At 57.1% G+C, this 55522-nt stretch carries 63 protein-coding genes, 1 other RNA gene and 1 pseudogene (2 of these 65 only partly in view); 24 read left to right on the top strand and 41 right to left on the bottom strand.

Annotated elements, in window-relative coordinates; all coding sequences use genetic code 11:
- The 18 genes and pseudogenes from pqqA to lysC form a co-directional block, all read right to left on the bottom strand.
- Positions 1–29: the beginning of a pyrroloquinoline quinone precursor peptide PqqA gene (gene pqqA, locus IFU29_RS12785; RefSeq protein ID WP_072166356.1), read on the bottom strand. The gene continues 43 nt to the left of window position 1, outside the view; only the first 29 of its 72 coding nucleotides appear in the window; the start codon lies at positions 27–29; the stop codon falls past the left edge of the window.
- Between the two features lie 181 nt (positions 30–210).
- A complete protein-coding gene (locus IFU29_RS12790) occupies positions 211–1248 on the bottom strand; it encodes a dipeptidase (protein ID WP_191934259.1) in 1038 nt (345 codons plus the stop codon).
- Between the two features lie 100 nt (positions 1249–1348).
- Positions 1349–1567 (bottom strand): ogr/Delta-like zinc finger family protein, encoded by a 219-nt coding sequence (locus tag IFU29_RS12795; RefSeq protein WP_062745453.1) that lies wholly within the window; start codon positions 1565–1567, stop codon positions 1349–1351.
- Between the two features lie 75 nt (positions 1568–1642).
- Entirely contained in the window at positions 1643–2782 is a 1140-nt protein-coding gene (locus tag IFU29_RS12800) for a contractile injection system protein, VgrG/Pvc8 family (protein ID WP_191934260.1), read from the bottom strand.
- Entirely contained in the window at positions 2779–3252 is a 474-nt protein-coding gene (locus tag IFU29_RS12805) for a phage tail protein (RefSeq protein ID WP_062745460.1), read from the bottom strand. Before IFU29_RS12805 ends, IFU29_RS12800 begins: the two co-directional genes overlap by 4 nt.
- Before the next feature lie 3 nt (positions 3253–3255).
- A complete protein-coding gene (locus IFU29_RS12810) occupies positions 3256–4788 on the bottom strand; it encodes a phage tail tape measure protein (RefSeq protein WP_191934261.1) in 1533 nt (510 codons plus the stop codon).
- On the bottom strand, positions 4788–4913 hold the full coding sequence (locus IFU29_RS12815) for a GpE family phage tail protein (RefSeq protein WP_191934262.1): 126 nt from the start codon (positions 4911–4913) through the stop codon (positions 4788–4790). Before IFU29_RS12815 ends, IFU29_RS12810 begins: the two co-directional genes overlap by 1 nt.
- Positions 4914–4927: 14 nt before the next feature.
- The gene (locus tag IFU29_RS12820; RefSeq protein WP_062745467.1) at positions 4928–5224 is read right to left on the bottom strand and encodes a phage tail assembly protein; all 297 of its coding nucleotides are present in this window, start codon (positions 5222–5224) and stop codon (positions 4928–4930) included.
- 107 nt (positions 5225–5331) lie between these two features.
- Positions 5332–5841, bottom strand: a complete 510-nt coding sequence (locus IFU29_RS12825) for a phage major tail tube protein (protein WP_062745469.1) — start codon at positions 5839–5841, stop codon at positions 5332–5334.
- A gap of 12 nt (positions 5842–5853) precedes the next feature.
- On the bottom strand, positions 5854–7023 hold the full coding sequence (locus IFU29_RS12830) for a phage tail sheath protein (RefSeq protein ID WP_191934263.1): 1170 nt from the start codon (positions 7021–7023) through the stop codon (positions 5854–5856).
- Between the two features lie 244 nt (positions 7024–7267).
- Positions 7268–7870: a phage baseplate protein gene (locus tag IFU29_RS22715; protein ID WP_342214474.1), complete on the bottom strand. Its 603-nt coding sequence runs from the start codon at positions 7868–7870 to the stop codon at positions 7268–7270.
- A pseudogene (locus tag IFU29_RS22505) lies at positions 7844–8581 on the bottom strand (phage tail protein); the annotation flags it as partial. The pseudogene IFU29_RS22505 and the gene IFU29_RS22715, both read right to left, overlap by 27 nt.
- 10 nt (positions 8582–8591) lie before the next feature.
- A complete protein-coding gene (locus tag IFU29_RS12840; protein ID WP_062745473.1) occupies positions 8592–9119 on the bottom strand; it encodes a phage tail protein I in 528 nt (175 codons plus the stop codon).
- A complete protein-coding gene (locus IFU29_RS12845; RefSeq protein WP_191934265.1) occupies positions 9112–10020 on the bottom strand; it encodes a baseplate assembly protein in 909 nt (302 codons plus the stop codon). The genes IFU29_RS12840 and IFU29_RS12845 overlap by 8 nt, the downstream gene beginning before the upstream one ends.
- Before the next feature lie 5 nt (positions 10021–10025).
- Positions 10026–10370 (bottom strand): GPW/gp25 family protein, encoded by a 345-nt coding sequence (locus IFU29_RS12850; RefSeq protein WP_191934266.1) that lies wholly within the window; start codon positions 10368–10370, stop codon positions 10026–10028.
- The gene (locus IFU29_RS12855; RefSeq protein WP_062745480.1) at positions 10370–10960 is read right to left on the bottom strand and encodes a phage baseplate assembly protein V; all 591 of its coding nucleotides are present in this window, start codon (positions 10958–10960) and stop codon (positions 10370–10372) included. The genes IFU29_RS12850 and IFU29_RS12855 overlap by 1 nt, the downstream gene beginning before the upstream one ends.
- Before the next feature lie 19 nt (positions 10961–10979).
- The gene (locus IFU29_RS12860) at positions 10980–11438 is read right to left on the bottom strand and encodes a phage tail protein (protein ID WP_167550585.1); all 459 of its coding nucleotides are present in this window, start codon (positions 11436–11438) and stop codon (positions 10980–10982) included.
- The gene (gene lysC / locus IFU29_RS22420) at positions 11371–11685 is read right to left on the bottom strand and encodes an Rz1-like lysis system protein LysC (RefSeq protein WP_072277452.1); all 315 of its coding nucleotides are present in this window, start codon (positions 11683–11685) and stop codon (positions 11371–11373) included. The genes IFU29_RS12860 and lysC overlap by 68 nt, the downstream gene beginning before the upstream one ends.
- A 4-nt stretch (positions 11686–11689) precedes the next feature.
- Between lysC and IFU29_RS22425 the strand changes: the two genes are divergently transcribed.
- Complete coding sequence (locus tag IFU29_RS22425) at positions 11690–11953, top strand: hypothetical protein (protein ID WP_213017726.1); 264 nt, start codon at positions 11690–11692, stop codon at positions 11951–11953.
- 5 nt (positions 11954–11958) lie between these two features.
- Here the strand turns inward: IFU29_RS22425 and IFU29_RS12870 are convergent, their stop codons facing one another.
- The 4 genes from IFU29_RS12870 to IFU29_RS12885 all read right to left on the bottom strand — a co-directional run bounded on the left by IFU29_RS12870 (position 11959) and on the right by IFU29_RS12885 (position 13431).
- Positions 11959–12468: a lysozyme gene (locus tag IFU29_RS12870; RefSeq protein WP_191934268.1), complete on the bottom strand. Its 510-nt coding sequence runs from the start codon at positions 12466–12468 to the stop codon at positions 11959–11961.
- Positions 12452–12679, bottom strand: a complete 228-nt coding sequence (locus IFU29_RS12875) for a hypothetical protein (protein ID WP_062745487.1) — start codon at positions 12677–12679, stop codon at positions 12452–12454. The genes IFU29_RS12870 and IFU29_RS12875 overlap by 17 nt, the downstream gene beginning before the upstream one ends.
- Before the next feature lie 3 nt (positions 12680–12682).
- On the bottom strand, positions 12683–12886 hold the full coding sequence (locus IFU29_RS12880) for a tail protein X (RefSeq protein ID WP_062745489.1): 204 nt from the start codon (positions 12884–12886) through the stop codon (positions 12683–12685).
- 353 nt (positions 12887–13239) lie between these two features.
- A complete protein-coding gene (locus IFU29_RS12885; RefSeq protein WP_191934269.1) occupies positions 13240–13431 on the bottom strand; it encodes a hypothetical protein in 192 nt (63 codons plus the stop codon).
- Between the two features lie 455 nt (positions 13432–13886).
- Between IFU29_RS12885 and IFU29_RS12890 the strand changes: the two genes are divergently transcribed.
- The gene (locus IFU29_RS12890; RefSeq protein ID WP_191934270.1) at positions 13887–14501 is read left to right on the top strand and encodes a helix-turn-helix domain-containing protein; all 615 of its coding nucleotides are present in this window, start codon (positions 13887–13889) and stop codon (positions 14499–14501) included.
- Positions 14502–14547: 46 nt separating this feature from the next.
- Here the strand turns inward: IFU29_RS12890 and IFU29_RS12895 are convergent, their stop codons facing one another.
- The 6 genes from IFU29_RS12895 to idnD all read right to left on the bottom strand — a co-directional run bounded on the left by IFU29_RS12895 (position 14548) and on the right by idnD (position 21495).
- On the bottom strand, positions 14548–16038 hold the full coding sequence (locus IFU29_RS12895; RefSeq protein WP_191934271.1) for a SulP family inorganic anion transporter: 1491 nt from the start codon (positions 16036–16038) through the stop codon (positions 14548–14550).
- On the bottom strand, positions 16035–16658 hold the full coding sequence (locus IFU29_RS12900) for a carbonic anhydrase (RefSeq protein ID WP_191934272.1): 624 nt from the start codon (positions 16656–16658) through the stop codon (positions 16035–16037). The genes IFU29_RS12895 and IFU29_RS12900 overlap by 4 nt, the downstream gene beginning before the upstream one ends.
- A gap of 494 nt (positions 16659–17152) precedes the next feature.
- A complete protein-coding gene (gene idnR / locus IFU29_RS12905) occupies positions 17153–18148 on the bottom strand; it encodes a DNA-binding transcriptional regulator IdnR (RefSeq protein WP_191934273.1) in 996 nt (331 codons plus the stop codon).
- A gap of 63 nt (positions 18149–18211) precedes the next feature.
- Complete coding sequence (locus tag IFU29_RS12910; protein WP_062745501.1) at positions 18212–19531, bottom strand: gluconate:H+ symporter; 1320 nt, start codon at positions 19529–19531, stop codon at positions 18212–18214.
- 158 nt (positions 19532–19689) lie between these two features.
- A complete protein-coding gene (idnO, locus tag IFU29_RS12915; protein WP_191934274.1) occupies positions 19690–20454 on the bottom strand; it encodes a gluconate 5-dehydrogenase in 765 nt (254 codons plus the stop codon).
- 9 nt (positions 20455–20463) lie between these two features.
- Positions 20464–21495: an L-idonate 5-dehydrogenase gene (idnD, locus tag IFU29_RS12920; protein ID WP_191934275.1), complete on the bottom strand. Its 1032-nt coding sequence runs from the start codon at positions 21493–21495 to the stop codon at positions 20464–20466.
- Between the two features lie 241 nt (positions 21496–21736).
- Here idnD and IFU29_RS12925 point away from each other — a divergent pair, with 241 nt between their 5' ends.
- Positions 21737–23734 carry an oxidoreductase gene (locus tag IFU29_RS12925; protein ID WP_191934276.1) on the top strand — a complete coding sequence of 666 codons (1998 nt, stop codon included), beginning with the start codon at positions 21737–21739 and terminating at the stop codon, positions 23732–23734.
- Between the two features lie 4 nt (positions 23735–23738).
- Here IFU29_RS12925 and IFU29_RS12930 read toward each other — a convergent pair whose 3' ends face one another.
- Complete coding sequence (locus IFU29_RS12930) at positions 23739–24266, bottom strand: YagU family protein (RefSeq protein WP_191934277.1); 528 nt, start codon at positions 24264–24266, stop codon at positions 23739–23741.
- A 174-nt stretch (positions 24267–24440) separates the two neighbouring features.
- On the opposite strand from IFU29_RS12930, the gene IFU29_RS12935 reads away from it, so the two are divergent.
- Positions 24441–25154 carry a polyphenol oxidase family protein gene (locus IFU29_RS12935; RefSeq protein ID WP_191934278.1) on the top strand — a complete coding sequence of 238 codons (714 nt, stop codon included), beginning with the start codon at positions 24441–24443 and terminating at the stop codon, positions 25152–25154.
- Positions 25155–25208: 54 nt separating this feature from the next.
- Here IFU29_RS12935 and rlmG read toward each other — a convergent pair whose 3' ends face one another.
- Positions 25209–26336: a 23S rRNA (guanine(1835)-N(2))-methyltransferase RlmG gene (gene rlmG, locus IFU29_RS12940; protein ID WP_191934279.1), complete on the bottom strand. Its 1128-nt coding sequence runs from the start codon at positions 26334–26336 to the stop codon at positions 25209–25211.
- Positions 26337–26418: 82 nt separating this feature from the next.
- On the opposite strand from rlmG, the gene IFU29_RS12945 reads away from it, so the two are divergent.
- Positions 26419–26922 carry a M48 metallopeptidase family protein gene (locus tag IFU29_RS12945; protein ID WP_191934280.1) on the top strand — a complete coding sequence of 168 codons (504 nt, stop codon included), beginning with the start codon at positions 26419–26421 and terminating at the stop codon, positions 26920–26922.
- 19 nt (positions 26923–26941) lie between these two features.
- On the opposite strand, the gene IFU29_RS12950 is transcribed toward IFU29_RS12945, so the two are convergent.
- From IFU29_RS12950 to IFU29_RS12960, 3 genes are all read right to left on the bottom strand, one after another.
- Positions 26942–27877 (bottom strand): TPM domain-containing protein, encoded by a 936-nt coding sequence (locus IFU29_RS12950; protein ID WP_191934281.1) that lies wholly within the window; start codon positions 27875–27877, stop codon positions 26942–26944.
- Positions 27878–27886: 9 nt separating this feature from the next.
- Positions 27887–28501, bottom strand: coding sequence for a LemA family protein (locus IFU29_RS12955; protein ID WP_191934282.1), 615 nt, complete (start codon positions 28499–28501; stop codon positions 27887–27889).
- A 71-nt stretch (positions 28502–28572) separates the two neighbouring features.
- Complete coding sequence (locus IFU29_RS12960) at positions 28573–30273, bottom strand: chloride channel protein (protein WP_191934283.1); 1701 nt, start codon at positions 30271–30273, stop codon at positions 28573–28575.
- A 133-nt stretch (positions 30274–30406) separates the two neighbouring features.
- Here IFU29_RS12960 and IFU29_RS12965 point away from each other — a divergent pair, with 133 nt between their 5' ends.
- The 3 genes from IFU29_RS12965 to sstT all read left to right on the top strand — a co-directional run bounded on the left by IFU29_RS12965 (position 30407) and on the right by sstT (position 34203).
- Entirely contained in the window at positions 30407–31393 is a 987-nt protein-coding gene (locus IFU29_RS12965; RefSeq protein ID WP_191934284.1) for a Gfo/Idh/MocA family protein, read from the top strand.
- Between the two features lie 375 nt (positions 31394–31768).
- Positions 31769–32731, top strand: coding sequence for a TerC family protein (locus IFU29_RS12970; protein WP_062745529.1), 963 nt, complete (start codon positions 31769–31771; stop codon positions 32729–32731).
- Positions 32732–32964: 233 nt separating this feature from the next.
- Positions 32965–34203 (top strand): serine/threonine transporter SstT, encoded by a 1239-nt coding sequence (gene sstT, locus IFU29_RS12975; RefSeq protein ID WP_191934285.1) that lies wholly within the window; start codon positions 32965–32967, stop codon positions 34201–34203.
- Positions 34204–34277: 74 nt separating this feature from the next.
- On the opposite strand, the gene IFU29_RS12980 is transcribed toward sstT, so the two are convergent.
- The 3 genes from IFU29_RS12980 to uxaC are packed head-to-tail and all read right to left on the bottom strand — an operon-like array spanning position 34278 to position 38659.
- On the bottom strand, positions 34278–35768 hold the full coding sequence (locus tag IFU29_RS12980; protein WP_191934286.1) for a UxaA family hydrolase: 1491 nt from the start codon (positions 35766–35768) through the stop codon (positions 34278–34280).
- Positions 35752–37227 carry a tagaturonate reductase gene (locus IFU29_RS12985; protein ID WP_191934287.1) on the bottom strand — a complete coding sequence of 492 codons (1476 nt, stop codon included), beginning with the start codon at positions 37225–37227 and terminating at the stop codon, positions 35752–35754. Before IFU29_RS12985 ends, IFU29_RS12980 begins: the two co-directional genes overlap by 17 nt.
- A gap of 22 nt (positions 37228–37249) precedes the next feature.
- A complete protein-coding gene (gene uxaC / locus IFU29_RS12990; RefSeq protein ID WP_191934288.1) occupies positions 37250–38659 on the bottom strand; it encodes a glucuronate isomerase in 1410 nt (469 codons plus the stop codon).
- 371 nt (positions 38660–39030) lie between these two features.
- Between uxaC and IFU29_RS12995 the strand changes: the two genes are divergently transcribed.
- The 11 genes from IFU29_RS12995 to IFU29_RS22660 all read left to right on the top strand — a co-directional run bounded on the left by IFU29_RS12995 (position 39031) and on the right by IFU29_RS22660 (position 46208).
- Positions 39031–40344 (top strand): MFS transporter, encoded by a 1314-nt coding sequence (locus IFU29_RS12995; RefSeq protein ID WP_191934289.1) that lies wholly within the window; start codon positions 39031–39033, stop codon positions 40342–40344.
- A gap of 259 nt (positions 40345–40603) precedes the next feature.
- Positions 40604–41380, top strand: a complete 777-nt coding sequence (gene exuR, locus IFU29_RS13000) for a transcriptional regulator ExuR (protein ID WP_191934290.1) — start codon at positions 40604–40606, stop codon at positions 41378–41380.
- A 316-nt stretch (positions 41381–41696) separates the two neighbouring features.
- Entirely contained in the window at positions 41697–42371 is a 675-nt protein-coding gene (locus tag IFU29_RS13005) for a DedA family protein (protein WP_062745547.1), read from the top strand.
- Positions 42368–42760, top strand: a complete 393-nt coding sequence (gene mzrA / locus IFU29_RS13010) for an EnvZ/OmpR regulon moderator MzrA (protein WP_191934291.1) — start codon at positions 42368–42370, stop codon at positions 42758–42760. The genes IFU29_RS13005 and mzrA overlap by 4 nt, the downstream gene beginning before the upstream one ends.
- A gap of 160 nt (positions 42761–42920) precedes the next feature.
- Positions 42921–43292 (top strand): DUF1090 domain-containing protein, encoded by a 372-nt coding sequence (locus tag IFU29_RS13015; RefSeq protein WP_191934292.1) that lies wholly within the window; start codon positions 42921–42923, stop codon positions 43290–43292.
- 48 nt (positions 43293–43340) lie between these two features.
- Positions 43341–43646, top strand: coding sequence for a DUF883 family protein (locus tag IFU29_RS13020; RefSeq protein ID WP_191934293.1), 306 nt, complete (start codon positions 43341–43343; stop codon positions 43644–43646).
- A gap of 1 nt (position 43647) precedes the next feature.
- On the top strand, positions 43648–44040 hold the full coding sequence (locus tag IFU29_RS13025) for a phage holin family protein (RefSeq protein ID WP_191934294.1): 393 nt from the start codon (positions 43648–43650) through the stop codon (positions 44038–44040).
- On the top strand, positions 44040–44321 hold the full coding sequence (locus tag IFU29_RS13030) for a YqjK-like family protein (RefSeq protein ID WP_191934295.1): 282 nt from the start codon (positions 44040–44042) through the stop codon (positions 44319–44321). Before IFU29_RS13025 ends, IFU29_RS13030 begins: the two co-directional genes overlap by 1 nt.
- A 150-nt stretch (positions 44322–44471) precedes the next feature.
- Positions 44472–44861 (top strand): DoxX family protein, encoded by a 390-nt coding sequence (locus IFU29_RS13035; RefSeq protein WP_191934296.1) that lies wholly within the window; start codon positions 44472–44474, stop codon positions 44859–44861.
- 85 nt (positions 44862–44946) lie between these two features.
- The gene (locus IFU29_RS13040; RefSeq protein WP_191934297.1) at positions 44947–45933 is read left to right on the top strand and encodes a glutathione S-transferase family protein; all 987 of its coding nucleotides are present in this window, start codon (positions 44947–44949) and stop codon (positions 45931–45933) included.
- Positions 45934–46073: 140 nt separating this feature from the next.
- Complete coding sequence (locus tag IFU29_RS22660; RefSeq protein ID WP_274604291.1) at positions 46074–46208, top strand: hypothetical protein; 135 nt, start codon at positions 46074–46076, stop codon at positions 46206–46208.
- A 21-nt stretch (positions 46209–46229) separates the two neighbouring features.
- Here IFU29_RS22660 and IFU29_RS13045 read toward each other — a convergent pair whose 3' ends face one another.
- Positions 46230–47132: a LysR family transcriptional regulator gene (locus IFU29_RS13045; RefSeq protein ID WP_167550584.1), complete on the bottom strand. Its 903-nt coding sequence runs from the start codon at positions 47130–47132 to the stop codon at positions 46230–46232.
- Positions 47133–47257: 125 nt separating this feature from the next.
- Here IFU29_RS13045 and IFU29_RS13050 point away from each other — a divergent pair, with 125 nt between their 5' ends.
- On the top strand, positions 47258–47959 hold the full coding sequence (locus tag IFU29_RS13050; protein ID WP_191934298.1) for a pirin family protein: 702 nt from the start codon (positions 47258–47260) through the stop codon (positions 47957–47959).
- Here the strand turns inward: IFU29_RS13050 and IFU29_RS13055 are convergent.
- The 3 genes from IFU29_RS13055 to rsmI form a co-directional block, all read right to left on the bottom strand.
- Positions 47940–48959 carry a carbon-nitrogen hydrolase family protein gene (locus IFU29_RS13055; protein ID WP_191934299.1) on the bottom strand — a complete coding sequence of 340 codons (1020 nt, stop codon included), beginning with the start codon at positions 48957–48959 and terminating at the stop codon, positions 47940–47942. The two genes, IFU29_RS13050 and IFU29_RS13055, sit on opposite strands and share 20 nt — an antisense overlap.
- A 773-nt stretch (positions 48960–49732) precedes the next feature.
- Positions 49733–50112: RNase P RNA component class A (rnpB, locus tag IFU29_RS13060), an RNA gene on the bottom strand.
- Between the two features lie 32 nt (positions 50113–50144).
- On the bottom strand, positions 50145–51008 hold the full coding sequence (rsmI, locus tag IFU29_RS13065; protein ID WP_191934300.1) for a 16S rRNA (cytidine(1402)-2'-O)-methyltransferase: 864 nt from the start codon (positions 51006–51008) through the stop codon (positions 50145–50147).
- A 62-nt stretch (positions 51009–51070) separates the two neighbouring features.
- Between rsmI and IFU29_RS13070 the strand changes: the two genes are divergently transcribed.
- The 4 genes from IFU29_RS13070 to dolP are packed head-to-tail and all read left to right on the top strand — an operon-like array spanning position 51071 to position 54646.
- Complete coding sequence (locus IFU29_RS13070) at positions 51071–53083, top strand: penicillin-binding protein activator (protein ID WP_191934301.1); 2013 nt, start codon at positions 51071–51073, stop codon at positions 53081–53083.
- Positions 53041–53433: a YraN family protein gene (locus tag IFU29_RS13075; RefSeq protein WP_191934302.1), complete on the top strand. Its 393-nt coding sequence runs from the start codon at positions 53041–53043 to the stop codon at positions 53431–53433. Before IFU29_RS13070 ends, IFU29_RS13075 begins: the two co-directional genes overlap by 43 nt.
- 39 nt (positions 53434–53472) lie before the next feature.
- Positions 53473–54063 (top strand): DnaA initiator-associating protein DiaA, encoded by a 591-nt coding sequence (gene diaA, locus IFU29_RS13080; protein ID WP_048917381.1) that lies wholly within the window; start codon positions 53473–53475, stop codon positions 54061–54063.
- 10 nt (positions 54064–54073) lie between these two features.
- The gene (dolP, locus tag IFU29_RS13085) at positions 54074–54646 is read left to right on the top strand and encodes a division/outer membrane stress-associated lipid-binding lipoprotein (protein ID WP_191934303.1); all 573 of its coding nucleotides are present in this window, start codon (positions 54074–54076) and stop codon (positions 54644–54646) included.
- 103 nt (positions 54647–54749) lie between these two features.
- Here dolP and IFU29_RS13090 read toward each other — a convergent pair whose 3' ends face one another.
- Positions 54750–55522: the end of a PRD domain-containing protein gene (locus IFU29_RS13090; RefSeq protein ID WP_191934304.1), read on the bottom strand. It continues 1138 nt past the right edge of the window; 773 of the gene's 1911 nt are visible here — the last part of the coding sequence; its start codon lies beyond the right edge, outside the window; the stop codon is at positions 54750–54752.

Here is a 55522-nt window from a genome sequence, read left to right on the forward strand (position 1 = left end):
ATATCGATAAAGGTCGGTTTAGTCCACATAGTCATTTCCTCAGGTGTTTAAAAAACGGCCGCACTGCATTCAGTGTCGGCAAATGATCGGCATGTTGTCAAATTACAGGAATTTGGCGGCACAGATGTTGCGCCTATGATAAATCGATATCAACCCTAAAATCTGCGCGGTTTATGCTGTTTTTGAACTATTTGGTTCAAAACTCAGATCTTATTCACCCCAGGTTTTTTTCAGTACCCGCAGCCAGTTGGTTCGACAGAGTTTAGCCAGCAGCGGTTCCCCGTAACCCGCTTCACGCAGCGCATCCAGCAGGCGCGGCAGCCCGGTCACATCCCCGATCTCGTTGGGCAGGTTGATGCCATCAAAGTCCGAGCCAAAAGCAACGCGGTCTTCCCCCAGCTTTTCCAGCAGATAGTCGAGGTGCTGCACCATCACACTGAGCGGCATATCGCCGTCACGTTTGCCGTCAGGGCGCAGAAACGCCGTACCGAAGTTCAGCCCCACCAGCCCGTCGCTTTCTGCAATAGCGGCCAGCTGGCTGTCGGTCAGATTGCGCGGTTGCGGGCATATGGCATGGACATTTGAGTGGCTGGCCACCAGCGGCGCTTCGCTCAGGCGCGCCGTGTCCCAAAAGGCTTTTTCATTCATGTGCGACAGGTCGATCATCAGGCGGCACTGATTGCAGGCGCGGATCAGACGCTTACCTGCGGCGGTCAGCCCGTCTCCGGTATCCGGTGAACCCGGGAAGCTGCCGCTGATCCCCGTACCAAAGCGGTTCGGCAGATTCCAGAAGGGCCCGATGCTGCGCAACCCGGCCTGCTGCCAGCTTTCCAGCTGGCTGAGATCCTCATCCAGCGCGTCTGCACCTTCCATATGCATCACCATCGCCAGCACGCCGTTTGCCATACACTGCTCGATGTCGCTGACGCCGCGGCAGATTTTCGCCTGGCCTGCCGACTGCGCCTCCAGCTGCTGCAGGATGGCGATCTGCTCTCCGGTGATGGTCAGCGCATCGAACGGCTCTGCCTGACGCGTGGGGAACTTCGCCACGTAATCCGCTGGCGGCACAAAAATCGCAAACAGACCGCCGGCAAAGCCGCCTTCGCGCATCCGCGTCAGGTCAAGATGGCCACTGAGGCGCTGATGCAGGAAAGCCTGCGCCGGATCCTGCGCATGGTGCAGCCAGAGATGCAGTAACACATCGTTATGACCGTCAAAGAGGGGAGCGTTCGGAGAAGAGTTTGTCATGGTTGCGCCAGCGTTCGCCTGAGAAGCAGAACAGGATAGCGCAGTTTGGCGGGATGGGGGACAGGCAAAAACCAGGGCGGGCACGAACCCGCCGCTGGGGTTAGCTGCCAAGACGGCTGGTACGGGTTTTCACCGCTGCCGGTGGCGGCGTGGTGGCCTCCACCGGCCGGGCCACAATTCCGGTAATACTCTCCATCGATTTAAAGGTACAACTGCAGTTCAGATTCTGGCACTGGTGATAGCGTTCCTTGGTCTCACTGCTGAGGATCCGGCTGGAACGGGCATGGCTGTTATGCTGGCAAATCGGGCAAGGCATCATGGCTGACCTCCACTGGTCATCAGTTAAACTCACACATTGTGAATTTAACTAATTATATTCACTTAAAGTGAATCATCAAGTGGTTTTTTCACTTCCCGTGACATTATTCGGTTTAACGTCAATGTCCCAGGTTTCACCACCCACCGATTTTTCCAGGTTCACCGTTGTACGAAATCCATTATTATCAATCACATGATTCACTTTGATTATTGTCCACTGTTGGGCATCAATCATCGTTTTGAACCCGCTCAACCGTATCGGTGTTTCCGGTATCAACACTGGCATTCCCTGAGCAATCACAAAACTCATGCTCGCGGTCATCGCCTGGCGTTTCTTCCAGTCAGCCTTCGCGGCGTCCATCGCCTCTTCCTGGGTTTTAAATACCCCAGGTATCTGAGCATAACGTTCATAAAGCGGCTGCGGGATGTCCTGTCTGGCCGTGCCGGGAAAACGCTCGGGTTGGTTTTCAGGGATGACTCGGAACACTCTCACCGTGCCACTGCTGGCTTTATCGAGCTGCATCCATTTGGCCTTAACGCCACTAAAATGCATCTGTGATACCACCTGATAATCATGCTTATCACCGTCTTTACGTGTGAGCAGGAGTTGTGGGATCGCCAGCCCACTGACGGTTTTGTTCGCCCCCCGTACCAGCATCAACACTTTGTCCTTCTTGATCGTGACCGTTGCACCATATTTTGTTGCCATGGTGGTCAGAAACTGTGCGTCGGTAAGACCACTCTGATCTTCATGATCAATCTCAATTGAGGCCAGTTCACCAGCAACTTCTGCCCCAAGTTCATTGCGTTTCGCAATCTGCAATACCATGGCCCCCAGCGTGGTCTTATCGTATGAATGGTTTCCCTTTTCCATTAACGAATCACTCAGATTGGCGCTGCGCCCGACCAGCTTCAACTGATCGGGAGCACCGCTGTGATGCAACTCATCAATAACAAAATCCCCTTTGCAGAACAGTGGCCTGCCCTGCCAGCCGATATACACCCGCAGGATAGCGCCACGCTGCGGCATCATGAGCCTGCCATCACTGTCATCCAGTAACAGCGTCAGCGCGTCAGCTTCTAAACCGCGAGCATCATCAATGGTCAAACTCAGCAGGCGTGGCCGCAGGTTCTCAGTGATATCCAGATTATTGAGTTGAATCAGATAGTCAGGTGCCAACGGCGCACCGATATCCACCGGTAAACTGTTATTCATACGATGCTCCCTGCCAGGGTTGAGACCTGGGAACTCACATTGCCGTAAATTCGCTCCGCCTGCTGCTTGAGATCACCAAACATGGCACTTCTCGATTCATCGACTCGTTTCAGTTTTAGCGTAAAATTGATCTTCCGAGCCGTGCCGTTTTCCAGTAAGTCAGCATGCACACCGTTGATATTTTCAATGACAAACATGCCATAAAGAAATCCTTCACCATTGAGTAAAGGCCATGCCTGCCCCGCTTCTGCTATATCCATCAGCGCCGCCAACGCAGGAGCTCCCCCGGTGATTTCCGGGCGCAACTCACCCTGCAACGTGATGTTTTCTTCGCCGACACCCAGAAACTGTTGTGCCGGGCGAGTACCAATACGGCTGCCCGCTGCCCAACGATACGCACTTTCCTGCGTCATCGTCTGAAATGGCAAAGTGCGACGTTTAAAAATAAACATACCGAGTATCATCATCATGGTTTATTGCCCCCAGAAGCTGCTGCGTTGGTTGATAGCAGCACGCGCCTGCGTTTGCTGCTGATGGTTGTCGATCATCGTGCGAACCTCCGCTTCCCCCATACCTGTAGGAACGTTGATCACATAGCTGCTGTTAAAGGTGTTCTGCTGGCTGTTGCTGGTGCTGGTGCTGGACGCTGTAACGGGTTGATAGCGGGCACCGCCAAAGGCGACAGGTGCGGGAGTATCCGGCGCAGCAAAGTCTGCGCCCCCCAGGGCGACCGAGGGACGCTGTGCTGACGGATCGTCACTCAGCGAGGTTTCTGCATCGGCCGCTTTTTTATCGGCTAACCCAAGCTTTTCCAGCAGCCAGCTGACTTTTCCACCGAGCGTACGTAAAATCGTCAGGGGCAAACTCAATCCATTTACCAAAGCCTCACCGACAAAACGCCCAAGATTCCCCAGCTGCTCCAGCTTCTGCGCCGTCATTTCAATCGGTGAGAAAAACGCCTTTATACTGTCAAAAGCACTGTCAATCTGCTTACCTGCCTCATCAAAAATGACCGTTAACGGTTTAAATGCGTCGAATAGTGGCGTCAGCACAGCGCTGATCCCTTCAACCACCCCGCCAAAGAACGCGCTGAGCGGCTCCCAGTACTGGTAAATCAACGCAGCAGCGCCGACGATAGCGGCAATGGCTATACCGACAGGCAACGTGATCGCCCCCAGCGCCGCAGCGATCGCCCCACCAGCAAAAGTAAACACGCTACTCAGGATCCCAGCGCCCGCCATCAACAGATTCAGGCCACTGAGTACTGGCACCACCACAGAACCGATCCCGCCGAGTGCGGCAATCAGCAGCCCGCCCCCCGCCACCAGTTGGGTGATCCCGCCCGCCAGCGTGGAGTTGTCCTGGATCCATTGATCAACGCCGGTTAATAGCCCAGTGGCGGTCTGCGTCAGGGAACGCAGCGTACCGTCCAGTTGGGTAAACACTGTCAGGCTGATGCTGTCGATCGCGGCATTAAGCTGGCCGATATCCCCTGCGAGGTTATCGGCGGCGGGCATGGCGATTGCGGACGGCGGGCGGACATCAGACGATGTTGCCGCCTCCTTTGGCGGCGCGCCCGACCGTGCCGTCATCACCTGATAGCCCGGCTGCAGCAGCTTCGCCCCCTGGCGCGCCACGCCCATCGCCTGGCTGCTGACCGCACCGATTTTATCCACCACGCCCTGCCCGGTCTGAAAGCGCTGCTGCACCTTGCCTTGCCCGAGCTGAAAGCGCTGCTGTGCTTTATTAAGGTTATTTCTGACACGCTGCGGGCGCTCATGCGCCTCGGTCACGCGGATCACCTGCAGGCGTTCCCTGCTGGCGTCGAGTGCGGATTTACTGTTGCGCGTTGCTGCCCGGGTACGTTCGGCGCTGGCCCTCAGCGCCACGCGCTGCTGAAACATCGCAAGGCCGAGGGACTGGGTTTCCCCCGGCAGATCGTTTAAAAACAGGTTCGCCCGGATCACCGCTTTGCGCAGCCCATCCAGACCGAGGTTAATACTCATCACAACTCTCCACTCTGTGTACCGCTACGCACAATGGCCTTATGCCGCCAGTCGAGCAGTTCTGCCAGCGACATGGCGTTCATTTCCGACGGCGACCAGTGAAAGATGGCGGCGATATCCGCCATCAGATCCTCTACCGTCAGGCCGTTGGGCCAGCGGACGTGTCCGGTTTCGCGGACAAAAAACCGATCACCCGTCCGCCCAGCTCAATCAGATCGACCGGGTCGAGATTGAGGCATTCCGATTTGGTCAGGTTCGGCAGCGTGATACGCGGCAGAACAGTGATCAACGCGTCAACGTCCGATCCGGCCAGATCGACCAGACGCGTACCGCGCAGCGTGCCGGCGTTGGGTTTAATCAGTTCCACGCTGTTAATCACGGTGTCGCCACGCACGATCGGCGTGACCAGCTGGAGGGTATTTTCTGCTTGTGACATAAGCGTTCCTTTACGGGTAAAGCGGGTCGGATATGCCCGACTCCTGCGGGGTATGCAATTAGGGGCGGGTCTGCCCGCCCCCTGCGGTTACGTCATTACGGGACGGGTTACACCAGGCCGATGTTTTTACGGTGCCCGGCCAGGCGGTCGACACCATTCACTATCTCGACCATGTTCACAGTGTCGATTTCGATCAGCGGTTTACCGTTCCAGGTCAGCTTGTAATAGGTGCATTTGGTGGTGATTTTGGTTTCACTCTCCTCACCCTGCTTACTTTCACCAAAATCGAACTGCTGATGCTTGCCGCGCAGTTCCACCTCCACTGCGATGGTCTCGTCGGTGTCGTCACGCTGGTAAGATCCCATAAAGCGCAACGGCACCGTTGCCCCGCCCCACTGGGTAAGGATGCGATCGTCGAGTCCGGCAAGGGTCCATTCAAGATCCAGCGCATCGTCTTCCAGACCGTTATCAATGTGCGCCACGCCGTTCATGCCGCCGCCGCGATAGGGATCCAGCTTGCGCGCCAGTTTCGGCAGCGTCAGCGAGGTCACCACGCCCTGGTAGCTGTTAGCATCGTTGAATAAATTCAGGTATTTCAGTTTCTTGGGCATTGCCATGGGGTTTTCTCCTTAGCGGTTCACAGAAGCGGCGAAGTTCGCCAGGTAGCTGTCGGTAATACGCTGACGCAGCGTCAGATCTTCCAGCGGCGGCACCGGGGTGTAGTCGTAGTCGATATACAGCTTGCCGGCTTTCAGGCTCTCCTGATTATTGGCGCTTTCGTCGTACCAGCAGTTGGCGCCCAGCAGGTAACCGGCGTTGATCAGCTCGCGGAATTTCGCGTTGATGCCGGCGATGATTTCGCGCACCAGCGTGGGCGTCAGCGGTTTGTCGTTGGCCCACATATGCGCATCGGCCATGGTGTCGGCAATCACCTGCGCCGAGCGGGTGTAGTTCTCGAAGGCGAACAGCGGGTCATCGCTACAGGTGCGGTTGCCCCAGAAGCGGAAGCCGTCTTTGCGGACCAGGGTGGTCACGCCGGCTTCGTTCAGCAGGTCGGCATCGGTACCGGTCTGCTGCAGATCCCAGAATACCGAGGCGTTAACGCCAGTGACGCCGTTAACGCCAACGTTGGACAGGGTCTTATGCCAGCCGGTGTCGTTGTCAATTTTGGCGCGCAGTCCAAGCGCCCGCGCCGTCGCCCAGGCGGTGTCGGCCTCGCTGGTAAGGGTGTTCCAGGCCACAAAATCTGGCCAGATCACCATCAGCTCACGCTGGCTGAAGTTATCGCGATACTTGATGGCCTCAGTCAGGGTCTTGCAGCCGTAAGCCGAGATATAACCGAACGCACGCAGCTGCTGGCACACCGAGGCCAGGGCGGTAGCGACCTCCAGCGAGTCCAGCCCTGGCACGCCAAGAATGCGCGGCTTAACGCCGAGGTCAGTCTGCGCACTCAGCAGCGCTTTCATCCCGGTATAACGCCCGTTCTCGTCCGTGCCGCCGATAATGTTGCTGGTCGTCTCAGCGGCGTCTTTACCTTCCGCTACGCGCACCACAACGGTCACCGGCTTACTCTGGTCGGCAATCGCACGCAGTGACTGTGCCAGGGTACCCTGGGTACCGGCTTTACCCAGCGCGGCCAGGACATCAGTGATCAATACCGCCGTATTCAGCGGGAAGGTGGTGGCATCGGCATCTTCTGCAGTACAGATCATGCCGACGATGGAAGTGGAAACCGCTGAGATGCTGCGGGTTCCGTCATTCACTTCTACGACGCGTACGCCGTGGTGGTAATTTGCCATCTTTATTGCACTCCTTTGTTGGGGTGAGGTCATGATGACAAGAAATTAACGGGCGGGCATGCGATGGCCGTTGTGGGGCGCAGGGGACAACGCAACACTTAAAAAGTTAATATAAACAGGTAGTTAAAAAGATAAAAAACCTGTTCAACGAAGACAGAATGTTTTAAAAAACAAAAAAAAAGCGCCCCTGCCTGTCAGCAGAGGAGCTCTTCATTAAACGTGCGATAAGGCGGAAAACAGCGTACTACGCGCTGCGATACCAACCCATTAACTTGATAAAACTGTTGGTAATGGCCAATGCCGCGCCCGACCCCGTACTGGCGGTGGTACCGGAAACGGTGTGGGTGTGGGCTCCGATACCAACGGTATGAGTGTGAGCGCCAATAGCGACTGTGTGAATATGAGCACCGGCAGCAGTTGTTGTTTGAGTAATATAACTCGCATCCGTTGTACTAATGAATGAAAGCTGGGTTTTATTGCCTTCCTTATTCCGACCGCTAATCGTATGAGTATGTTCCCCTGTACTGTTGGTGCTTTTACTACCATAGTCAAACGTACTGGTCGGCTTAGTTCCATAATCAAACGAACTGGTTGTCCCCGAGAAGGTGTGGTTATGCGCGGGCAAATTCGCCACCGACAGGCTGACCGCATCCGCGCCACCGGTAGTAAAGGCATCGCTCCCGTCCGCTTTTGCCAGGCGAATGGTTCTGTTTTCACCAATATATTTCCACGTCGTGCCGGGGAATAACGTATTCGGGTTTTTATTCTGGGCAAACCAGGTGACGATCCCGACCGGATAGATCTCGTTCAGAACGTTGCGGTTAGCCAGATCGTATGCGGCTTTCACCGCTTTTGGTGTCGCAGCCTGCGTTTCACTGCTGCTGTTGGTGGCGCTGCTCAGCATTACCACCCCCTTTGCCGCGAGCGTGGCATCAGGCTGAGTGCGGTTAGCCAGGTCGTAAGCCGCTTTTACCGCTTTTGGTGTCGCAGCCTGCGTTTCACTGCCGCTGTTGATAGCGCTGCTCAGCATCACCATTCCCTTCGCCGCCAGCGTGGCATCAGGATGATTACGGCTCTGTTCATGGCTGGCAATGCGCAGATTGACATACTCTTCGGTAGCAAAGATCAGACTGTCATCCAGCGTCAGGGCAATTGCTTCACTGCTGCTGACCGCCAGCACCATACGCAGAGTCTGCGTTCGTCCTGATCCCTCCTCCAGCGCCGGCTTATAGGTCTCGGCCATATTACTTACCGCCAGCAGCGTGCCGTCTCCCGCCAGAAGGCCCAGCTCACGCATCCAGAACCCACCAGCGCTGGCCGGGATAATGGTTTCAATCACCAGCCAGTTTTTATGGCTGCTCTCCACCTTGACCGAATTGACAGCCTGACGGTACACCTCATGCACCAGTCCGGTCTGCCCCGGCAACGGCGTGGTCGGCTGACCGCTGCCGTCACCGACCACCATGGTTTTGATATCGACCTGAGTACCACCCTGCATCGCTGCGGCGATGCGCGCCTGTCCTGCCGTAGTCACGACAGATTTAAATTTTAACGCCATGTAAAACCTCTCACGCGGGGAAAATCGTAACCGTTTCAGCGTCATACTGAACGGCACCTGTCCAGACAATGCCCTGAATATCCTGGGTGATCGTCAGGGCGGTTAAATGACGGCTGACGGCTTTTGCATCCGCAATCAGCCGCTCCATCTCGTTAAACATCGCTTCATCAATACCCGACTCCAGCACGCCAATTTCCAGGCGAAACGTGCCCGGCGGCTCCTGGTTCTGCCACCATTCGGTGATGTTGATGACATAACCCAGCGGCTCGACCACGCGCCGGATCGCGGCGATGGTGCCCTTACGGCGGTGAACGAACTGTGCGGACGCCACCACGGCACGCTTTGTCTCCTCCGGCCAGGTCTGATCCCAGCGGTCAACGGACCAGGCCCAGGCCAGATAGGGCAACAGCGCGACCGGACAGGTCTGCGGGTTCCACAGGGTGCGCAGCGGCACCGGTAACTGCTGAAGATGGGCGCAGGCTTCGGCGGCAGCCACCTCCAGTGGCGACGATCCGGCGGGCAGCAGACGATCACTCATCGGAGCCTCCCACACGGATCCGGTGGCCGGTACACCAGCCTGCCTGGGTTTTATCCAGCACCACGTCGCGTGCGGGCTGAGTCAGCTCCACTCGTTGCACCCCTTCAACGTGCAGCGCAGCAAACAGCGCCGACTGGCGGATATCGCGCCCCAGACGGCTCTGGGCGGTGACAAAGGCAGCCAGCCGCGCTTCTGCCGCCGCGCGGATGGGTTCCGCTTCCGGGCCGGGATAGAGGTACAGCGTGGCATCCACGCTGTACTCCACGATAGCCGCCGACCGCACGCTGACGCGGTCAGCGACCGGGCGGACATTTTCATCATTCAGCGCGATATTGACCGCCGCCAGCACCTCCGCACTGGCCTCGCCACGACCTTCGCGTGACAGCACAGTGATCAGCACTTCTGCCGGGGCCGGACTGGTCGCACTGACATCAGCCACCCGCCCGTCAGCGCTGCGGGCGTGGTACTCATAGGCCCCACCCGGACCGGCCACGCTCAGTCCCTCAAAAGCCTGAGCGATACGCAGACGGAAATCGTCGTCGCTCTCAAGTAACGCGGGTACGGTTGGCCGGGTACTGTTATCAGCGGGCCTCAGGACCAGACGGGTCACGCCATTGTTGATACCGAGCTGGTCGAGATCGCTTCCCGTCGCGAAGGCCACCATCGTGCCTTTCGCGGCCTCATTAATCCGCTGCCGCAGGATCAGTTCGCGATAGGCATTCTCCTCCAGCAGCTTAACAATGGGCTCAGACTCCAGTTCAAGAGTGCGGGTGATGACCGCCTGCTGATCGGCCGGATAGAGCGCAATCAGACGGGTTTTACGCGCCTGAAGCAGCGTTTCAAAATCCAGCGCTTCGACGATGTTCGGCGCAGGTAACTGACTTAAATCAATGGTGGCCATAGTAGTTAACTCACTGGAATGGATAAGGAAAAAGTGGACTGATTGCTGGTACCGCTCAACGCGACCTCCATGCGGCCGTCAAGACCCGGCTGGTAGCTGATGCTGTCGAGGGTGATGCGCGGCTCCCAGCGCAGCAGCGCCATGTAGCAGGCTGACATAATCTGCAGACGCAGCGTCTCGTTCTGCGGCTGGTCGATCAGCGCCGACAGCAGCGATCCGTAGTCGCGGCGCATCACCCGTGATCCCTGCGGGGTCAGCAGAATATCGCGCACCGACTGGCGAATATGATCGCTGTCTGCCAGTGATAGCCCGCTGTCGCGCTGCATACCTGACCAGGTTGCTGTATTCATCACTGTGGCCCCGCTGTTTTGCTGCCACCGCTCTCGACACCCGCGTGAACGTGGCTGTGGACGACGATACCGTTCGAAGAGAAGCTGCCGCCGCTGTGGCTGATCGTGCCCTGTAGCGTGCCCCCCTCGCTGAGCACAAAAGTTTTCGCCTTCAGCTGCTGAGTGCACTCCACCAGCGGGCTGTCGAGGGTGATTTTTACCGCCGCCCGGATGCTGGCCGACTGGATACCGCTGGCTGTCAGCGCACCGCTCTGCGGTTCGTAGGCGATTTGCGCCCCGTCCGGGAACTGCCAGCACACCGCATCCTGCGATGCCGAAGGCGGCGGGAAGGCATCGGAGAAGATCCCCGGCAGCACAAAGGCGGTGGTCAGTTCACCGCTCAGCGCCAGCAGCAGCACCTGCTCACCCGGCGAGGGGGCATGCCAGCTGCGAACCTGGCCCGCGCTGCTGCTCAGCCACGGCAGCCAGCCGGTGAGGTTGCCGTCGCTCTTTACCCGGCATCGCGCCCGGGGAAGATCGACCTCGCTGACCGTACCGATGCGCAACAGGTTGTTGAGCTGGCGGCGGGTTTCCACGACAAATTCATTCATTGCGTACTCCTTCTGGCTTTCAGACTGCAGGCCATTCACTGACCAGCTGATGGTTGATATAGAGCTGCCACGGGCGGGACACGGCTTCCGGCACCGCTGGCTCCGGCAAATGGGTCACACTCAGGGCCCCGTCGCTTTCGCTGACCAGCACGCGCTCGGTCAGCGGGATCACCAGGCTGAAGTCGCCGTTAACGCTGCTGCTGAACACCATGCCGTTTTCACGTCTGGCCGCCGTGGTCATCAGGTCGGGTTGATTTTCCCGCAGCCACAGCAGCAGGGAGACCACCAGGGCATCCCGGTCGTCGCCGGCGTCGCTGACGGTAATGCGCAGCGGGTACTGGTATTCAAAACTCAGTGAGGCTGCGGGCGTACAGACCACCCTGCCCTGCTCCAGCGAAAGGGTCAGCCGTTCAGGGTGATTCTGCAGGTCGGGTACGCGGGCCAGTAAGGCCTCGCGCAGTCGTTTGGGTTTTAACATCATGTTGCTCCTGACACTGTTTAAGGGTTTCGACTTGCAGGCCGCACGTCAGCAGCGCCTGCTCCAGCTGGCGGATCGCCGTCAGCAGATCCCCCTGCGTCTCTGGCTGAACCGCCGGTACCGGACAACTGCTGATGACGGGACAACCACGCCAGATAATCACTGGCGGTGGCGAAAGCGGGGTGCTGCTGCAGCCGGATAATCCCGTCAGGCAGAGCAGCATGGCTCCAGTTTTGTAGTGCCTCATTGCTGTGCAGGACCCTCTGATCGTTGACATATTGTTTCAGGGTGATATCGCCGGCCCTGAGCAGGGACTGGCGCAGCGTGCGCTCGGCCTCGGCCTGGCGGGAGATATCCGCTTTCAATTGCCTGATGACGGCGTTTCGCTGATCCAGCCCCGCGTGGAGCACGGCGTTACGCTGCTGCAGTTCGATGCGCTCACGGTACAGAATGGCCAGCCAGCGCCCGCCGCCGCCCAGCGCGATCAGCAGCACCAGCGCCAGGGTTATCCATAATCGGGTCATCCCACCCCCTTCATGCACAGGGCGCGTTCAGCGTTTCTTCGCGCCTCAATTCCCTTATTACGTACGCCCGCGACATACACCCAGCGCATCAGCTGGTCGCACGCTGCCCGCCACTGCTGCTGATTGATCAGCCGGGCATAGGTGGAGCGACAGACCGCGCCCACGCCGACGTTAAAGGCAAAGGAGACGGTGGCGTCCCAGACCCCCTGCGGCATCGTCACCTGCAGGCAGCGGGCGATACCGCGCTCTACCCGCTGTACGTCGTCAATCAGATTGACCGCTACCTGACGTTCACTGACCGTCGTCACGGGCGTCACCCCCCGGGTATGGCCGATACCGTTCGTCCAGACGCCCGCACTGCACTGATACGGTGATGTCCGGCAGCCCTCAGCCCTGGCCAGCAGCTGCAGGCCCTCGCCGGAGATCTGCAACGTGGAGAACGACGGCAGCGTGACGGCCAGCGCCAGTACGGCCAGCACCGCACATTTTTTAGCGGGTGAATTCATCTTCGCTCCCGTTTCTCTGTCGCTGTTGCCACAACCGCCAGGTCTTACGGCGGTAATGCCAGTTGATAAAGAAGTTCGCGATGTTGATGCACAGCGTCACCACAGCCACCAGCGCACCCACCATAAAGGCGATGTCCTGTACGGTGTGCCGGCTGGCCCACATCATCATCACACTGGTGAAATAGCCGATCAGTGAGCTGCTTTTCTCCATCGGTCAGCTCCACAGATTGAGCGTTTCGTGGGTGGCAGAAAGGGAGAGCGACGGAAGCTCAATCGGATAACCGTGAGGCAACCGGGCTCCCTGTTCAGCCAGTCCGCGATTCGCGGCATAAACGGCTTCCACCACCTGCCGCGTGCGGCCATAGTGGCGAAAACAGATCTCATCGACGCAGTCATCCTGCAGGGCATAAATTTTCATTTTTCACTCCCCCGTAGCGGGTATTACGCTGACAGAAACGGCCGGGAAAGAGGTTGGGGTGATGACTTCCGCTTCCCAGTGCCGGGTAATCTCAACCAGTGTGCGTTCTCAACTTATGGCGCTCAATTGGGGGGTGTTGTAAGGCGAGTGTGACAACGTGAAGCGCCCTGGCCGGGGCGGATACGGCCTGTATTCATTGGCAGGCGGCGGTACGGCGGGGGCAACAGGCAAAAAAAAAGCCTCCGTCAGGAGGCTTCAGCAGAACAGGATGCAGGGGGGAATATCATGTCCAGCCAGACAGCGATCGGCGTCTCCGGGCGACAGAGGACACCCGGAGCCTGTGCTGATAAACGTTAACGTTCAGGTTTGTGGGGGGAAAAGACGACCGAGAACTGGGCGTTTTTCAGCTCTATACCGCTGGCAATATCGGCGATCAAAAGCAGCGCTATTTCACGGTCACGCTCCCTGCAAACCCCTTCAGAGGTTAATCTTGCTATCAGTTCCACGCGTTCCAGAATCACGCTTTCGGCTAATTCTTTGTCCACAACTCCCCCTTCATTTCACTGTACGTATATACAGTATCATAGCACTTACCAATAAGAAAAGTTTTTTACGCGTACCAGCAACAATCTTTATCACACTGATAATTATCAAAATAATCCGTCACATCCCCTTTAGGGATGTCTGCCACCTCTGCGGCTCTCTTGCCTTTATTTCGGGTCATCAGCGTGAGGTTGTCATGTTTAAAAAAGGGCTTCAACGCCGCTTAATTAATTAGCGTGGCTCATCTGGATGCCGCGCACAGCGGGGCGCTGTGCATTATTCACTAAAGATGAATTGCGGGTCTGGCATGACGAAAACGGCGGGTTTTCGGGTTGTAAAAATGACCATAATCGGGCAAAATCTACGCTAATCCTTATGCTCTCCACCCTGACGTGCCCATAAAGCTACAATAATATTTGCGCACTCCCCAAAAAATGAAATCACCAGGAGTATGAGAGTGAGCCTGAAAATCGACTTTCAGAACGGCGCAAAAGAGGTGCTGGATCGTGTCCTCCAGGCCTACGGATTTACCACGAAGCTGGCGCTGGCTGAACATCTGGGTATTGCCAGTAGTAGCCTGGCTAATCGTTATTCACGCGGCCATTTTCCCTCAGACATCGTGATCCGCTGCATGGCGGATACCCATGCCACGCTGCAGTGGCTGGCGACCGGCCAGGGAGAGTCGCCGTCTGCCACCCCGGGGAACGATGGCCCACGGCCTTCCACCGCCGGGCATGGCCAGTCGCTGCCCCGCCAGCGGCTGGACGGCGGGAAACTGACCGACCTGGCTGACATGACGCTGGAAGCCGCCTTCTTTGAAGGCTGGTCCGTCGCCCCCGATCGGCCGCTGATGGTGATTGACGGCCAACAGCAGTTCATCGCCGAGCAGACGTTCAGTGAGATCCAGGACGGTGACTGGCTGGTGTCGCTGGAGGGCCAGATCAGCGTTCGCAGCCTCACCCGTATTCCGCCAGGACGTGTGCGGGTGGCCAACGGCCAGCAGCAGTTCGAGTGCGGGCTGAACGAAATCATCCCGCTGGCCCGCATCGTGATTGCCTGCCGCCCGGTGTAAAGGCTGCAGAGAAATAAGGCCACACCCTGTGGCCTTATTAGGGCGTTTACCCCTGCGCCAGCGTGCCCTGCCACGGCCACTGATTCAGCTGAATTCCCCGTTTTTTCGCGCCTTCGCCAAAATCATGCAGCAACGCTTTGACATCCGGGTCGATATATTCCGCGCTATCGTGATCGACAATCACCACACTGTTCTCCGGGATCTCCGCAAGCAGCCCCTTCAGACGTGGATTGTGCATAAAGGTCAGATTCTGCTGGAAGCGCAGAACATAATGATCGTCGTAGCGCGTCAGCAGCATGGCGTTGCGGTGGCTTTTATAGATGCTGAACAGGATCTGCGTCGCCAGGCCGATACCAATCCCCGCCAGCATCCCAAACATCAGAATACCGCCAATCGTGGCAAGGAACGGCACCGACTGCGGTGCGTCCTGACGGATCTGCGAGACAAACAGCCCCGGTGTGGCCAGCTTGTAACCGGTATACAGCAGAACCGCCGCAAGGCTCGCCAGCGGGATAGCATTCAGCACTCCGCTAAACCACAGACCACACACCAGCAGCAGCGCGCCGTGCAGCAGGATCGACAGTTTGCTCTGCGCCCCCGCGCTGACGTTAACCGAACTGCGCACAATCACCGCAGTGATCGGCAGTCCGCCGAGAAAGCCGGACAAGGCATTACCGATCCCCTGTGCGCGCATCTCTTTATCGGGTGACGGGGCCGGATACTGCGGGCGCAGCTTTTTCAGCGCTTCCTGACTGAGCAGGGTTTCCAGGCTGGCCACAATCGCCAGCGTGGCGGCCACCAGATAGACCGCCGGATTCTGCCATGCCTGCCAGTCCGGCCGTTCCAGCTCGCCGGTCAGGGCGGTAAAGCTGTCAAAGGTGGGCAGAGAGATACGCGGCAGACCGGATGCGAGGTCGGGGAAAAAGCGCCCCCCCAGCACCGTGGCCAGGCAGCCCAGCAACACCGCCACCAGCGGGCCCGGCATCCAGCCCAGCCAGCGGTTATTTTTGACGGTTTTAGTGGTCCACAGCCAGAGCACCAGCAGCCCTGCAGACGCCACGGCGATCGCAGGCAGAGAGATATTGAGCGACCCGCCGTTCAGCAGTGAGGCCAGATCGCTTTCGCCCGCCGCACCAAGGGCAACCGGAATTTGCTGGATGATCAGCAGTATACCAATGGCGGCCAGCATCCCCTTGATCACGCTGCCCGGAACCAGGGTAATAAAACGCCCGGCACGCAGCGCCCCCATCAGGAACTGCAACACCCCGGCAATCATCAGCGCCAGCAGCAGGGCTGAAAACGATCCCAGCGTCTCGACAGCCCCGGTGACAATCGTCACCAGCCCGGCAGCCGGACCGCTGACCGCAAACTTTGACGGGCTGAAGGTGGTCACCACCAGCCCCCCTATCACGCCGGTCAGCAGGCCGACAAAGGGCGGCAACCCGCTGGCCTGGGCGATCCCCAGGCACAGGGGGAGCGCCACCAGAAACACCACCAGTCCGGCGGGAATATCCTGACGTAACGTCTTCATATTCATACGCTACCCTCCTCTGTCTGCTGGACAAGCTCTTTCAGATGCCCGCTGTGCAGATCGTACACGCAGCCAAACACCTCCAACGCCACACCTTCACGCCAGGCCTTCAGCACCGGGTCGGTTTTCACCAGCTGGCTGAACTGCGCCAGCACATTCGCTTCCACCAGGCGATTGAGGTGCGCCCCCGGTTCCTCATCGCCCGCCTGCGTTGCCAGGGCGGGTGACAGGGCATTTCGCAGTTGGGTGATACGCCGTGCCAGCGGCGAGTTTTCATCCCCCAGGGGGATGTCCGGCAGGGTCAGCGCCGCCTGCACGCCCCCACAGCCGTAATGCCCACAAAGTACAATGCTGGAAACCTTCAAATATTCAAGGGCATACTGCAATACGCTCATAAAGTTATCGTCATGACTCACGACCATATTGGCGATATTACGATGTACAAAGAGCTCCCCGGGGTGCGCACCGGTCAGCACCTCCGCCGGCACGCGGCTGTCGGAACACCCGATCCATAAAGCATGGGGCTGCTGCCCGTCCACATTTTGCCGGAAATAGTGCGGATTACGTTGGCGTCGCTGTAAGGCCCAACTGCGGTTTTTCGCTAACAGGGGTTTTAGGGTCGTCAAAATAGAATCTCTCTTCCGGGAAGCTGGGAAATAAGTTCTAACATCTTAGTGAATAGAAAGTGATTAAGATTAATCTTAACTGACAATAAATAACGGAAATGTAAACTTGCTTAAATTTTCTTTATTTACACTCATTATGCAGGCATGGAAAAAATATAAGTAAATCTTATTACCCTGCCAAAATAAATAACAGTGAACATTATAAGCAAATAAAATCAATAAGTTACAATAAAATAGCACAACATTGAAATAGCGGATATTTTGGATGGCAATGTTTTTTAAATACCCGAATCTCTTTTATTAACTAATAAAACCAAATCAACATTCCTTCCGGTACAGTGTTAAATTCTTATCTTACTGCTCAGGCTGAATTTATTATTTAGTTACCCGGGTTATCAATTATTGTCAGTAAATGCGCCATAATTTAAGCGGATTTACATTTCACAGTCTGTCAGAGAAGACCCGCTGCGGCGGGGAACCTGTTTTGCCCGGCATCAGATTGTCTCCCCCATAAAGATCTGATAGCTCAGATCGATGGAGTCTGCCGAGAAGCGGCTGTCACCGATCTTTTTCAGCAGCAGTTCAGCGGCGGTATAACCGATAGCGTAACGAGGCGTGATCACACTGGCCATGCTCGGGTACATCTCGCGGCTGATATCCAGCCCGTGGAAGCCGGCAATCGCGATGCGGCCCGGTACGGCAATACCGTGGCGCTGGCAGTGCAGCAGGGCGCCCAGTGACAGATCGTCGTTGGTGCAGAACACGGCATCCAGATCGGGGAACTGCTCCAGCGCGCTGGCCAGCATCGCGGCCCCCAGTTTCTGCGAGGAGATCGCTTTCGGGTTAACCCGGTTGCCCACGCCGCCGCGCTCCTCCATCGCCTGACAGTAACCACGGTAGCGAAACTCATCCCGGCGGTCATCCTGGGAACCGAAGTAGATCACCCGCCTGCGCCCCTGGTCGAGCAGCGTGCGCGTCATATCGTAACCGGCGCTGAAGTTGTTAAACCCCACCTGCATGTCCAGGCAGGAGCCCTGGGTATCCATCACTTCAACAATCGGGATCTGCGCCGCCCGCAGATACTTCACCGCGCGCAGGGTGTGATCTTTTTCACTGAGGATAATGCCGTCAATGTTGTACGACAGCAGATTAATGATCTGCTCCTCTTCGGTCTGTTTGTCATAGTTGTAGTTGGCAATCAGCGTCTGGTAGCGCCCCTCCTGGGTCGCCGCTTCGATACCGCTGAGGAGGTCAGCAAAGATCTGATTTTTAAACGAGGGGATCAGCACGCCGAGGGTATAGCTCTTCGAGCTGAGGAGCATCTCCGGCGCACGGTTAGGAATGTAGTTAATTTCTTCGATAATCTGCGCGATCTTCGCCCCGGTTTCCGGTGATACCCGGTCAGGCGTGCGCAGGTAACGGCTGACCGTCATTTTCGTCACGCCAGCCAGCGTGGCGATGTCCTGTAGCGATATGCGGTGCGATCTCATGCGTTTCCAGCGTTCAAAAGAAAAAAGGGCCAGGCACCTGCCTGACCCTGTGTCGCAATACTGTTAATGGATGATGGCGTTTAAAATCAGCACACCGGCCAGGCCGAGGAAGGAGATCAGCGTTTCCATCACCGTCCAGGTTTTCAGCGTCTCAATCACGCTCAGGTTGAAATAGCCTTTAAACAGCCAGAAGCCCGGGTCATTGACGTGTGAAGCAATGACGCTACCGGAGCCCACGGCCAGTACCATCAGCGCCGGGTCGGCGTGGGTAATGGCAATAATGGGCGTAACGATACCGGCGGTAGTAATGGCCGCTACGGTGGCAGAGCCCAGCGCAATACGCAGCATCGCTGCTACCGTCCAGCACATCAGCAGCGGAGAGAGTGATGAACCCTTCATCATGTTAGCGATGTAGTCACCCACGCCGCTGTCCACCAGCACCTGCTTAAAGGCACCGCCACCCGCAATGATAAAGACGATCATAGCGATAGCCGCAATGGATGAACTGCACATCTCCATCACTTCTTCCATTTTACGCCCGTTGCGCAGACCCAGCGTAAACACCGCAATCACCACGGAAATAAACAGCGCGACCGCCGGATTCCCCACAAATTCGAAGAACTGGCGCAGCACGTTCTCTTTCGGCGTGGTCAGCTCAAATACTGCCGCCACCGCCATCAGGATCACCGGGATCACCGCAGCAAAGATGCTGGTCCAGAACCCTGGCATTTCGTGATCTTCAAAGATTTTCGGGTTATACAGGCCTTCCGGCGGCGACTTCTCGAAACCTTTGAGGAATTTTGAGAAGATCGGCCCGGCGATAATCACGGTAGGAATGGTGATGATCATGCCGTAGAGCAGCGTGGTGCCCAGATTTGCGCCAAAGATGGTGGCAATGGCCGTAGGCCCCGGGTGCGGCGGCAGGAAGCAGTGCGTCACGGACAGCGCGGCGACCATCGGCAGCCCCACGTACAGCATCGGCATGCCCGAGGCGGCGACCACGGTAAACACCAGCGGCAGCAACAGCACAAAGCCAATCTCGTAGAACATCGCCAGACCGACAATCAGGCCGGTGACCATCAGCGCCCACTGCACGCGTTGTTTACCGAAGGAGGCAATCAGCGTGGTGGCGACGCGCTGCGCGGCCCCGGTATCTGACACCAGCTTACCCAGCATCGCCCCGAAGCCGAGGATCAGCGCCAGGCTGCCGAGCGTACCGCCGACCCCTTTCTGAATGGAGGCGATCACCGCCAGCGGTGTCATCCCCTCTGCCACACCAACCACGGCAGAGACAAATATCAGCGCAATAAAGCCGTTGACCTTGAAGACGATCATCAGCACCAGCAGCAGGATTACGCCAATAGCTATTATTGTAATGGGCATAAAGCACTTCCTTTAAAAGTAGAGGTACAGTTCTGATAAGCGTGCTTATCCGGAAGGTTTCTGGTTGCAACAGGGCGGCGACTCAACACCTCCCCGAAGCGTAACCGGGACGTGCGCAGGAAGCCAACACCGCTGCAGCCTGAAAGATAAAGGATAAACTACACCGCGACGCGCATCCCACCATCGACAAAAAGTAGGTGCCCGTTCACAAAATCAGACGCTTTCGAGGCAAGGAACACCGCCGCGCCGATCAATTCCTCCGGATTACCCCAGCGTGCGGCAGGCGTACGTTTGCATAACCAGGCGGTGAAGGCTTCATCGTCGGCCAGCGCCTGGGTCATCTCGGTTTTGAAATACCCCGGGGCGATACCGTTGACCTGAATGTTGTGGCGCGCCAGCTCAACGCACATACCGCGCGTCAGCATGGTGACGGCCCCTTTCGATGCGGCATAGGGGGTGATGGTGTCACGCCCCAGCTCGCTCTGCATGGAGCCGATATTGATAATTTTGCCTTTCTGACGCGTCACCATCTGGCGGGCAACGGCCTGGGAGACCAGGAATACGGCCGTCTGATTAACCGCGATCACGTCGTTCCAGTCCTGCTCCGGGAACTCGAGGAACGGGCGGCGGCGCTGAATACCGGCGTTGTTGACCAGAACATCAATCGGGCCAATTTCAGCCTCAATTTTCTCGACTGCCGCATTCACTTCGGCGGACTGCGTCACGTTAAAAGCCACCGCGTGCGCCCTGTACCCCTGCTGACGCAGGTCGTCGGCAGCCTTATCGGCTCCCTGCTGGGTGGTGGCGTTAATAATTACCTCCGCCCCGGCTTCAGCCAGCCCTCTGGCCATCAGGAAACCAATACCACGGCCAGAACCGGTGATCAGCACACGTTTATTATCGAGCGAAAAAAGCGTTGTCATGGTCATCCTTTAAAAAGTCAGCTGCACTTTGGCGGCCCGGCTCTTGTCACCGGCAAACTGCAGTGCCGCATCAATATTCTGGTAGTCATATTCACCGCTGAACAGCGGCAGTGGGTTGACGGTGCCGTTACCCAGCCACTCCACCGCCGTGTTGAATTCGGTGGTAAAGCGGAACGAGCCCACCAGACTGATCTCTTTAGCGATCAGCATCATAATCGGGAAGGCTGGCACGTCGCCGCCCATGCCCACCTGCACCAGGGTGCCTTTCGCCCGCGTCACTTCCAGGCAGCGCGTCAGTGAGGAAGGATGGCCCGAGGCTTCAAACGCCACGTCAAAGTAGCCTTTGTCTGCCAGGTACGGGGTGAAGTCCCCGCTGGCAGCATGAACAGTGGCGGTTGCCCCCATCGCAAGCGCCATTTCCAGCGAGCGCTCGCTGACGTCGGCACAAACCACTTCTGCCGCCCCTTTGGCCTTTGCGGCAGCGGCAATCAGGCAACCGATTGGGCCCACGCCAGAGATAAAGACCTTTTTGCCCTGCAATTCGCCGCCCTGATTGGCCGCGTGGATGCAGACCGCCAGCGGCTCGGCAAACACCATCACTTTGTCGTCTGCAGCATTGTCGTAAGGGATGCACTGGCTGCTGTCGACGACTTTGAACTGGGTGAAGCCGCCATCCACATGTGGGTAGTACATTGCACTGCCGAAGAAGCGCATGGTGGTACACTGGTTATCTTCACCGGCCAGGCAATATTTACAGCTGCCGCAGGGTTTTGACGGATTGACCGCCACTTTCTGGCCCTCGTGCAGCGCCGGGTTGTCGCTTTTCACCACCTGCCCAATCACTTCGTGACCGAGGATCATCGGCATTTTTACCGCAAAACTGCCGACTTTACCGTGCTGATAGTAGTGCAGGTCGGAGCCGCAGATGCCGCCACGGGTGATGCGAACCAGCGTGCCTTCGCCCGTGTAATTCACCTGCTGGCTGATAACTTCAACCTGCTCTTTACCGTTGATCATGCAGGATTGTGTGAGGGTGCTCATGGTGGTCTCCAGTACGTGTCGGTATATGGCGCCTATCAAATCGATGTTTAACTTGTAATTCTGTGAATCAGATCACCAAAATTCATGTTACTAAATCAATGTTACGCATAACGTGAAGCGCGTTGTCCTTTCTCTGCGAGATATTCAGTGGCATTCATCACAAAGCGATTAACTGCACTTTCATCGCGGTCATTTGACCGCTACAGTGAAACTCATCCGACCACTTCAGGAATCGCTGACGATGAGCGTGTCACTGTTCTCCCCGCTGGACCTGGGATTCACCCAGCTTAAAAACCGTTTTCTGATGGGATCGATGCATACCGGGCTGGAAGAACATCCGGATGGCCCGGCGCGGCTTGCCGCCTTCTATGCAGAGCGCGCCCGCGCCGGGGTGGCGCTGATTGTGACTGGCGGTATTGCCCCCTCACCAGAGGGCGTGGTGAGCGCAGGAGCATCGGTGCTGAATGATGAGGCGCAGATCCCTCATCATCGACAGGTGACGGACGCGGTACACCAGGCGGGGGGCAAAATTGCTATGCAAATCCTGCACGCCGGGCGCTACAGCTATCAGCCCGCGCTGGTCGCCCCTTCCGCTCTCCAGGCCCCGATTAACCCCTTTACCCCACGGGCGTTAAGCCATGATGAGATTCTGCAACTGATTGCCAGTTATGCGCGCTGTGCGCGCCTGGCGCAGCAGGCAGGCTATGATGGCGTGGAGATTATGGCGTCGGAAGGCTATCTGATTAATCAGTTTCTGGTGGCGCACACCAACCAGCGTGACGATGAGTGGGGAGGCGATGAGACCCGTCGCCAGCGGTTTGCACTGGATATTCTCAGGGCGGTGCGGGCCGCCGTTGGCACGGAGTTTATTATTATCTTCCGCCTGTCGATGCTCGATCTGGTGGAACAGGGCAGCACGCTTGAGCAGACCGTCCGGCTGGCGCAGGCGGTTGAGCAGGCGGGGGCAACGCTGATTAACACCGGCATCGGCTGGCATGAGGCGCGTATTCCCACCATCGCCACCGCCGTTCCGCGTGCCGCCTTCGCCTGGGTAACGCAGGCGCTCCGGCAGCACGTCACGATCCCGCTGATCGCCACTAACCGTATTAACCATCCTGACGTCGCCCAGCGCGTGCTGGATGAAGGCTGCGCCGATATGGTGTCCATGGCCCGCCCTTTTCTGGCCGACGCTGAATTTGTGCTGAAAGCCCGGCAGGGGCGCAGCGATGAGATCAACACCTGCATCGCCTGCAATCAGGCCTGCCTCGATCAGATCTTCGTGGGTAAGCTCACCTCCTGTCTGGTGAATCCCCGCGCCTGCCATGAAACAGTGATGGTCATGACGCCTGCCGTGCAGAGCAAATCGCTGGCGGTGGTCGGAGCCGGCCCTGCCGGGCTGGCGTTTGCGGTCAACGCCGCACAGCGCGGCCACCGGGTGACGCTGTTTGATGCACTGCCGGAAACCGGCGGCCAGTTCACTATCGCCCGGCAGATCCCCGGTAAAGAAGAGTTCAGTGAAACGCTGCGCTACTTCCGCCGTCAGCTGGCGCTGCACCGGGTGACGCTACGGCTGAATCATCGCGCAACACCGGATGATGTCGCCGCATTTGATGAGGTGATACTGGCTACCGGCATCGTGCCGCGTGTGCCGCCCATACCGGGTATCGACCACCCTTCCGTGCTGAGTTATCTCGATGTCATTCGCGACCGGAAACCCGTCGGGCAGCATGTGGCGATTATTGGCGCGGGCGGCATCGGTTTTGATACGGCTGAATATCTGGTGGCGGGCGGGCAGGATATCAGTGCATTCTGCCGGGAATGGGGCATTGACCGCACGCTCTCCCAGCCTGGCGGGCTGTTACCGCCGGAAAGACCGCATGCCGTACGTCAGGTGTGGTTGCTCCAGCGCAAGCCGGGTAAACCCGGTGCCGGGCTGGCGAAAACCACCGGATGGATCCACCGCGCCAGCCTGCAGATGCACGGCGTGCAGATGTGGGGCAACATAGAATACCTGCGGATTGACGATGAGGGTCTGCATATCCTGCGCGACGGTGAACCGCAGACACTGCGCGTGGATAATGTGGTGATCTGTGCCGGACAAGAGCCGGAGCGATCCCTGGCCGACGCGCTGGCCGCCCGGGGGATTACTGCCCACATTATCGGCGGTGCCGACGTGGCGAAAGAGCTGGATGCCCGTCGCGCCATTAAGCAGGGGACGCTGCTGGCGCTGGCGATTTAAAGCATTATCCTGTGACTGCCCCGCTGGTTTGCACGCAGCGCCGGCGCAGTTCACGACGGAAAACCTCTATCGTCCACATCCACAGGATATGCCCGAGGGTTTCGGAAAAAATCTCTTCCACCGGCAAGTGCCAGATCGGGGGTGCCCATCCCCCCACGGGCAGCACAATCCCATGGAAAATGACGGTGATAGCCAGCGCAAAGCCCACGCCCTGCCACAGCGTTATTTTCGGGAAAATCTCTGCCAGCCAGCAGTAGAACATGGCAAAAAAGAGGGAAAACAGGTGATGCACACCCGCCACCCCCCAGTTTACGAGGTGGCCGGAATAGTGATAAACCATATTATTCACAGTAAAGCCAAAGTCACTGAGCATCTCAGCCGGAGGAATGGCCCGGTCAGGGGTTCGCGGCGGGAAGGGATTTTCGGTTCCCCATTTTACAAAACTGGCGACATTCCCCCCCATAAAACCGGAGAAAAGTGCTGCAGCAACGTGACGTTGTGGTGCAGGATGGCTAACGGCCAGGGTGTTCATAGGATGTCCTTCCATTGACAGTGATTTAATCCAATCGTCCCCAAAGGATACCCTGTTTCCCGTCCCCGGTTTACAGCAGGAATGGCGAAAAATGCGCACTGAATAAAACATTAAAAATGTCGCATCGCACCTGTAGTATCACTGCAACGCCTCCGAGATAAAAAGGAACCTACGATGCCGCACTCCTGTCATTCTGCCCTGCTCTCCCGCCTGAGCTGGCTTGACCACGCGTTTATGTCCGCAGGCGAACGCCCCCCTGAAGCAACGCTGTATAACCAGCAGCGCCACAGTGCCCGCGTCATTTCCGATGTGGAGGCCCGGCCGGTGAAAAGTCAGGAAGCTGACGGTCTGATAGGTACCGGCAGTACGCCCGTGGCGATCTACACCGCTGACTGCCTGCCGGTGCTGATTGCCGATACGCGTCAGCGACAGGTGGCAGCGGTGCACGGGGGATTAAAAGGCATACTGAGCGGGGTGATGGGTAACGCCATCGCGCAGCTGTTTGTACGCGGAGCCACGCCGGACAGCCTGTTTATAGCCATCGGCCCGGCTATCGGCCCGTGCTGCTATGAGCTCGGTCAGGATGTGATCGCCCGGGCACAGCAGGATGACCCGCATCACCTGGCAGAGCTGATGTCATGGTCTGCCACTCCCTTTCGTAACCCGTCGGCCGTGCGCCCGCAGGCGCAGGGAACCACCGGTGGCATCTGGTTTGATCTGCCACTGCTGGCAAAACGCATTGCGCTACGCGCCGGGGTGCCGGAAAGCCAGATTGAGCTATCGCAGGTGTGTACCTACTGTATGGCTGAGGAGCAGGCGAGTTACCGCCGCAACAGCCACTTTCAGCAGGGCTATCAGCAGCGATTTTCGTGGATTGCGAAGCGATAACGTCAGGAACGAGGTGTGTTTTTCCCCCGGTAAGAGCACCGGGGGCCCGGCGGGTTACGGCATTTTTACCGAACGTAACACCACAAACTTCTGATTGCTCGCCACGGTGGTGCAGTTGCCAAACAGCTTCTTCATCTTATGGTAGTTGTCGAGGTGACGGTTACCGACAATCCGCAGCTCGCCGCCATCCTGCAGGCAGCGGCGCGCATCGCGCAGCATCTGCCAGGCAATATGGTCGGTCACCGCGCTCTGCTGGTGGAAGGGCGGATTGCACAGCACTGCGTGCAGCCGGTCTGACGGATAACCTGCCAGCGAATTATTGACGTGGAACGTGCTGCGTTCCCTGTCCTGCGGGCAGTTCACTTCAATATTCATCCGGCTGGACGCCACTGCCATATACGACTCATCGACAAAATGGACCTGCGATAGCGGGTTCTGCTGCAGCGCCATCAGGCCAATCACGCCATTGCCACAGCCCAGGTCGACAATCTCACCTTCCAGATCGGAGGGCAGGTGCTGTAAGAAGAAGCGCGCCCCCACATCCAGCCCACCACGCGAAAAGACGTTAGCATGGTTGTGGATCTGGTACGGCGTGCCGTCCAGCTGCCAGCGGGCAATCACGTCGTCCGCTTTCAGCTCGGGCGCGCTGAAGGTGCAGTAAATCAGTCGGGCCTTTTTACGCGCCAGCGAGGTGGTAGTGGCACCGAGAATTTTTTCAAACAGCTGCAGCGTGGAGGTATGGATATCTTTCGCTTTTCCGGCGGCCACAATCTGGGTTTCCGGGGTCACAACGTCGCGCAGCGCACGCAGCTGGTATTCCAGCAGCGCGAGGGTTTTTGGCACCTTAATCAGAACGCGGGCCGGGGCGGCGGGTAAAGGGCTCAGGCTGTCGAGCAGCTGCACGTCCCCTTCATCCAGATGGTTCAGCGCCAGGTTCTGGCGCGTCGCCTGCTGGTTCAGCCAGGAGTCACTGATGCTGTATACGCCCTCACCGGCCAGCGCACAGGCCAGCGCACCGAAGGTGTCGTTAAAGATCAGCGTCACGCCGCTGACCGGGGCATCGCCCAGATGCTGCAACAGATATTCGTCGGCCGCATCCCAGGCCTGCAACGGGCTTTCTTCGCGCATTTGGGGAAAACGATGCAGCGTCAGCATGCGGTTGCTTAGTTCGAGTTGGCTCATGGGATCACCTTAGTGGTAAAATTCCCGCGTTTTATCCCCTAAAACGGGCGCACAGTAAACGTTTTTCTTTACCGGAGTCAGTATGTCGTCGCTTATTTATCTGCAAGGTTACCCCGAATCGCTGCTGTCACAGGTGCGCACGCTGATTGAACAGCAGCGTCTGACGGAGGTGATCAATAAGCGTTATCCGTCCTCCCACAGCATTACCAGCGACAAAGCGCTGTATGACTACGCGCTGGATTTAAAAAATCAGTCGCTGCGTAACGCACCGCCGCTGAACAAAGTTCTCTACGACAGCAAGATTAAGGTGATGAAGCATGCGCTGGGATTACATACGGCCATTTCACGCGTGCAGGGCGGCAAGCTGAAGGCAAAAGCGGAGATCCGCGTGGCGACCATTTTTAAAAATGCCCCGGAAGCCTTCCTGCGGATGATCGTGGTACATGAGCTGGCGCATATTAAAGAAAAAGATCACAACAAGGCGTTCTATCAGCTGTGCTCCCATATGGAGCCGCAGTACCACCAGCTGGAGTTTGATACGCGCCTGTGGCTGACGGCACAGGCGCTGGAAGGACGTGAAGGCTAAACCGCCAGGCGCCGGCGTTTTACCATTTACCCGATGCGCCACCACCACCGCTGCGACCGCCGCCGCCGCTAAATCCGCCGCTGCTGCTGTCTGAATCATCGTCACGCGAAGAACGATCGTCGTCGCGGTCGTCAGAACGATCGCGACTCCCCCCGCCCCCCCCGGTTAGCGTCCCGATCAGTGAGGAAATCAGCATCTGCATCATCAGGCTACCGCCAAACAGCAGGCCGACATTATCACCGCTGACGCCCGCGATGCCGTCGTTTAGCAGCGTGTTGACCAGGGAAACGCCGGTGACTATCGCGCTGACCAGCAGCCCCCTGAGCAGGGAATTACGACGCAGGAAGAAGAAGGGCAGAACAATCATGCCCAGCAGCCAGAGGCCAATGCTGCCCGCAGAGAGCGAAATGGCGTCACCGGATGATGACGGCACCGGCGCGGCGACCGGGCGCGGCGCGACGACAGGCGCATCCCCCTCCACCGGCACACCAAGCTGGCGGGAGATGGCCTGAACGCCGGCCACCAGCCCCTGACCATAGTCCCCCTCCCTGAAGCGCGGAATAATGCTGCCATTAATCACCTGGCTGGCCTGCACGTCGGTAAAATCACCCTCCAGCCCGTAACCGACCTCAATTCGCACGGTACGATCGGTCTTTGCCATGACCAGCAGCAGGCCGTCATCGCGGGCCTTATCTCCCAGTTTCCAGGCGTCAAACACCCGGGTAGCGTACTGCTCAATACTGTCATCCCCGGTGGTATCCACCGCCAGTACTGCCAGCTGATGGCCGGTTTTTTTTTCCAGCGTCACAATCTGGCGATTTATCTGCTCCACCTCTCGGGGACTCAGTACCCCCGCATTATCCGTCACACGCTGCTGTAACGTCGGTACAGCGACCGTTGCGGCCATACTGGTGAAGGGCAGACAGAACAGCAGGATCAGGGTGAGATATCGCATGGCTGTCCCTTATTTCGCGCTGGCAGGCTTTGAGAAATCGACCAGAGGTGCCGTTGAGATCTGCTTTACATTCTCCGGCTGGAAGTTCTCTTTGCGCTGATAGCCCATCACTTTGGCGGTCAGCGAACCGGGGAACTGGCGGATCAGCAGATTGTAGTCCTGCACCGCCCGCACATAGCGCTGACGCGCCACGGTAATCCGGTTTTCGGTGCCTTCCAGCTGCACCATCAGCGTGCTGAACATTTTGTCGGCCTTCAAATCGGGGTAGCGTTCGCTGATCACCAGCAGGCGGGACATGGCACTGCTCAGCTCAGACTGTGACTGCTGGAACGCCTGCATCGCCTGCGCATCGTCCGGGGCATTTTGCACCTGCGTCAGGCTGCCGATTTTGGCGCGGGCATCCGCAATGCTTTTAAAGACTTCGGCTTCATGGCTGGCGCTCGCCTTTGCGGTCGAGACCAGGTTGGGGATCAGATCGGCACGGCGCTGGTACTGGTTCAGCACCTCGGACCATTCAGCGGAGACGGCTTCGTCGCGCTGTTGGATCTGGTTATAGTCGCAGCCGGAAAGCCAGAACATCACCGGCAGCAGCAGCAGCCAGCGAAAACGCGCAGGAAATGACATTATTTCGTCCTTAAAATGAAAATAGTGGCAGGAGGGCATCATACACATCTCTCCTGATATCGCTGTTTCGTTTATATAAAATCTTTTGCCTGCTGGATTAAACTGGTTTTTGTCAGCGCCCCGAGATATTTCCGCTCCAGCGGATTATTCAGCACCGGCAGGCGCTCCAGCGTGACCCGGGCAAAGGCGTCCCAGCCCTCTTTTATTGTCTGGTTTTCATAGATGGTCGGGAAGTTTGCATCCATGACACAGCTGATAGGCGAGGTCAGCGTAATCTCTTTATCCAGTACCTTGTGCGAGATATCGTGGATTGACACAGCGCCAAGAAATTCGCCCTGCTCACCAATGACATAAACAAAACGTTCACGTTTCAGCGTGCTGACCGCCAGCGCTTTGCCGACGGAGTCCTGCGGAGTGAGTGCCGCCCCGGAGACAATAAACTGGGAGATGATGCCGTTATCAAAATCAAATTTGGCATCAGAGCGGCTGAAATGGCTGCTCATCATGGAATAGGCGCTGCGGGCATGCAGACGATACACGGTCATTGAGGCCAGCACGCTGGCGATCATCGCCGGAAACAGCAGGCTGCTGTTGAGCGTCATCTCCAGCACCATCAGCATCGCCATTAAGGGAGCCTGGCTGACCGAGGCGAGGACCGCGCCCATGCCGACGGCAGCAAACACTTCGGCGTTCCCTACCGGCATTCCGGCGGCAGAGGCCAGCAGTGCCACCATTTCGCCCATTAGCGCGCCGATCAGCAACGCCGGGGTAAACAGCCCCCCCACTGCGCTGGATCCCACGGAAATGGCCGTTGCCAGCATTTTCAGCAGCAGCAGCGCCAGCAGCACGGGCAGAAGAAAATCGCCCGCCATAATACGCACAATCACTTCGTAGCCATTACCCAGAATCTGGGTACTGCCAATGGCCAGCGAGCCCACCAGCAGTCCCCCCAGCCCGAGGCGCAACGGCAGGTTGTTGATGCGGGTAAAGCAGCGCTTACTCTGCCCGATCAGCCAGAGCATTGCCCAGCCCATCAGCCCTGCCAGCAGGCCGATACCGACGGTCAGCGCAATGCTACCGGGTGTCAGGTCAAACTGGCTGTGGGAAAAGGGGTACATGGCGGAACGGTGGCCGAGCGACCACATGGTCAGCACCGCCACCCCGGAGGAGATGATCAGCGGGATAAGCCGCTGCATGGCCGAGATGCCAAAGGCAATTTCAGCAACAAAAATCGCGGAGGCCAGCGGCGCATGATACACCGACGAGAGCCCCGCCGCCGCGGCCATGGCCACCACGTCGCTGTTTTTCAGCGGTAGCGACCGGAACCACCAGCGGCCCATCAGGCTCCCCGCTAAGGCCGACAGCTGCACCATCGGCCCCTCACGGCCGATAGACGCCCCGCTGCTGATACTGGCCAGCGATGACAGGCTGCGGAACAGCGAGGTACGGGCAGGCACCGCATCAAGCTGTGCGTTGATCACCTCCAGATAGTCAGTACGCACCGTCTGTTTTTGTTCAATGGCCGTGGCATAGCGCAGCAGAAAACCCGCGATCAACCCGCCGCAGCCGACAATCAGCGGCCAGATATACCAGGGGTAAACCTGCATCGCCCGGGTAATATCGGTCTGGCCACGAAACAGCAGGCTATCGATCAGGTTAATCGCTTCACGAAAGCCCAGCGTCACCAGGGAAGCCACCAGCCCGACCGGGATTGCCACCAGAATACTGGTCCAGTTAAGTGCATGTTTACTCTGCGGGCTGCGAACGCTCATCGGGTTCCCTCGGGATGATTTTCTGTATGGTGCGAGAGGTGAGCTGAAAAATCAAATCCCTCCTTTTAGTCATTGCCAGGCTGCACACAGATGGTAATCTGCTTTTTCGTTCACTCAGCCGCACAGGAACACTATGATTCGCTTTGCCGTCGTTGGAACCAACTGGATCACCCGTCAGTTTATCGATGCTGCCCATGAAACCGGGAAAATGAAGCTGACCGCCGTTTATTCACGCTCACTGGCGCAGGCAGAGACCTTCGCCAGCGACTATCCGGTCGAGCAGTTGTTTGACTCGCTGGAGGAGATGGCGGCATCGGATGCAATCGATGCGGTGTATATTGCCAGCCCCAACGCGCTGCACTGCCCGCAGGCCCTGCTGTTCCTGCGCCACCGTAAACATGTGATCTGTGAAAAGCCGCTGGCCTCCAATCTGCGTGAAGTCGATGCGATGATCGCCTGTGCCGCCGAACATCAAGTGGTGCTGTTTGAAGCGTTTAAAACCGCCAGCCTGCCCAATTTTCTCGCACTGCAACAGGCGCTGCCGAAAGTGGGCCGGCTGCGTAAAGCCTTTATTAACTACTGCCAGTACTCTTCCCGCTATCAGCGTTACCTTGACGGGGAAAACCCCAACACGTTCAATCCCGCCTGGTCCAACGGCTCCATTATGGATATTGGCTACTACTGCCTGGGGACAGCGGTGAGCCTGTGGGGTGAACCGGACAGCATCGTCGCCAGCGCCAGCCTGCTGGACAGCGGCGTTGACGGTCACGGCACGGCGATCCTTAACTACGGCGATTTCGATGTCACGCTGCAGCACTCCAAAATCAGCCAGTCGACCCTGCCGAGTGAAATCCAGGGTGAAGACGGCTCGCTGGTGGTGGAGCAGGTTTCCGAATGTCAGCGTCTCAGCTTTGTCCCGCGCGGTGGTAAGGCGCAGGATCTGACGCAGCCGCAGCATATCAACACCATGCTGTACGAAGCAGAGGTGTTCGCCCGGCTGGTGGAAAATAATCAGGTCGATCACCCCGGGCTGGCGACCTCGCGGATCACCGCAAAGGTGCTGACCGAAATCCGCCGTCAGACCGGCGTGGTGTTCCCGGCTGACACGGCTGCTGTGTAAATATTTCTAAATATTACTGAAGAAGATTGACCTGCCGCAGCGGGCCGCCTATCTTTTGCCTCAGCAAAGGGGAGTAACTTCTTCGTCAGTTAATCGTCAATACGACATCCACATGATGTCCGGTTACTGAGCAACCTTATCCTGGTTGTAAGTGAGACCTTGCCGGGAGGCGAGGTTTGCTTACAGCATCAATAATATTGTGGCTGATGCCTTCCGATATACCCTACAGACGTCAGGTCGCAGACAGGCGGCAACTTAACGGTTCTCCACCCGCTTACATCAGTAAGTGACCGGGGTTCGTGAAGTCAGCCAACGTATCTGCAGCATGAAAGATGACGGGTAATTGGCCATTTTTTATTTTGCACGGGATGATATATGAACACTGTCGGCACACCGTTACTCTGGGGCAGCTTCGCTGTCGTCGTCGTGATAATGCTGGCGATTGACCTGCTGTTGCAGGGCCGTCGCGGCTCGCACACCATGACCATGAAACAGGCCGCTGCCTGGTCGCTGGTCTGGGTGACGCTCTCTCTGTTATTTAATGCTGCCTTCTGGTGGTACCTCAACGACACCGTCGGGCGCGAAGTGGCGGACACTCAGGCGCTGGCGTTCCTCACCGGTTATCTGATTGAAAAAGCGCTGGCCGTCGACAACGTGTTTGTCTGGCTGATGCTGTTCAGCTATTTTGCCGTACCGGCCGCGCTGCAGCGCAGGGTGCTGATTTACGGCGTGCTGGGTGCGATCGTCCTGCGTACCATCATGATCTTTGCCGGAAGCTGGCTGGTGACTCAGTTTAGCTGGCTGCTGTACATCTTCGGTGCCTTCCTGCTGTTCACCGGGATTAAAATGGCCCTGGCGAAGGAAGATGACAGCGCTATTGGCGACAAGCCGCTGGTACGCTGGCTGCGCAGCCGTATGCGTATGACCGACAAAATCGAAGGCGAGAAGTTCTTTGTGCGTAAAAATGGCGTGCTGTTTGCGACGCCGCTGCTGCTGGTACTGATTATGGTGGAACTGAGTGACGTAATTTTCGCCGTTGACAGTATTCCGGCCATCTTTGCCGTGACCACCGATCCATTTATCGTGCTGACCTCCAATCTGTTCGCCATCCTCGGCCTGCGTGCGATGTACTTCCTGCTGGCGAACGTGGCAGAGCGCTTCTCGATGCTGAAGTATGGCCTGTCGGTGATCCTGGTGTTTATCGGCGTGAAGATGTTAATCGTCGACTTCTTCCATATTCCGATTGCCATCTCGCTGGGCGTAGTAGGCGGTATTCTGGCCCTGACGCTGATTATCAACGCGGTGGTCAACTACCGTAACGATCGTAAAGTATCCTGACGAGACGGGGCGGCTGGAAAAAGGTCGCCCCCACCGGGTAGGATCGCCAGGGGCGATCATTTTTTCGATCGCCCTCCTGGCACACGACGACCAGAATAGAGGGTCTTCCCCTACAGATAACCCTGATATCCCTGTGCAGCCCCTCATTTTTCCCTTTCCCTGCCAGATGATTTCCTTATACTGCCCCACGCAAACACACTCCAATACATCGATAACGATAGCGATTTTAAACTATGCGTACTGAAAAAAGTGGCCACGGGCTGATTCGTCGCCTGATGCAGGGTAGCCTGGTAACACAAATCATGATCGGTCTGGTGGCAGGTATTGCCCTGGCCTGGTTTTCGAAAAGCAATGCGCTGGCGGTGGGCCTGCTCGGTGAGCTGTTTGTCAGCGCGCTGAAAGCGGTAGCCCCGCTTCTGGTGCTGGTGCTGGTGATCGCCTCGATTGCTAACCATCAGCAGGGGCAGAAAACCAATATTCGCCCCATCATTATGCTTTATCTGCTCAGTACCTTCTGCGCGGCGATTGTCGCCGTGGTGGGCAGCCATCTGCTGCCGCAGAACCTGACATTGAGGACGGCCAGCACTGAGATTGTGCCGCCATCGGGGATCCTGGAGGTGCTGCGTGGCCTGCTAATGAGCATGGTGACCAACCCGGTTGAAGCCGTGATGAAAGCCAATTACATCGGTATTCTGGTCTGGGCGATTGGCTTGGGCTTTGCCTTCCGCCACAGCAGCGACAGCACCCGTACCTTCCTGAATGATGCCTCCGATGCCGTCACCCGCCTGGTGCGGATTGTGATCCGCTTCGCGCCGATCGGGATTTTTGGCCTGGTCGGGTCGATTCTGGCCTCAACCGGCTTTGACGCGCTGTGGGACTATGCCAGCCTGCTGGTACTGCTGATTGGCTGTATGCTGCTGATGGCACTGGTGTTTAACCCGCTGCTGGTGTGGTGGCAGATCCGCCGTAACCCGTATCCGCTGGTCTTTACCTGCCTGCGCGAAAGTGGCGTGACCGCCTTCTTCACTCGCAGCTCGGCCGCCAATATTCCGGTCAATATGGCACTGGCGAAAAAACTCGGTCTGAATGAGGATACCTATTCGGTCTCGATCCCGATTGGTGCCAATATCAGCATGGCGGGAGCGTCAATCACCATCACCGTGCTGACGCTGGCGGCCGTTAATACGCTGGGCATCCACGTCGACGTGCCGACCGCCATTCTGCTGAGTCTGGTCGCTTCAATTTGTGCCTGCGGGGCCTCGGGCGTGGCTGGCGGTTCCCTGCTGCTGATCCCGGTAGCCTGCAACATGTTCGGTATTCCGAATGAAGTCGCGATGCAGGTGGTGGCCGTGGGCTTTATCATCGGCGTATTACAGGATTCAGCTGAAACCGCCCTGAATTCGTCGGCGGATATCCTGTTTACCGCTGCGGCCTGCATGGCCGACGATCGCCGCGCCGCAAAGAACGCGTAAATCGCCACGGGCTGACCAAAAGACCAGGTCAGCCCCTGTGCCTTCCGCTCACCCGTTGCCGGTGACAGGCGGAATTACAGCGTGACCCCACTTTTAAATATCGCCAGCTCGCGAAAATCATTCTCTTCGTTCCGCGTCTGCTGCCCGTTGGCGATGGCCACGATGGTATCGACAAACTGCGCCAGCAGCGCAGGCATCTCCACGCCGTGGATCAGCTGTCCGGCATCGAAATCAATCCAGTGGGGCTTTTTCGCTGCCAGCTCGCTGTTGGTGGCAAGTTTCACCGTCGGCACAAAGCCCCCGTAAGGCGTACCGCGTCCGGTACTGAACAGCACCATATGGCAGCCTGCCCCGGCCAGGGCGCTGGTGGCAACGGCATCGTTACCCGGTGCGCTGAGTAAATTCAGCCCCGGCCGCGTCAGGCGCTGCCCGTACTTCAACACATCCACCACCTGACTCTGTCCGGCTTTCTGGGTACAGCCCAGCGACTTCTCTTCCAGCGTGGTGATGCCTCCGGCTTTATTGCCCGGGGACGGATTTTCATAAATCGGCTGGTTGTGGGCAATAAAGTACTGCTTGAAGTCGTTAATCAGGGTGACGGTTTTTTCAAAGGTCGCCGCGTCGCGACAGCGGCTCATCAAAATACGTTCCGCGCCGAACATCTCCGGTACCTCGGTCAGTACCGTGGTGCCGCCGTTGGCAATCATCTGGTCAGAGAAACGTCCGAGCAGCGGATTGGCGGTGATCCCCGACAGGCCGTCCGATCCCCCGCACTCCAGACCGAACTTCAGTTCGCTGAGCTGGCCCGGCTGGCGGCGATCGTGGCGCATCGCCTCATACAGCGGGTGCAGTAACGCCAGGCCGGCTTCCACTTCATCGTCCTGCTGCTGGCAGACCATAAACTTCACCCGCTGAGGGTCAACGTGACCAAGCGTCTCGCGGAACACGTCTACCTGGTTGTTTTCGCAGCCGAGGCCTATCACCAGCACGGCACCGGCGTTGGGGTGCCGCACCATATTTTGCAGCATGGTGCGGGTATTCTCATGATCCTGGCCGAGCTGCGAACAGCCGAAAGGGTGGCTGAACAGATGGACGCCATCAATACCGGCCGCCCCGGCGGTCTCTTTCAGGAAACGCTGCAGGATCTGGCGGGCAATGCCGTTGACACAGCCCACGGTGGGCAGGATCCACAGCTCATTGCGAATGCCCACTTCACCGCTGCTGCGGCGATAGACCTGTATCTCACGATCGGCGGCCTGTTCAGGCAGCGTGACGAAATCCGGCTGATACTGGTACTCATTCAGGTCGCTCAGATTGGTACGCGCATTGTTCGAGTGGATCATCTCCCCTGCGGCGATCGCCTGGGTTGTATGCCCAATGGGCAGGCCATACTTCACGACCTGTGCGCCTTCTGGCAGCGGCTGGAGGGCAAATTTGTGTCCACGGCCGACCGGCTGCTTCAGCACCAGCGACTGCCCGACCTCGTGGATGTGCTCGCCTTCGTCCAGGTCACGCAGCGCGACGGCGACATTATCCAGACTGTGTATCTTAATGATGCTTTGCATGTTTCCCGCCTTGTGTGATCTGTGCCAGCGCGGCGCGCATCCCGCATGAGGTGATCTGCTGCAGTTGCGCCGTCACGCACTCTGCCAGGCCGGACAGCCCGGTCAGATCCTGGCCCCAGTGCCCGGTGTCACTCAGCACCTCGTCCACCAGCTGTCGCAGGGTGATAACGTGGTCATCAACCTGTGGCCACAGCGCGGCAAAGCGCGCCAGCCAGTGAGCGTCATCCTGCAGCGGGTAGCGCTCACCGTCACGTTCGCCCCGGTAGTACGCCAGCAGCGCGGCCAGCGCAAAGCTCAGATAAGGTGGCGGCGTGCCGTGCTGCGCCTGCTGCCACAGCAGGGCGGGCAGCAGGCGGGTACGGAATTTCGTCATGCTGTTCAGGGCGATGCTACTGAGCTGGTGGCGAATAAACGGATTACGAAAACGGGTCAGCACCGCATCCGCAAAAGCGTTCAGCTCCGCCACCGGCTGTGCCAGCGTCGGAATGATTTCATGACGCAGCGTCTCATCGACAAAGCTGGCGACAGCCGGATCGTTCATCGCGTCGCCCACGGCGCTCAAACCGGCGAGAAAGGCCACCGGTACCATCGCCGTATGTGCGCCGTTGAGGATGGCCACTTTGCGCGCTTTATAGGGTTTGATGTCGTCCACCAGACGGATATTCAGATCCAGCTTGTTCAGCCGCAGCGCCTCCGCGACAGAAGAGGGTCCCTGGATCACCAGCTGGTAATACACTTCACCCGCCACCAGATAGTCATCCTGATAGCCCAGCCCGGCTTCCAGTTCGCGGGCATCCTGCGGATAGCCGGTGACGATGCGATCCACCAGCGTGGAACAGAACGTGTTGTGCTGGCTGACCCACTGCATAAAGTCTGCCGGCAGCTGCCAGCGCTGCGCCGTCTGTAACACGCACGACCGCAACGCCTCTCCGTTATCGTCAATCAGCTCGCACGGCAGCATGATCCAGCCTTTGTCTGCCGCGCCGTTAAAGTGCTGCCAGCGCGCCAGCAGCAGGCGCGTTAACTTAGCCGGGAAGCTGACAGGCGGCGCGGACGCCAGCGTATCTGCCGGGTCAACGTAGATCCCTGTCTCGGTGGTATTGGACACCACAATGCGCAGCCGGGGATCGTGTGCCAGCGCCATAAAAGCGGCAAAATCCTCTGTGGGCTGGATTTCGCGGTTCACCGAGCGGATCAGTCGCGCCTCACTGACTACCTTGCCCTGGGCAGTGATCCCCCTGATCAGGGTGGTGTAAAGCCCGTCCTGACTGTTCAGACTGCGGGGACTGCTGCTGGCGCGCGGCCTGACCACCACCACACCGGCCGCCAGGTCGGTATGCTCATTGAGCAGGTCGACCTGCCAGTCGATAAAGGCGCGCAGGAAATTGCCCTCTCCGAACTGGATAATGCGCTCAGGATAGCGCGGCCCCGGAAAATCGTGTCGGTTCAGCTTGCGCATTTTCTCTTCCTTCATTATCCGGTTACAGCTCAATGGCGAAGTAATCGCGGGCGTTGTTAAAGCAGATGTTCTGCACCATTCCGCCCAGCAGCGCGATATCCCCCGGCGCTTCGCCTTTTTCTACCCAGCGGCCGATCATCTGGCACAGCAGACGGCGGAAATATTCGTGGCGGGTGTAAGAGAGGAAGCTGCGGCTGTCGGTCAGCATACCGACGAAGCGGCTTAACAGGCCCATCTGCGCCAGTTGGGTCATCTGCCGTTCCATGCCATCTTTCTGATCGTTAAACCACCAGGCTGAACCAAACTGCATTTTGCCCGGCTGCCCTTCCCCCTGGAAATTTCCGACCATCGTCGCCAGCACTTCGTTATCGCGCGGGTTCAGGCAGTAGAGGATGGTTTTGGGCAGCGCGTTATCACGGTTCTGCGCATCCAGCAGTCTCGACAGCGGTTCTGCCAGCGGGCGATCGTTAATCGAGTCAAAGCCGACATCCGGCCCCAGAAGCTGTAGCTGGCGGCGATTGTTATTGCGCAGTGCGCCAATGTGGTACTGCTGCACCCAACCCCGGCGGGCATATTCGGCCCCCAGCCACACCAGCACGGCGGTCTTGAACTGGGCGACCTCACTTTCCGGCGGGATCTGCCCACCGAGGCGGCGCGCCAGGATGGCATCCAGCGTCGCGTCATCCGCCTCGCCATACAGCACCACATCCAGCGCATGGTCAGATACCTTACAGCCGTGGGCGGCAAAGTGGTCGAGCCGCACGGTCAGCGCGCGTCGCAGATCATCAAAGCGGGTGATAGCGACATCGGCTACCGCAGACAGGGTGTGCAGATAGTCGGTGAATCCTTCCGCCTCTATATTGAATGCCTTATCCGGACGCCAGCTCGGCAGCACTTTCGTGGCAAAGCTGCCATCTTCGGCCAGTGCGCGATGATGGCGCAGGTCGTCCACCGGATCATCGGTGGTGCCAACCATTTTCACCTTCATCTGCTGCATGATGCCGCGCGCGCTGAAGGCCTCCTGCGCCAGCATTTCGTTGCACTGGTTCCAGATGGCATCTGCCGTCGCGGGCGACAGCAGCGTATTGGTAATGCCAAACGGACGGCGCAGCTCCAGATGCGTCCAGTGGTACAGGGGATTACCAATGGTGTCCGGCACCGTGCGCGCCCAGGCATCAAACTTCGCCCGGTCGCTGGCTTCTCCGGTACACAGGGCTTCCGCAACGCCGTTAGCACGCATCGCCCGCCATTTGTAGTGGTCGCCCTTCAGCCAGATGTCGTACAGATTGTTAAAACGGTAGTTTTCGGCAATTTGCTGCGGCGGCAGGTGGCAGTGATAGTCAAAGATCGGCTGGTCAGCGGCGTAATCATGGTAAAGCCGGCGGGCAAATTCACTGTCGAGTAGAAAGTCTTCACTCATAAAGCGTGACATGGGGTCTCTCCTGCTGGGTCTGATGCCAGTAAAGTTATCATACCAATTACGATTGCCGCTGAAATAATAGTGCGAATGCGATCACAAAAACATCACTATTTATCCGTGAATAACGCTGTCTTTCACGCCTTCAGAAGCTATCTTCCTGTGTTTTCAGTAGTTTTATTATCCCTCATTACAAAAATGGTTTTTGTGATGGCTCTCAACTTTTAAATCTGTATGACAAGTTATCGTGTCGGCGTTCGATACTGAGCAGGCAAGGTTGTCGTGAAATTACCGTGCGGGTGCTGTACGCAGCAGGCCGTCCCGCCCCTTACAGATGCACGTCCCCCTGACGTGACATCAACAATAATTACGGGAAGAGGTTTTAAATGCGTAAAATTAAAGGGTTACGCTGGTACATGATCGGTCTGGTGACCATCGGTACCATCCTGGGTTACCTGACGCGTAACGCCATTGCCGTGGCGGCCCCCACGCTGGAGACAGAGCTGCATATCACTACGCAACAGTATTCCTATATTGTTGCCGCCTATTCAGCCTGCTACACCATCATGCAACCGGTCGCCGGCTATATCCTGGACGTGCTGGGGACCAAAATCGGTTATGCCCTGTTCGCCATTCTCTGGGCGGTGTTCTGCGCCGCCACCGCGCTGGCAGGCAGCTGGGGTGGGCTGGCGATTGCCAGGGGGGCCGTGGGCGCCGCTGAAGCGGCCATGATCCCCGCCGGGCTGAAGGCCAGCAGCGAATGGTTCCCGGCGAAGGAGCGTTCAATTGCCGTCGGCTATTTCAATGTCGGGTCGTCGATTGGTGCCATGCTGGCTCCCCCGCTGGTCGTGTGGGCGATCGTGGCACACAGCTGGCAGATGGCCTTTATCATTACCGGCGTGTTGAGCATGATCTGGGCGCTGTGCTGGCTGGTGTTCTATAAGCATCCGAAAGATCAGAAGAAACTGGATCCTGAAGAGCGCGAATACATCCTTTCCGGCCAGGAAGCCCAGCATCAGACCCATAACGGCAAAAAAATGTCCGCCTGGCAGATCGTGCGTAACCGTCAGTTCTGGGGCATTGCCCTGCCGCGCTTTCTGGCGGAACCCGCCTGGGGCACATTCAACGCCTGGATCCCGCTGTTTATGTTCAAGGCGTACGGCTTCAACCTTAAAGAGATTGCGATGTTCGCCTGGATGCCGATGCTGTTTGCTGACCTCGGCTGTATTGTCGGGGGCTATCTGCCGCCGTTCTTCCAGCGTGTGTTTGGCGTTAACCTGATCGTCTCGCGCAAGCTGGTGGTCACCATGGGGGCGGTACTGATGATTGGCCCGGGCACCATCGGGTTGTTTACCAGTCCTTATGCCGCTATTGCTCTGCTGTGCGTTGGCGGTTTTGCCCATCAGGCACTTTCCGGTTCGCTGATCACCCTCTCTTCTGACGTTTTCGGCCGCAATGAAGTGGCCACCGCAAACGGGCTGACCGGTATGGCAGCCTGGACCGCCAGTACCATGTTCGCCCTCGTTGTCGGCGCGCTCGCCGATACCATGGGGTTCAGCCCGCTGTTTGCTGCGCTGGCGGTGTTTGACCTGTTAGGGGCGGTCGCCATCTGGACACTGCTGAAAAATAAACCCATTTCCGAGCTGGAGCAGGAGAAAAAAGAGAAAATGACCGGGGTGGTGACACAGCATTCCGCATAATTCCGCGGACGGCCCCTGCAGTATCCTCACTGTAGTGGCCGCCCTTTTGTTTTGGTCGGCCAGTCGCGCAGACCGGCCCCGTGGGGCAGAGCATGAACCAGGGTGACCACAATCGCAGGGCCGCCCTGCAGGACACCGCGATGTCGTGGCGGATTTCATCTCACACCGAGTACCGTTTTTGCAGGAGGGTCGACCCGCCACCGTGAAAAGTGGTATAACAAATTCCATTATCAGTGTGACCTGAAGGGGAACGTGGATCATGGAATTAACCGAGTCGCGCCGTCTCTATCAACAGCTGGCCGCCGAGCTGAAAAGACGCCTGGAACAGGGCATTTACCCGGTGGGTGAAAAATTACCTGCGGAGCGGTTTATTGCAGAAGAGATGGGCGTCAGCCGGACCGTGGTTCGGGAAGCGATCATCATGCTGGAAGTGGAAGGCTACGTTGAAGTGCGGAAAGGTTCCGGTATCCATGTCATTTCCCAGCGCCAGCAAAATCGCGTCGCCACCAGCAGTCAGCTGGAGTTTGCCAGCTTCGGGCCCTTTGAACTGTTGCAGGCCCGTCAGCTGATTGAAAGTAACGTCGCCGAGTTTGCCGCCACCCAGGTGACGCGCCAGGACATCCTGCAGTTAATGGCGATCCAGACTCAGGCGCGGAAAGAAGATCGTTTCCGCGATTCCGAATGGGATATGAAATTCCATGTGCAGATTGCGCTGGCGACGCAAAACAGCGCGCTGGCGGCCATTGTAGAAAAGATGTGGTTACACCGTCTGCACAACCCGTACTGGCTAAAACTGCATGAACATATTGATGAGAAGTCGATTGAAAGCTGGTGTGAAGATCATGACAATATCCTGAAAGCCCTGATGCGCAAGGACCCGGCGGCCAGTAAGCTGGCCATGTGGCAGCACCTGGAAAACACTAAACAGATGTTATTCCATGCCACAACAGATGACTTCGAATTTAACGTTGACCGCTACATGTTTGCTGAAAACCCGGTCGTCATGCCAGAAACAGTGGCAAACAGCGAAAAATAGCACTCTTCATCCAGGCTGAGTTAACTCCTTGAGTCAAAATACCTTCAGTAGTGTCAGCCTGTGTAAAACTCCTTCCAGACAACGCAGTACAACGGTAAAACATCGTTAGCGCTGTGTTTCTTCCTGTCCAGGCTTGCGTAATTTTGTTACAGTTATCTGCCTTTTTTACCCTTTCCTGCGCGGGTAAATAAGGAGAGGTCATATTCACCAGCCATGCTGTTCCGCCGCCCGTTTTATGCTTATCTGCACCAATATAACGATGAATTAAGTGTGCAAAAAAGATGAAACAGGCCAACTATGACGTTCAGGACTATTAATGGATATTTTCAAATCTCTGGTGCACGCTCTCTGGCAACAGGATTATGCCACCCTCGCTGACCCGACGCTGGTATGGGCGATTTACTTTGTTCTGTTTATGATTCTGTTCCTCGAAAACGGACTGCTGCCCGCCGCCTTTCTTCCGGGTGACAGCCTGCTGATTCTGGTCGGCGTGCTGATAGCCAAAGGGACCATGAATTTTGCCCTGACAGTGTGTGTCCTGACCACGGCGGCCAGTCTTGGTTGCTGGGTAAGTTATATACAGGGCCGATGGCTGGGAAATACGGTCACCGTGCAAAAATGGCTGTCCCATCTGCCTGCGCAATATCATCAGCGTGCCCATCAGATGTTTCACCGCCACGGTCTTTCCGCGCTGCTGGTGGGCCGCTTCATCGCTTTTGTCCGTACGCTGCTGCCCACCATTGCCGGCCTTTCTGGCCTGAGCAATGCCCGTTTTCAGTTTTTCAACTGGATGAGCGCCCTGCTGTGGGTGCTGATTTTGACCGTGATGGGATACGCGCTGGGTAAGACGCCGATTTTCCTGAAGTATGAAGATCAACTGATGTTCTGCCTGATGTTACTGCCCCTGTTTTTACTGGTGTTTGGCCTGTGCGGTTCGCTGTATGTCCTGTGGCGTAAGAAGCAATCCACCAATGAGAAAGGAAACTCATGATGCCAGGTTTTATGAAATTACCGACGCGTATTCTGCGCCTGCTGCCGCTGATGGCGATGATGACCATCGCTCTGCTGGCTCTGGCCCTGATGCCCAGCCTGTTTCGCAGTGAAAACGCCCTGCAGATCCGGGCTGCCCGTCAGGGGATCAGCCTGCCGGATGGCTTTTATGTTTATCAGACGCTCAATGCACAGGGCATCCACATAAAAAGTATCACTCCCGAACAGAATTCGCTGATTATCAAATTTGACTCTATGGAGCAGAGCGCCGCCGCCGAAAAAGTGCTGCGTAAACTGTTGCCCTACGGCTTTGATATTGCGCGCCATGATAATAATGATGCGGCTGCCTGGATAAATCGCATCAGCCTGCGGCCACAGTCTGTCGGCTGATTCCCCCGCCCCTTCACCGGGGCTATCCGTGAGAATATTCTCTGTTTTTGAGGTTTTGCTATTTTCTGTCTATGCTTCATAAGCAGTAAAATGCGATACACCTGTTTCAGGACAACGATATCCGGCACTTGATATCTCGCAAAGGAAGGTCACAACCGCGATGAAAAACCACTTTATTCTGGGCGTTAGCCTGCTAACACTCGCCACTTTCTCGCAGGCAGATACGCTCTGTCAGCAGAAAGAACAGTCTATCCGGCATGAAATCGATATGGCGAAAAAACACGACAATCAGCGTCGGGTTAACGGTCTTGAACGGGCGTTAACGGAAACCCACGCGAACTGTAGCGACGCCGGTTTGAAAGAAGCACACCAGGACAAGATCAGGCAGCATGAGAAAAAAGTGGCCGAGCGGGAACAGGAACTGAAACAGGAAAAAGCGGAAGGAAATGACCGCGAAAAGATTGCTAAACGCGAACAGAAACTGGCTGATGCCCAACATGAGCTGAAGGAAGTGCAGAGTACAGCCTGGTAAGGGCCACACTCTGCCAACGTCATTAAAACTAAGGTAAAGGAGTTTTCAATGTCTAAAGATACTACATCAGAACATCTGCGCGCCGAGCTGAAAAACCTGGCTGACACCCTGGAAGAAGTATTAACGACCTCCGGTGAGAAGTCTAAAACCGAGCTGGACAAACTGCGCAGCAAGGCCCAGAGCGCACTGAAAGAGACCCGCGCCCGTCTGGGTGATTCCGGCGACCGCATTGCACAGACCACCCGCGAAGCGGCAGAGCGTACCGATGTGTACGTGCGCGATAACCCGTGGACCAGCGTAGGTATTGGCGCCGCAGTTGGCGTAGTCCTGGGCGTACTGCTGACCCGTCGTTAATATGGCAGAACATCAGCCAAGCCACGGCCCCGGCAAAGGGGTCTTAAACATCGGTCAGCGAATTGTTACTACTCTGGTGGGGATAGTGGAAACACGCATCCGGCTGGCGGTAGTAGAGCTGGAAGCTGAAAAAGCCAACCTGATACAGATGCTGTTGATGGTGGGCCTGACGATGCTGTTTACTGCCTTTGGTCTGATGAGCCTGATGGTGCTGGTTATCTGGGCGGTGGATGCGCAGTATCGTCTGATGGCCATTGCCATTACGACCGGCGTGCTGTTTGCACTGGCGCTGATTTTCGGTCTCTGGACGCTGGCTAAATCACGTCGTTCAACGCTTCTTAGCGCCACCCGCAAGGAGCTGTCGGAAGACCGCAAGCTGCTGGAGGATGACTGATGAGCCGCGAACGGAACGCACGTAAAGCTGAACTGCTACGGCAGATCCAGCAGCAGCGGCTGGATCTGAGCGCCGGGCGTAAAGCCTGGCTCGATACTACGGCTCGCTACGACCATGGGTTTTTGACGCTGCTCAGTGCCAAACGTTGGCTGACCATCGGCAGCGGGGTCATGGCAATCTGGTCCGTGCGTAATCCGCGGTTTATGGGCCGCTGGGCCAGGCGTGGCCTCGGTGCCTGGAGCACCTGGCGCATGGTACGTAACTATCTGCCGCGCCGATAATCTTCTGCACTAGCGGCCGCAGCGATGCTGCGGCCGCTCCTCCCCCAGTTTTCTTGAATAACTTCGACAGATTATCTCGCTTACAATGTTTTGCGTCCCNAATCCGGTCGGGCCGCTTGCACGACCAACTATTCTTGTTTGGGGATAATCATGAAAAAATTAGAAGATAGCGGTATTGTGCTGGCTCGCATCCTGATGGCCATTCTGTTTGTTGTGGCTGGCTGGGGTAAGCTGACCGATTATGCAGGCACTCAGCAGTTTATGGCTTCAATGGGTATCCCTGCACTCTTCGTGCCCCTGACTGTGTTGCTGGAATTTGGTGGCGGTCTGGCGATTATGTTCGGCTTCCTGACCCGTACCACCGCGCTGATTACCGCCATCTTCACCGTATTGACCGCGATCCTGGCGCACAGTAACTTTGCTGTCGATGGCCCGACCATGTTCCTGAAAAACATCAGCATTGCGGGCGGTTTCCTGCTGCTGGCCATCACTGGTCCTGGCGCGCTGAGCCTTGACCGTCTGCTGGGTAAGAAGTGGTAATTCCACGCTACGCGTTATACTAAGGTTATCGGGGGGGTGAGGATCATATCCTCGCCCCTTTTACGTTACGGAAAGGAGCAACACTATGGGACAACTGATTGAGGGCGTCTGGCACGACCAGTGGTATGACACCAAAGCAACAGGCGGCCGTTTTAAACGTTCTGAATCCGCCTTTCGCAACTGGGTCACCGCCGACGGTGAAGCGGGCCCTACCGGCAAAGCGGGTTTTCGCGCCGAAGCCGATCGCTACCATCTGTATGTGTCTCTCGCCTGCCCGTGGGCACACCGCACGCTGATTATGCGCGAATTAAAAGGACTGACCGATCTGATTTCAGTCTCGGTGGTACATCCTCTGATGCTGGAAAACGGCTGGACCTTTGATGAAGATTTCCCTGCTGCTACCGGCGACAGCCTGTATCAGAACGAATATCTTTACCAGCTCTACCTTCACGCCGACCCACAGTATACCGGCCGCGTGACGGTCCCGGTGCTGTGGGACAAACAACAGCACACTATCGTCAGTAATGAATCAGCCGATATTATCCGCATGCTGAACAGTGCCTTTGACGGTGTTGGTGCGCGCGCCGGAGACTACTATCCGCAGGATCTGCATGCTGAAATTGATGAACTGAATGGCTGGATCTACGACACGGTCAACAACGGCGTGTATAAGTCGGGGTTTGCCACCAGCCAGCCTGCCTATGATGAGGCGGTAACCGCACTCTTTGCCTCGCTCGACCGCCTGGAAAACCTGCTGGGCCAGCATCGCTATCTTGCCGGGGAACACCTGACAGAGGCCGATATCCGCCTGTGGACCACGCTGGTGCGTTTCGACCCGGTGTACGTCACTCACTTCAAGTGCGACCGTCACCGGGTGAGTGATTACCTGAACCTGAACGGTTTTCTGCGTGACCTGTGGCAAACGCCAGGTCTGGCGGAGACGGTTAATCTTGAGCATATCCGTCATCATTACTACTGCAGCCATAAGACCATTAACCCAAGCGGGGTGATCTCACTGGGTCCGGCGTACGACTGGGATGTTCCTCACGGCCGTGACCGGCATTTCGGTTAACCGTTAGCAACCAGGGCGATTTTCACCTCGTCCTGGATGTTCCGCACCCTTTATTGATCTGGCACAAATTCCCCTCTTTCGCGCTTACGTATCTTTACTGACGTAAACACTTAAAACGAAATCACTACGGGGATGGAGCCATGATCAAATCTGTCGCAATCTGCCTTGCCGTTGTTATGCTCTGCTACGTCGCGTTTGTCGGGCACTATTACTATCAGACTTTTTCAACCTTCAGCAGCATTGAGCATGCTCAGGAAACCAACGCTGCGCCATAGCGCGCCTTCCCGCGGCGGGGGTTACCCCTGGCGTTTCGCCAGCAGTTTCGGGATTTCCCGCAGGCACCAGGACTTCGCCTCACCCATACTGTCACGCCGCCATGCCATAATAATGTCCACTTCGCGGGTGTATTCCGGGCTGACCACGCGCAGGCGACCTTCCGCGATATCCTTCTCCACCATCGTGTAGGGCATCGTGCCCACGCCCAGACCGGCCAGCAGTGCGCGGTGTTTATCTTCAATGGTGCTGACCGTCAACCGCTGCTGCTTGTCGAGCAGCGTCACTGTCAGTACCGGACGCTCACGGGCGGTATCTGCGACGGCAATCCCGCGATACTTGACGCGCGTGGTCTCCGACAGCGGTTCCGGCTCCAGATGAATAGGGTGCTCCGGGCTGGCGACATAGACGCTCATCAGCGTGTAGAGTTTGCGGGTATTGATCTCGGATGACGCGCGAAAATGCATATCTGGCGCAATCACAATATCAGCCCGCCCCTGCTCCAGGCGCTCCCAGGCACCGGCCAGCACTTCGGTCATCAGTGAGACCTGGGTATTGGCTTTATCAGCCAGCTTCCCAACCAGCGGAAACAGCAGTTCGGTGGACACCAGCGCTTCGGTAGCGATGGTCAGATGGGTTTCCCAGCCGCGCGCCAGCGCTTCAGCATCGGTGGTTAGTTTATCGGCGGCTTCCAGCAGTACGCGCCCCCGCTCCAGCAGCATTCTTCCGACATTGGTAAATTTTGTACGGTGGCCAGAGCGGTCAAACAGCACGACATCCAACTCCTCCTCCAGCTTCTGCATTGTATAACTCAGTGCGGAGGGGACGCGACCCAGCTCATCCGCGGCGGCGGCAAAGCTTCCGCGACGGTCGATAGCATCCATCACCCGCAGCGCTTCCAGCGTCAGAGCACGATCTTTAGCCATAGTAATTCTCTGTCAGGAAATTTGAATATTGCCAGCAGATTAACTGGCTAACAATCCGGCGTCCAGAAACTTACCATAACAGGATAATAAACGGCGGGATGTTTCCGGCCGATAAGGAGAAAAGTATGATCACCAGTCGAACCGCAGAGCAGTGTGGCAAAGCCGATTATGGCTGGCTGCAGGCACGCTATACCTTCTCCTTTGGTCACTATTTTGATCCTCAACTGCTTGGCTACGCGTCATTGCGTGTGCTGAATCAGGAAGTGCTGGCACCAGGGGCTTCCTTCCAACCCAGAACCTATCCTAAGGTCGATGTACTGAACCTGATTTTACAGGGTGTGGCAGAGTATCGTGACAGTGAAGGTAACCACGTAAGGGCACAGGCAGGCGAGGCCCTGCTGCTGGCAACGCAGCCAGGCGTCAGCTACTCCGAGCACAACATCAGTAAAGAGGTCCCTCTGACGCGTATGCAGCTGTGGCTGGATGCCTGTCCTGAGCGTGAAAATAACGCGGTGCAGCAGATGCCCGTATCTGAACATCTGCGCTATATGCTGATTGCCTCGCCAGACGGCAGCGCGGGCAGCCTGCAGTTACGTCAGCAGGTGTGGATCCATCAGGTGGTGCTGGCACCCGGCGAAAGCTATACCCTGCCTCTGCACGGCACGCGAGCCTATCTGCAGTCGATTCATGGTTCACTGAAAGCGGCCACGGATTCTCAGCAGGAAGCCCTGACCTGCGGTGATGGTGCGTTCCTGCGCGAGGAGCAGAGCGTAACTCTTACGGCGGAGACCGCCCTGCGGGTGCTGGTTATCGATCTTCCGGTGTAACGGCCTCAGGGTCGTGACCTTCTGATGTTTCCGCGATGTCCTGGCACTCTGACAGTACCATCACAGGCTGGCGGCAGTGGGGATCGAGCAGCAGGCGCGTGGCATCCGGGCGGGAGTAATGGCCTGCCGGATCGTAAAGGAATTTGCACAGGGTAATCGCTGCGAGATCAACATCGGAAAACAACAGGCCTTCCTGATCCTCCGCCAGTGGCTGGGTCAGCAAGCGACCATCCGGGCCGTAAATCCTCGCATATCCGCCGCCTGTCAGCAGCACCTGGCGCATCTGATCGTCAACACAGTAGCTTTTAACTTCCTGTTCTGACACCACCGCACAGGCGAAAAGCAGGTAACACTGCCCTTCCGCAGCGTAACCCTGGGAGACAGCGGCATTCACCTCTCCGCTAAGGGAATGGAATCCGTTAATCGAAAAAGAGGGCCAGGCGGCGATATGGATCTGCTCATTTTGTGCATGCAGCGCATAACAGCTCAGGGGCTGCAAGTGTTCACCGCAGCAAAGTTGACCGATATGCCCCAGAGCAGTGCGGTGCACTTTCAGATGGCTGCCATCGCCTTCACCAAACAGCAGGCGTTCAACTGACGTCGGTTTAAGTTTACGTCTGACCTCAAGAGTATTACCGGCATCATCAATTAAGGCCTGGGAAATAAACAGCATCGCATTATATTTTTCACTGAAGCTGAAAGAGAGATAAATTTTATTATCTCGTGCTGCCTGTTGTAAACGCTGATACTGCGGTGAATCGGTTGATATTGACTGCCGGTGATAGGCCGTAATAAAGGGTGCCATATATGGAATATTACCCAGCCAGAGAAACCACGGGTAGCCGGGAAAAAAAAGCTCGGGAAATGCAATAAGCCGCGCACCCTGTCGTGCAGCATCGGCAATCAGCCCCAGCGCCTTATCAACAGAGGCATTCACATCCATACAGACCGGGGATGCCTGTACTACCGCGACACGAAAACGTTCATCACTCATTTTCATTTTCACTTATTCCTTTAAGATAAAAAACGGTGGCAAAAAGAGGCTTATTAATCTGCCTCACGTGCGGAGAGCGCCTGCCGACAATAAATTAAAGTGGTAGGGACAAAGAGACAATTGATGCTGATTAATTTTTATAGGTTTTAATAAAAACTTTTTGGAAAAGAAAGTCGTTCCCCTTCAGAAATAATGACACTAACGATGATACTTTCCCCTCAACGCAAAAACCCCGCCGGAGCCGGGTTTTCACTGAAGGGTTCGACGCTGGCCGGTAAGCCGCTTTCCTGCCATAGAGAGTGTCGTGGACAGTCGCGGGCGAAACCGCACAGAAAAGTAATACGCTTTAAAACGCAAAAACCCCGCCGGAGCCGGGTTTTCACTGAAGGGTTCGACGCTGACCGGTAAGCCGCTTTCCTGCCATAGAGAGTGTCGTGGACAGTCGCGGGCGAAACCGCACAGAAAAGTAATACGCTTTAAAACGCAAAAACCCCGCCGGAACGGGGTTTTCACTGAAGGGTTCGACGCTGGCCGGTAAGCCGCTTTCCTGCCATAGAGAGTGTCGTGGACAGTCGCGGGCGAAACCGCACAGAAAAGTAATACGCTTTAAAACGCAAAAACCCCGCCGGAGCGGGGTTTTCACTGAATGGTTCGACGCTGACCGGTAAGCCGCTTTCCTGCCATAGAGAGTGTCGTGGACAGTCGCGGGCGAAACCGCACAGAAAAGTAATACGCTTTAAAACGCAAAAACCCCGCCGGAGCGGGGTTTTCACTGAATGGTTCGAAGCTGACCGGTAAGCCGGGTTCTGTCGTGGACAGTCATTCATCTAGGCCAGCAATCGCTCACTGGCTCAAGCAGCCTACCCGGGTTCAGTACGGGCCGTACCTGGTGAACCCCTATTTGGCCTTGCTCCGGGTGGAGTTTACCGTGCCACGAACTGTTGCCAGCCGCGCGGTGCGCTCTTACCGCACCCTTTCACCCTTACCTGATCCCACTTGCGTGGGCCATCGGCGGTTTGCTCTCTGTTGCACTTGTCGTGGGCTTGCGCCCCCCAGGCGTTACCTGGCACCCTGCCCTATGGAGCCCGGACTTTCCTCCCCTCTGTCTGTCTCCCCCGAAGGAGGACGGCAACAAAGCGGCGACTGTCTGGTCAGCTTCGGCGCGCAGTGTATAGGGTTTTCACCTGGATGTCACTCACCCTGCTGTTCGAGCGCGTACTTATAGAGCGCATTTTTTTTCACGCCGTGGATCTCAGCGGTCAGCGCGGCGGCTTTCTTCAGCGGCAGCTCGGCCTGAAGCAGCGCCAGCGTGCGCAGCGCTTCCGGTGGCAGCGCCTCTTCCTCAGCGTGATAGCCTTCTACGATCAGCACCATCTCACCTTTACGACGAGTGTCTTCTTCCTGCACCCAGGCCAGTAGTTCCCCCACTGGCGCGCCGTGAATCGACTCCCAGGTTTTGGTGATTTCCCGCGCCAGCACCACATAGCGGGCGGGGCCAAGCACCGTCACCATATCCTGTAAGCTGTCCAGCAGGCGGTGTGTTGATTCATAAAAAATCAGGGTGCGTGGTTCCTGTTCCAGTTCGCGCAGGGTGTCGCAACGCCCTTTACTTTTGGCTGGCAGAAAACCTTCGTAACAGAAGCGGTCAGATGGCAGGCCAGCGGCACTCAGCGCGGCAATCGCGGCACAGGCACCCGGCAACGGCACCACCCGGATCCCTGCTTCACGGCACAGGCGCACCAGGTGATATCCCGGGTCGTTGATTAATGGCGTGCCGGCATCAGAAACTAAGGCTATGCTTTGACCTTCGCGCAGCTTCGCCAGCAAGACTTCCGCTTTCTGCTGTTCATTATGATCGTGCAATGCGAAGAGGCGCGCATTGATGGCGAAATGTTGTAGCAACAGCCCGGTATGACGTGTATCTTCCGCAGCGATCAGATCGACGCTCGCAAGCACCTTTAGTGCCCGCTGGGTGATATCGCCCAGGTTACCTATCGGTGTTGGAACGATATAGAGCGTGCTGGCAGAAATATCTGCCCGATCGTGTTGTTTCATTGTTTGATCCGAATTGCCGATTTAATATTGAGCATCTTGAAAAAAACATCACTGGATACAGTATGCTTCCTTCGAAAGTAGTTCACTGCAAAGCAGTACGCACCATGCCGCTGCTGCTGGCCGCCCTGATTTTTGCCGGTTGTACCGGCCAGGCTCCGCAAACGCCTCAGGCGAATGTACAGGGGGCTGCCACTGGCACCTCTGACTATTATCTTCAGCAGATGCAGCAAAGCGCAGATAATAACAAGGTTGACTGGCAATTACTCGCAATCAGAGCGTTGTTGAATGAAGGGAAGGTTCCTCAGGCCAACGATCAGCTCACGCAGGTGCCACAGGATCTCAATGCCACTCAGCGTCAGGAGCTGTTACTGCTCCAGGCACAGCTCAGTGTGGCACAGAAAAATCTGCCGGATGCCGTGGCAAAGCTGAAACAGCTTGATACCAGCGCCCTGTCCAGGGAGCAGCAGGTCCGTTACTACCAGTTGCAGATTGCCACCAGCGAGGGTCGCCCTTCGCTGGACGTACTGCGCGCCTGGATTGCCCAGGAGCCGCTGCTGACTAATCCGGCCGATAAGCAAAAGAACATTGATGCGACCTGGCAGACGCTGACGCAGATGACACCTGACCAGATGAACAGTCTGGCCATTAACGCCAGTGAAAACATCCTGCAGGGCTGGCTCGATCTGCTGGGCGTCTACCGCGCGAACGTCAGCGACCCGGATATGTTGAAAGCGGGTATCAGCGACTGGCAGACACGTTACCCGAACAATCCGGCGGCAAAAATGCTGCCTACCGCCCTCACACAAGTGCAGAACTTCCAGCCCGCCTCTACAGGGAAAATTGCCCTTCTGCTGCCGTTAAGTGGCCAGGCGCAGGTGTTCGCTAATGCCATTCAGAAGGGTTTTAACGACGCGAAAAATGGTGTGCTGGCACAGGGCAGCGCACCGTCAGCGGCAGTACCGGTTCAGGCACCTGAAGCGACTCAGGCCACCCCGGATGCCGTGGTCAGCCCGTCGGCTGCCCCTGACGCAGCAGCGAGCGCCGACGTGCAGCCCCAGTCAGCCCCGGCCAATAGCGTAGAAACGGCAGCGCCTTCTGCCAGTACCCAGGTTCAGGTTTACGATACCAGCACCCAGCCCATCGACCAGGTTCTGGCCCAGGCGAAGAGTGATGGTGCCACGCTGGTGGTCGGCCCACTGCTGAAAAATCACGTGGAAGCGCTGGCAAACAGCCAGACGCCGCTGAACGTTCTGGCCCTCAATGCACCGGAAAGCGTCCAGAACCGTCCGAATCTTTGCTATTTTGCGCTTTCTCCTGAAGACGAAGCGCGTGATGCTGCGCATCATATGTGGGACCAGGGCAAACGCACCCCACTGCTGCTGGTACCACGCACTTCGCTGGGCGACCGCGTGAGTAAAGCGTTTACGGCAGAATGGCAGAAGCTGGGCGGTAGCCAGGTGCTGCAGCAGCAGTTTGGTTCGAAAGCCGAACTGAAGCAGGGCATTAATAGCGGCGCGGGCATCCGCCTGAGCGGTACGCCGGTGAATGCACAGCCTGCCGCCGCGGCGGGCGTCACCATTGGAGGCCTGACAATCCCGGCCCCGGTGACCGATGCGCAGGTCAGCAGCAGCAACGGCAGCGTGGATTCAGTGTATATTGTCGCCACCCAGGATGAGATGGCGTTGATCAAACCAATGATCTCCATGCGCGTTAGCAGCCGTGATAATGTGGGCCTGTATGCCAGTTCCCGCAGCTATCAGGCAGGAGCCGGCCCGGACTACCGTCTTGAAGTGGACGGCTTACAGTTCAGCGATATTCCACTGCTCTCCGGTACCAATCCGGCACTGATGCAGCAGGCGGCAAAGTCGTTTAACAATGATTATTCGCTGGTTCGCCTGTATGCGATGGGCATTGACGCCTGGACGCTGGCAAACCACTTTAGCGAGATGCGTTCGCTACCCGGTTTCCAGATCCAGGGAGATACCGGCACACTGAGCGCAACTCAGGACTGCGTCATTAACAGGAAGTTAGTGTGGAGCCAGTATCGTCAGGGACAGATCGTTCCGGCCAGCTAAGCCGGCAGCAGCAGGGGGCGGCCCGCGAACGTCAGGCCCGCCATCTGCTGCAGGCCTCAGGTCTGCGTTTTATCGCCGCTAATGTGCGTTATCGTACCGGTGAAATTGACCTGATAATGCGCGATGGTCAGGTATGGGTATTTGTTGAGGTGCGCTACCGGCGCGACGCCCGCTTTGGCGGTGCCGCAGCCAGCATTACCCGCAGTAAACAGCAAAAACTGCTGCGTGCTGCGGCGCTGTGGCTGTATGGCCGGGGGCTGAGTGTTGACACCGCCGACTGTCGATTTGATGTGGTAGCCATCACCGGCGAACAGGTGGAGTGGTTACCCAATGCATTTACAGCAGAATAAGCGCCTGTTTTTGAAGGCTAAACTAACCAGGTGAATGACGTGCTGGAAAGAATTAAAGTCTGTTTTACCGAAAGTATTCAAACGCAGATCGCAGCGGCAGAAGCGCTGCCGGATGCGATATCACGCGCGGCGATGACCATGGTGCAGTCGCTGCTGAATGGCAACAAAATCCTGAGCTGTGGTAACGGAACCTCCAGCGCCAATGCCCAGCATTTTGCTGCCAGCATGATCAACCGCTTTGAAACCGAACGTCCAAGCCTGCCAGCCATTGCCCTCAGCGCGGATAACGTGCTGCTGACCGCCATTGGTAACGATCGTCTGCATGAAGAGATTTATGCCAAGCAGGTGCGCGCCCTGGGCCACGCCGGCGATATTTTACTCGCAATATCAACCCGCGGTAACAGCCGTGATATTGTCAAAGCCGTAGAGGCAGCGGTTACGCGTGATATGACGATTATCGCGCTGACCGGCTACGATGGCGGTGAGCTCGCCGGTCTGCTGGGTCCCCAGGATGTGGAGATCCGTATTCCCTCGCATCGCAGTGCGAGAATTCAGGAAATGCATATGTTAACCGTGAATTGTCTGTGCGATTTAATAGATAACACTTTGTTTCCCCACCAGGATGTTTAAAGGAGCTTAAATGAAGGCATTATCTGCATGTGCAGTTATCCTAACCGCGTTACTGTTACAGGGCTGTGTGGCTGCCGTTGTCGGCAGTGCAGCCGTTGCCACGAAAAGCGCGACTGACCCCCGCTCCGTAGGCACTCAGGTTGATGACGGGACATTAGAACTGCGGGTAACCAACGCGTTGTCCAAAGACGAACAGATCAAACAGAATACCCATATCGTGGCCACCGCTTATCAGGGCAAAGTGCTGCTGACGGGCCAGGCTCCGAGCAGCGATCTTGCTTTGCGCGCCAAACAGATTGCTGTGGGCGTTGACGGGGCGACCGAGGTGTATAACGAAATCCGCACCGGGAGCAGAGTCAGCTTTGGTACGGCCTCCTCGGATACCTGGATCACCACGAAAGTGCGCTCACAGCTGCTGAGTAGTGATCAGGTGAAATCGTCCAATGTGAAAGTCACCACAGAAAATGGCGAAGTGTTCCTGCTGGGCCTGGTGACCGACGCGGAAGCCAAAGCCGCAGCCGATATCGCCAGCCGGGTGAGCGGCGTCACACACGTCACCACTGCGTTTACCATTCTGAAGTAAGCCTGTGCGGGGCGACCGGAAAAGGTCGGCCCCTACGCAGCGTGAGGCCTGAACCACAGGGGTTGACCGAGAAAGAAGGTCATCCCCTGTGACACAAGACGCCTTATAACCGGCTTAAACAATCCATCGCTACCGCCTTAAAACTGGCAAAGTCCTTGCTGTCACGCAGCCGGGTCATTGCCCTTTCCCGCATAAAAGTCACAAACAGATCGTAAATTGCCATTGCTTCTTCATATTCCGTTTTGCTGATCGCCAGCAGGAAAATCACGTAGGCCGTCTCGTCACCCCACGCAATGCCTTTCGGTGCCAGCACGGTGTAGACACAGGTTTTTTTGGCCAGCAATCCCAGCGAGTGTGGCAGAGCGATCCCCTCACCCAGCATGGTGCTGACGATCGCCTCGCGCTCTTCCACCGAGGGATAAAAGGTCTTATCGACCCAACCTTCCCGTTCCAGTTCACTGCAAAGCTGGCGGAACAGATCGCTGCGATCCATGGGCTGGTCGAGGATCAGGAAATGGCTGGCATCGAAAAATTTCTCCAGCATGTACGGCCGCGTGCGGTCAAGCAGCACCAGCTTACCGATCTGCTCCAGCTGGTATTCAGTGGGGAACGGGGACATCACCACCACCGGCTTATCTTTGTCGCTCAGGCGCACGGTGGAAATAACGAAGTCCTCTTCCACACTCTCCTTCAGTTCGTATTCGCGCAGTGACAGCGTATTACGCACGACAATCTGAGGATATTTTCTCAGCAGCATCGCTTCGATCATCCGCACGGTGGAATTACCGGTATCGCACACCAGCAGGACCTGCGGATGACGCTGGTAGCCGACGTTGTAATGACGCTCCAGCCCCACCCCGATATGCAGCACCAGGA

The sequence above is a fragment of the Erwinia persicina genome, from assembly GCF_014838825.1.
GTDB classification, from domain to species: domain Bacteria; phylum Pseudomonadota; class Gammaproteobacteria; order Enterobacterales; family Enterobacteriaceae; genus Erwinia; species Erwinia persicina_A.

Coding starts and splice junctions, on each gene's coding strand:
- IFU29_RS12790 (WP_191934259.1), bottom strand. CDS start 1,248: ATGACAAACTCTTCTCCGAACGCTCCCCTCTTTGACGGTCATAACGAT.
- IFU29_RS12795 (WP_062745453.1), bottom strand. CDS start 1,567: ATGATGCCTTGCCCGATTTGCCAGCATAACAGCCATGCCCGTTCCAGC.
- IFU29_RS12800 (WP_191934260.1), bottom strand. CDS start 2,782: ATGAATAACAGTTTACCGGTGGATATCGGTGCGCCGTTGGCACCTGAC.
- IFU29_RS12805 (WP_062745460.1), bottom strand. CDS start 3,252: ATGATGATGATACTCGGTATGTTTATTTTTAAACGTCGCACTTTGCCA.
- IFU29_RS12810 (WP_191934261.1), bottom strand. CDS start 4,788: ATGAGTATTAACCTCGGTCTGGATGGGCTGCGCAAAGCGGTGATCCGG.
- IFU29_RS12815 (WP_191934262.1), bottom strand. CDS start 4,913: ATGGCGGATATCGCCGCCATCTTTCACTGGTCGCCGTCGGAAATGAAC.
- IFU29_RS12820 (WP_062745467.1), bottom strand. CDS start 5,224: ATGTCACAAGCAGAAAATACCCTCCAGCTGGTCACGCCGATCGTGCGT.
- IFU29_RS12825 (WP_062745469.1), bottom strand. CDS start 5,841: ATGGCAATGCCCAAGAAACTGAAATACCTGAATTTATTCAACGATGCT.
- IFU29_RS12830 (WP_191934263.1), bottom strand. CDS start 7,023: ATGGCAAATTACCACCACGGCGTACGCGTCGTAGAAGTGAATGACGGA.
- IFU29_RS12840 (WP_062745473.1), bottom strand. CDS start 9,119: ATGAGTGATCGTCTGCTGCCCGCCGGATCGTCGCCACTGGAGGTGGCT.
- IFU29_RS12845 (WP_191934265.1), bottom strand. CDS start 10,020: ATGGCCACCATTGATTTAAGTCAGTTACCTGCGCCGAACATCGTCGAA.
- IFU29_RS12850 (WP_191934266.1), bottom strand. CDS start 10,370: ATGAATACAGCAACCTGGTCAGGTATGCAGCGCGACAGCGGGCTATCA.
- IFU29_RS12855 (WP_062745480.1), bottom strand. CDS start 10,960: ATGAATGAATTTGTCGTGGAAACCCGCCGCCAGCTCAACAACCTGTTG.
- IFU29_RS12860 (WP_167550585.1), bottom strand. CDS start 11,438: ATGTTAAAACCCAAACGACTGCGCGAGGCCTTACTGGCCCGCGTACCC.
- lysC (WP_072277452.1), bottom strand. CDS start 11,685: ATGAGGCACTACAAAACTGGAGCCATGCTGCTCTGCCTGACGGGATTA.
- IFU29_RS12870 (WP_191934268.1), bottom strand. CDS start 12,468: ATGAATTCACCCGCTAAAAAATGTGCGGTGCTGGCCGTACTGGCGCTG.
- IFU29_RS12875 (WP_062745487.1), bottom strand. CDS start 12,679: ATGGAGAAAAGCAGCTCACTGATCGGCTATTTCACCAGTGTGATGATG.
- IFU29_RS12880 (WP_062745489.1), bottom strand. CDS start 12,886: ATGAAAATTTATGCCCTGCAGGATGACTGCGTCGATGAGATCTGTTTT.
- IFU29_RS12895 (WP_191934271.1), bottom strand. CDS start 16,038: ATGAATATGAAGACGTTACGTCAGGATATTCCCGCCGGACTGGTGGTG.
- idnR (WP_191934273.1), bottom strand. CDS start 18,148: ATGAGATCGCACCGCATATCGCTACAGGACATCGCCACGCTGGCTGGC.
- IFU29_RS12910 (WP_062745501.1), bottom strand. CDS start 19,531: ATGCCCATTACAATAATAGCTATTGGCGTAATCCTGCTGCTGGTGCTG.
- idnO (WP_191934274.1), bottom strand. CDS start 20,454: ATGACAACGCTTTTTTCGCTCGATAATAAACGTGTGCTGATCACCGGT.
- idnD (WP_191934275.1), bottom strand. CDS start 21,495: ATGAGCACCCTCACACAATCCTGCATGATCAACGGTAAAGAGCAGGTT.
- IFU29_RS12925 (WP_191934276.1), top strand. CDS start 21,737: ATGAGCGTGTCACTGTTCTCCCCGCTGGACCTGGGATTCACCCAGCTT.
- IFU29_RS12930 (WP_191934277.1), bottom strand. CDS start 24,266: ATGAACACCCTGGCCGTTAGCCATCCTGCACCACAACGTCACGTTGCT.
- IFU29_RS12935 (WP_191934278.1), top strand. CDS start 24,441: ATGCCGCACTCCTGTCATTCTGCCCTGCTCTCCCGCCTGAGCTGGCTT.
- rlmG (WP_191934279.1), bottom strand. CDS start 26,336: ATGAGCCAACTCGAACTAAGCAACCGCATGCTGACGCTGCATCGTTTT.
- IFU29_RS12945 (WP_191934280.1), top strand. CDS start 26,419: ATGTCGTCGCTTATTTATCTGCAAGGTTACCCCGAATCGCTGCTGTCA.
- IFU29_RS12950 (WP_191934281.1), bottom strand. CDS start 27,877: ATGCGATATCTCACCCTGATCCTGCTGTTCTGTCTGCCCTTCACCAGT.
- IFU29_RS12955 (WP_191934282.1), bottom strand. CDS start 28,501: ATGTCATTTCCTGCGCGTTTTCGCTGGCTGCTGCTGCTGCCGGTGATG.
- IFU29_RS12960 (WP_191934283.1), bottom strand. CDS start 30,273: ATGAGCGTTCGCAGCCCGCAGAGTAAACATGCACTTAACTGGACCAGT.
- IFU29_RS12965 (WP_191934284.1), top strand. CDS start 30,407: ATGATTCGCTTTGCCGTCGTTGGAACCAACTGGATCACCCGTCAGTTT.
- IFU29_RS12970 (WP_062745529.1), top strand. CDS start 31,769: ATGAACACTGTCGGCACACCGTTACTCTGGGGCAGCTTCGCTGTCGTC.
- sstT (WP_191934285.1), top strand. CDS start 32,965: ATGCGTACTGAAAAAAGTGGCCACGGGCTGATTCGTCGCCTGATGCAG.
- IFU29_RS12980 (WP_191934286.1), bottom strand. CDS start 35,768: ATGCAAAGCATCATTAAGATACACAGTCTGGATAATGTCGCCGTCGCG.
- IFU29_RS12985 (WP_191934287.1), bottom strand. CDS start 37,227: ATGCGCAAGCTGAACCGACACGATTTTCCGGGGCCGCGCTATCCTGAG.
- uxaC (WP_191934288.1), bottom strand. CDS start 38,659: ATGTCACGCTTTATGAGTGAAGACTTTCTACTCGACAGTGAATTTGCC.
- IFU29_RS12995 (WP_191934289.1), top strand. CDS start 39,031: ATGCGTAAAATTAAAGGGTTACGCTGGTACATGATCGGTCTGGTGACC.
- exuR (WP_191934290.1), top strand. CDS start 40,604: ATGGAATTAACCGAGTCGCGCCGTCTCTATCAACAGCTGGCCGCCGAG.
- IFU29_RS13005 (WP_062745547.1), top strand. CDS start 41,697: ATGGATATTTTCAAATCTCTGGTGCACGCTCTCTGGCAACAGGATTAT.
- mzrA (WP_191934291.1), top strand. CDS start 42,368: ATGATGCCAGGTTTTATGAAATTACCGACGCGTATTCTGCGCCTGCTG.
- IFU29_RS13015 (WP_191934292.1), top strand. CDS start 42,921: ATGAAAAACCACTTTATTCTGGGCGTTAGCCTGCTAACACTCGCCACT.
- IFU29_RS13020 (WP_191934293.1), top strand. CDS start 43,341: ATGTCTAAAGATACTACATCAGAACATCTGCGCGCCGAGCTGAAAAAC.
- IFU29_RS13025 (WP_191934294.1), top strand. CDS start 43,648: ATGGCAGAACATCAGCCAAGCCACGGCCCCGGCAAAGGGGTCTTAAAC.
- IFU29_RS13030 (WP_191934295.1), top strand. CDS start 44,040: ATGAGCCGCGAACGGAACGCACGTAAAGCTGAACTGCTACGGCAGATC.
- IFU29_RS13035 (WP_191934296.1), top strand. CDS start 44,472: ATGAAAAAATTAGAAGATAGCGGTATTGTGCTGGCTCGCATCCTGATG.
- IFU29_RS13040 (WP_191934297.1), top strand. CDS start 44,947: ATGGGACAACTGATTGAGGGCGTCTGGCACGACCAGTGGTATGACACC.
- IFU29_RS22660 (WP_274604291.1), top strand. CDS start 46,074: ATGATCAAATCTGTCGCAATCTGCCTTGCCGTTGTTATGCTCTGCTAC.
- IFU29_RS13045 (WP_167550584.1), bottom strand. CDS start 47,132: ATGGCTAAAGATCGTGCTCTGACGCTGGAAGCGCTGCGGGTGATGGAT.
- IFU29_RS13050 (WP_191934298.1), top strand. CDS start 47,258: ATGATCACCAGTCGAACCGCAGAGCAGTGTGGCAAAGCCGATTATGGC.
- IFU29_RS13055 (WP_191934299.1), bottom strand. CDS start 48,959: ATGAAAATGAGTGATGAACGTTTTCGTGTCGCGGTAGTACAGGCATCC.
- rsmI (WP_191934300.1), bottom strand. CDS start 51,008: ATGAAACAACACGATCGGGCAGATATTTCTGCCAGCACGCTCTATATC.
- IFU29_RS13070 (WP_191934301.1), top strand. CDS start 51,071: ATGCTTCCTTCGAAAGTAGTTCACTGCAAAGCAGTACGCACCATGCCG.
- dolP (WP_191934303.1), top strand. CDS start 54,074: ATGAAGGCATTATCTGCATGTGCAGTTATCCTAACCGCGTTACTGTTA.